The sequence below is a fragment of the Denitrobacterium detoxificans genome (assembly GCF_015062615.1).
Taxonomy (GTDB): Bacteria; Actinomycetota; Coriobacteriia; order Coriobacteriales; family Eggerthellaceae; genus Denitrobacterium; species Denitrobacterium detoxificans_A.
This window is the reverse complement of sequence record NZ_SUUH01000001.1, coordinates 453052-510722: the sequence shown is the minus strand read 5'-3', so window position 1 is coordinate 510722 and position 57671 is coordinate 453052. Positions and strand designations below refer to the sequence as shown.

The window sequence follows — 57671 nt, the reverse complement described above, 5'->3', positions numbered from 1 at the left end:
CGAGGACATCGGCACGTTCAATTCCCAGTACGTGCAGAACATGGGCTATGGCCCCTATGACGAGATGGAAATCCTGGCTCAGCTGCAGCGTACCGCAGCGTATCGCCTGAACAGCGAGCTGTGCCTGAACTACATTCGCAACTCCGGCCCCATGGCCGACGAGTTCATCGCCCTGGTTCAGGAACGCAAGCCCGAACTGCTGACCAACATGAACATCCAGCAGCCCAGCACCGACTTCTGGACGGATAAGAGCCAGCCGCAGGATATGGGCAACTACAAGACCTACGTTGGCACGTTCTGCATGCGCTCCGAAATCCTGGACGAGGTTGCCACGGGCGTAGGCGCCTATTCCACCATTGGCGATTGCGAGACGCTCGTTCGCCAGTACGCCGAGGAACTGGGCGCTGAGTGGTACTTCGGCACCACTGCGGTGAAGGCCATCGTGGAAGACGGCAAGGTGACGGGTGCCTATGGCAAGACCTCCGACGGCAACTACATTCGCTTCAATGCCAGCAAGGCCGTTGTCATCGCCATGGGCGCATTCCAGAACAACATGGAAATGATGAAGGAATTCTACCGTGAGTCCTGGGAGCTCCAGGCCAAGGACGGCGTGGATGCCTTCAGCGACCCCACCGACGAGAGCGCCACGCGCGACACGGGCATGGGCCACAAGATCGGCTGCTGGGCGGGTGGCCGCATGGAGGCTGGCCCGGCTGCGTCGCTGGCCAACGTTTCCGCACCTGGCCCCTTCGGCTTTGCTCCCACGCTCTATCTGAACAGCCAGGGCAAACGCTTCATGAACGAGGCCGACTTCAATGCCATCGCCGCTCAGGTTCAGCGTCAGCCCAAGGGCCTGTACTGCGCACTGTACGGCGCCAACTACGAGGAGATTGTAAAGCGCGGCGGCACGAATCATGGCGGTACCGACTTCGGTCAGGAAACCTACGTGGCGCAGTGGAAGGAAGACATGACGCACGTCGTCGAGGCGGGTGCCGAAGGCTACCTGGTACGCCATGGCTGCCTGACCGAGCGCGCCAACATGGCCCAGACGCGCATGTATGGCGCTAACGACCTGAAGACCCTGGCGGGTTACCTGGGTTACGAAGGCGAAGCCGTGCAGAACTTCGTCGATTCCGTTGCGGCGTACAACGAGCTGGTTGCCAGCGGCGTTGACACGCAGTATGGCAAGAAGAGCGACTTCCTGTTGCCCATCGAGGCTCCGTACTACGCTGCCGTCGACACGAGCGTTGGTACGGGCGCAACGGCCCTGACGCTGGCTGGCCTGGTTACGGATGGCAACTACAACGTCCTGGACGACGATGACAAGCCCATCGAGGGCCTGTACGCCATCGGCAACTGCTGCGGTCAGCGCTTTGCCCTCACGTATCCCGGCATCCTGGCTGGCAATTCCATGGGCCAGGCCATGACCAACGGTTACGTCTGCGGCAAGATCGTGGGCAACCTGTAAGGCATTTCCCCTCCCTAGGACGCGTATTTCCCCTCCCATTTCTCTTGCGTCCAATGGAAACGGGACGGTGGCCAAAGGGCCATCGTCCCGTTGTTTTTTCGCGCATATGTCGTTGGGCCTACCGCCAGGGGTCGCGTTCGAAGAGCGGCTCGCGTTGCGGCGCGTCGTGCAGGTCGGAATACGGGTCGTATCCGTCGTCGTCTTCGTTGATGGCCCGAATGGGCTGGGTCTTCTTCGGCTTCGGGGTCGTATGCGCATTGGCTGGCGCGTGCGCCGGCTGCTTCTTTTCCTCGTCCATGGATGCCTCTCCTTGAATCTTCGGGCATGAAAAAGGGCGCCGGTCGAACCGGCGCCCCCAGTGTACTTGTTTTCGCCCGATTAGACGAACGTGCGCTGCGGTGCGCTGGCAATCTGGTCGATGACCGCGTCGAGAGCGCCCTGCACGTCGTATTCCTCTACCTTGCCGGCATCGCACTTGGCGGCGAACTCCGGATCGATGGGGAGCGTGGCGTATGCGGGGATGCGGTACTTTTCGGCCACTTCCTTGCCCTGGGGCTTGCCGAAGACGTACTGCTTCTCGCCGCAGTGCTGGCAGGTGTAGTAGGCCATGTTTTCCACCAGGCCCAGAACGGGGACCTGCATCTCGTGAGCCAGATGCACGGCCTTGCCCACGATCATGGCAACGAGTTCCTGCGGGGCCGAGACGGTGACGATGCCGTCGACGGGCAGGCTCTGGAACACGGTGAGCAGGACGTCGGAGGTTCCCGGAGGCATGTCCACGAACATGTAGTCGATTTCGCCCCAGTTCACTTCGTTGAAGAACTGCTTGACGGTGCCGGAGACGACCGGGCCGCGCCATGCCACCGGCATGTCTTCTTCGGGGAGCATGAGGTTGGTGCTTACCATCTTGATGCCCGTCTGCGTCTGGCAGGGCAGGATGCCGTCCTTGTCGGCGGTAAGCGGATTGGTAACGCCGAAGGCCTTCGGGATGGAGGGGCCGGTTACGTCGGCGTCGAGAATGGCGACCTTCTTGCCGCGCTTCTGGGCTTCGCTTGCCAGCAGGCAGGTGACGAGGCTCTTGCCTACGCCGCCCTTGCCGGAAACGACGCCGATGACGTGCTTCACCGTGGAACGCTTATTCGGCATGAGCACCTTGGGACCGGTGCTCTCTCCGCCACCGCATCCACCAGCAAGCATCTTCTTTTCTTCTTCGCTGAGAGGAGCTTGTTCAGCCATGGATACCTTCTCTCGTCTTGCTCCTGATATGCTGAGCGGCATCGTAGCACAATGGCGCTTGATTTAAGCCCAGGATGAATTGAATGGTGGACTAATCGGGCGATATTGTCTTTTCGGGCGCGATGCGACCGTATTGCCAGGTTGAGAAAATCTGTGGCTTCGCATGGGCAGGGAAGCAATGCATCGCGCGATTTATTACACTATGTTGATTAACTATGCACACGGCACCAAAGAAGGAGCGTATATGTGCGGCATTGTGGGGTATACCGGCAGCCAGCCGGTTGTCGATAGATTGATCGAGGGGCTTCGCCGCCTGGAGTATCGCGGATACGATTCCGCGGGCATCGCCGTTCAGGCGGGCGACGGCACCCTTTCCGTTACGCGTCGCGTGGGCAAGGTCAGTGGCCTGGCCAGCGCCGTATCGAACGTGCATCCCGAAGCCACGTGTGGCATTGGCCATACCCGTTGGGCGACGCATGGCGTTCCCAGCCAGCAGAACGCCCATCCCCATGTATCGTGCGACGGCTCTATCGCCGTCGTGCATAACGGCATCATCGAGAACTTCGCCGAGCTGCGCGAAGAGCTCATCTCCCGTGGTCACGAGTTCCGTAGCACCACCGACACCGAGGTCATCGCCCATCTGGTGGAAGAAGCCTACGAAGGCGATCTGCTGGAAGCGGTGCGCGCCGTCACGGTAAGCCTGGTGGGTAGCTATGGCCTGGCCGTTACCTGCGCCCAGGAGCCCGGTCGCATCGTGGTTACGCGCCGCGATTCCCCGATTGTTCTGGCCCATGGCGAAGACGGCAGCTACGTGGCGAGCGACATCATCGCCGTCATTCGTGCCAATCGCGATGTTGTGGTTCTGGGCGACGACCAGTTCGCTGACATGCGCCCCCAGGGCATTGCCTATTCCGACGCGCAGGGCGAGACCATCGAGCCCAACGTCATGCACGTCGACTGGGATATCGACGTTGCCGAAAAGGGCGGCTATCCCGATTTCATGCTGAAGGAAATCCACGAGCAGCCCCGCGTGGTGCGCGATACGCTGGCTGGCCGCATGGTCGGTGGCGCGCTGAAGATCAGCGAGCTGGGCATGTCGCTGGAAGAGCTGCAGCTCATCGACCGCGTCTACGTGATTGCCTGTGGCACCAGCTACCATGCGGGCCTGGTTGCCAAGCAGCTTATCGAGGCATGGGCGCGCATTCCCACCGAAGTCGAGGTTGCCAGCGAATTCCGCTACCGCAATCCCATCATCACGCCCACCACGCTCGTGGTCGCCGTGTCCCAGTCGGGAGAAACGGCTGATACGCTGGCTGCCATCCGCGAGGCGCGCATCAAGGGCGGTAAGGTGTTCGGTATCACGAACGTCATTGGCAGCCCCGTTGCTCGCGAAAGCGATGGCGTCATCTACACGAAGGCCAACAAGGAAATCGCCGTGGCTTCCACGAAGAGCTTCCTGGGCCAGGTGGTTAGCCTTACGCTGCTTTCCATGGTGCTGGCGCAGGCCAAGGGCAAGTTCACCCAGGCGCAGACGCGTCTGCTCTTCGGCGAGCTGGCCGACACCGCCGAACAGATCGAGCGCATCCTGGCCGATACCACAGCCATCGACGAAGCGGCGCTCGCTTGCAAGGATGCCAACGACGCGCTGTTCATTGGCCGCGGCATGGGAAGCGCCATCAGCTACGAGGGCGCGCTGAAGCTGAAGGAAATCAGCTATCTTCATGCCGAGGCATATGCTGCCGGCGAAATGAAGCATGGCCCCATTGCCTTGCTTTCGAAGGGTTTCCCCGTCATCGCCGTTGCCACGCAGAGCCCCGTATACGACAAGGTCATTTCGAACATCCAGGAAAGCCGCACGCGTGGCGCCCTGGTTGTGGCGGTGGCCACGGAAGGCGACGAGGAAATCCGCAAGCATGCCGACTACGTAATCTACGTGCCGCGTGTGCGCGATGCGTTCAGCGCCATTACCGTTTCCGTGCCGCTGCAGTTGTTCGCGCGTGCCATCGCCGTGGCTCGTGGCTGCGATGTCGATCAGCCGCGCAACCTGGCGAAGTCGGTTACGGTCGAATAGGCGGCGCGCAGTGGAGCGAGAGTCTCAGAGCGCAAGCCAGGAACTTCAGGCCGATCAGATCGATCAGGTCCCAGAGTCTGCGTCCTTCGATGAGGGCGTGGGGCTGGGCGTTGACATCGTGCGCATCGACCGCATGCGTGCGGTCCTGGAGCGCTCTCCGCGCTTCAGAACGCGCGTGTTCACGGAAGGCGAGCGTGCGTACTGCGATAAGACGAACCAACCCGAAGTGCATTACGCCACGCGCTTTGCCGCAAAGGAAGCGGTGCTCAAGGCGCTTGGCACGGGGTTTTCGAAGGGCATTGCTCCCGCCGACGTGGAAGTGGTGCGCCTGAAGACGGGCCGCCCGCAGGTTCGCCTGCACAGGCGTGCCAAGGAAGTTGCCGATGAGCTGGGTGTTCGTGAGCTTCCCATTTCGCTTTCGTTCACGCATACCGATGCCGTGGCCTGCGCCATGGCCATCACGCTGGAATCCGATCGCGCAACCGCGCGTCGCACGGATCCTATGGACGAGCTGGCGAAGCAATTCAAGGAAACGCGGTCCCTGCTCGACGATATTCCGGTGAAGCGTCCCAAGACGCGCATGACGCCGTTTGGCAGGCAGGCGGTGGCGCAAGACGATTCTGGCGAAGGTGATGCGTAGTGAAGCAGTACACCCAGAAGACCATCAACGACTTGCTGCCGTTTCCCGAACCGCAGATGAACAAGTACTCGCGCGGCAAGGTGGTGCTCATCGTGGGCAGCGCCTCGTATCCGGGTGCCGCCGCGCTTGCCTCCATTGCCAGCCAGCGCGCGGGCGCCGGCTATACCGAGGTGTTCGTGGACGATAGCGTGGTTGCGCAGGTCCAGGCCACGCATTCCTCGCTGGTGGTGCGTTCGTGGGACATGTGGGACTCTTCTAGTTTGAAGCCCTCCACGCCCGAGCACCCCTTGGCCTACGTCATTGGCAGCGGCTTCGACACGAACGACCCGTATGTGGGCAACATCCTGCGACGCCTGCTGAAGAATGCCAAGGCGCCGGTTCTGGTGGATGGCGGCGCGCTGAAGCTCATGCCTGCACGCAAGATGCGCGACATGTGTAAGCAGCGCTACCAGGAAGGGTATCCCACCATCGTCACGCCCCATGGCGGAGAGGCGAAGGTGCTGGCCAGCGTGTTCGCCCTACCCGTAGACGACCAGGAGGAACTTGCGCTTACGCTTTCCCAGGCGTATGGCGCGATCACCGTTCTGAAGGGGCCCGATACTTATATTTCCGATGGCGACCACGTGTACAGCATGACGGAGGGCACGTCGGCTTTGGCCAAGGCGGGCACGGGCGACGTGCTTGCTGGCATCATCGGCGCGTTTCTGGCCCAGGGCCTTGGCCCCATTGAGGCCTGCGTGCTGGGCACGACGCTGCATGCCCGTGCGGGTAGGTTGGCCGCCGAGGAGCTTACGAGCATTTCGGTATGTGCGGAGGACGTGCTCCGATTCATTCCTCCGGCAATTAAGGATATGTCCGGCGGCAGGGTTTCGTAGCCACGCGCCGGTATTGTAGATAGGAAGGAAATAGACGTGACGGAAGAGAATCCGAGTCTATTCGACAGCGCAACGGCAGCGGAAACGGTAAGCGATCCGGCTGCCCGCATCGAAGCGCTGCGTCGTGAAATCGAGCATCACACGTACTTGTACTACGCCAAGGATGCCCCCGAGATTTCCGATGCCGCTTTCGACTCGCTCATGCGCGAGCTGCGCGAACTCGAGGCTGCGCACCCCGAGTTCTACGATGCCAATTCTCCCACGCAGCGCGTGGGTGGCTACGTGGGCGAGCAGTTCGCCCCGGTTGCGCATGCTGCGCGCATGTATTCCATCGACGATGCCATGGGCTTGGAAGAGCTGGAAGCGTGGATGGACCGTCTGCAGGAGACGCTCGGTCGCTTCGTGCCGCTGTGCTGCGAGTTGAAGATCGACGGCAGCGGCATCGCCCTCACGTACGAAGATGGCCGCTTGGTGCGTGCGAGCACGCGTGGCGACGGCACCACGGGCGAAGACGTCACGGCGAACATCCGAACCATTCGCGACGTGCCCCTGCGCCTGCGCGATCAGGCCCAGGCCATGCTCACCGACTCCGAGGCTGCCATCGAGCTGCGCGGCGAGGCCTACATGCCCAAGAGCAGCTTCGAGAAGCTGAATGCCGCCGCTGCCGCGAACGGGAAGGATGGCTTTGCCAATCCGCGCAACGCCGCCGCGGGCAGCCTGCGCCAGAAGGACCCCAGCATTACGGCGCATCGCGACCTTTCCACGTTCATCTACGCCACGGCCAGCAATGCCGCATTCCGCATGAACGGCCAGTTCGAGCTTTTGGAGTGGATGCGCGAGGCGGGCTTCCACGTGAATCCCGACGTGGCGCTGTGCTCGACGCGTGAGGAAGTGCTTGCGTTCTGCGAAAGCGTGCTGGAAAAGCGTTCGTCGCTGCCGTACGACATCGATGGCGTGGTGGTGAAGGTCAACGAATTCGCCATCCAGGACGCCATGGGCTTCACCGCACGCGCCCCGCGTTGGGCCATCGCGTACAAGTTCCCTCCTGAAGAGAAGACTACGCTTTTGCGCGATATCACCGTGCAAGTGGGGCGCACGGGTGCGCTTACGCCCGTGGCCGAGCTGGAGCCCGTGCGCATCGCGGGTTCGGTGGTGGCGCGCGCCACGCTGCACAACGAAGACGAGGTGCGTCGCAAGGACGTGCGCGTGGGCGACACGGTCATCGTGCGCAAGGCGGGCGACGTCATTCCCGAGGTGCTGGGCCACGTGCCTTCGCTGCGTCCGGCTGATGCGCAGGAATGGAGCATGCCCAAGACGTGCCCCAGCTGCGGAAGTCCCGTGGTGCGCGAGGAAGGCGAGGCCGCGTATCGTTGCGTGAGCATCGATTGTCCTGCTCAGGCGCATGAGCGCTTGGTGCATTGGGCAAGCCGCGGCGCCATGGGCATCGAGGGCTTGGGTGACGAGGTTATCGGCCGCCTTCTGGAATCGGGCCGCGTCACCGACGTTGCCGACTATTACAACTTGAGCGAATACGACCTGGCCACCTTGGACATGGGTCGCGTGAATAAAGATGGCGAGGCCATCCATCTGGGCCCTGTGGTGGCGGCCAAGATACTTGCAGAACTGCAGGCAAGCAAGCAGCGCGGTCTTGCGCGCGTCCTGTTTGGCTTGGGCATTCGCCACGTGGGCAAGACCACGGCTGAATCGATTGCCCAGGCGTACCCCTCCATCCAGGCGTTGCGCGATGCCTCCGAAGAGCAGCTTGCCGCCATCGAAGGCATTGGCGCCATTATCGCCAAGAGCATCTACCTGTTCCTGCGCACTCCGCAGAACGAGCAGGTCATCGACCGTCTTTTGGCCGCTGGCGTGGTTATGGAAGAGCGGCGCGCGGAAAGCGGTAAGCCCCAGACGCTTGCCGGCCTCACGTTCGTGCTCACGGGTACGCTCTCTCAGAGCGGCATGTCCCGCACCGATGCGGGCGCTGCGCTGAAAGAAATGGGCGCCAAGGTAAGCGGCAGCGTAAGCAAGAAGACGAGCTGCGTCGTTGCCGGCGAAGCTGCTGGCAGCAAGTACGATAAGGCCATTTCCCTGGGGGTTCCCGTTATCGACGAGGCTGCGTTCCTGCGTATCCTGGAAACGGGCGAGGCGCCCGAAGGGGTAGGGGAAGCGTAGGGCCATGGCGGCAGGCCAGGAACATAACCAGGGTGAAACCGCAGGGGCGCAACGCCCCGTGCGCCCCAAGAAGCGTCGCCTCGACGAGCTGATGATTGAGCGCGGCCTGTGTGACGACGCAGAAGAGGCGAAGCGCTTGGTGATTGCCCACGAGGTGAAGGTGGGCGACGAATACGCCACGAGCGCTGCCGCGCGCATTGTGCCAAGTGCCGATATCTGGGTGAAGGATCGTTCGCGCTACGTTTCGCGCGGTGGCTACAAGCTGGAGGGCGCGTTGCGTGCGTTCGACCAGTCGGTACAGGGGGCGTCGTGCATCGACATGGGCTCTTCTACCGGCGGCTTCTCCGATTGCCTGCTCCAGGCGGGGGCGGCCAGCGTGACTTGCGTTGACGTGAACTATGGCATGCTCGCTTGGAAAGTGCGCAGCGACCCGCGCACCATCGTGCGCGAGCGTACGAACATTCGCACGGCAACGCCTCAGGAACTGGGCGCGCCCTTCGATATCCTGGTGGCCGACCTTAGCTTCATTGGGCTTGCCAGCTTGGCGCCCTCCTTCGCGCGCTTGTGCCATCGTGGCAGCGTGTTCATTGGCTTGGTGAAGCCCCAGTTCGAAAGCGATCATGACGAAACGGAACGTGGCCTGGTAACCGACCCGGCGGTGCGCGAGCGAACGGTCGAGGAAGTGCGTCAGGCGCTGAGCGACAACGGCTTCGACGTTACTGGCGTTATCGAATCGCCTATCCGTGGAAAGCGCGCGGGCAACATCGAATACCTCGTGCGCGCCGTGTTCGGCCAATAGCACAATTCCAACCGTTCGCGCGCCTGCATTTTGTAGACTCGGTCGTTCTCCGTGTTGTTTACTTTAGCCGACTAAATTATTCCTGGCGGATGGCTATACTTGTGTGCTAAAGCAAGTTCGCCGCCATGCGGCAGGGCAGAAGGAACGCGTATGCAGATCACACCAGCCGAAATCGCCGAAACTCTGGCTATGGTCAGCCAGCAACACCTCGACATCCGCACCATCACGCTTGGCTTGAACCTTCGTGCGTGCACGCATGAGGACATCAACGTCATGGCGCGTAAGGTGTACGACCGCATGACCACCGCCGCCGAAAAGCTCGTTCCCACGGCCGAGCAGCTGGAACGCGAATTCGGCATTCCCATCGTGAACAAGCGCATTTCCGTTACGCCCGTTGCCGAGATCTGCGGCGCCGTTGCCGCCCAGGACCTTACGCCCATTGCCGAGGCCATGGACAAGGCGGGCAAGGAAGTGGGAGTCGACTTCGTGGGCGGCTTTTCCGCCCTGGTGCAGAAGGGCGCTACGGCTTCCGATACGAAGCTCATGAACTCCATTCCGCACGCCCTAGCCGTTACCGATAACGTGTGCAGTTCGGTGAATGTCGCCTCTACCCGCGCGGGCATCAACATGGATGCCGTCTGGAAGATGGCCAATACCGTCATCGACACTGCCAAGGCCACGGCCGACCGCGACTGCATTGGCGCAGCCAAGCTCGTCGTGTTCGCCAACGCGGTGGAGGACAACCCCTTCATGGCGGGTGCCTTCCATGGCTCCGGCGAGGCCGATGCCGTGGTCAACGTGGGCGTTTCCGGCCCCGGTGTGGTGCGTAACGTGCTCGCCAACATGCCGAAGGACGCTTCTGTCACCGAAATCGCCGAGGCCATCAAGGCAACGGCATTCAAGATCACGCGCGCGGGCGAGCTCATGGCCCGCAATGCCAGCGAGCGCTTGGGTGTCCAGCAGGGCATCCTGGACCTTTCCCTGGCTCCCACGCCCGCCGAGGGCGATAGCGTGGCCGAAATCCTCGAGGCCATCGGCGTGGGGCAGTGCGGCGGCCCGGGCACCACGGCGGCTCTGGCCATGCTCAACGATGCGGTCAAGAAGGGTGGCGTCATGGCGTCTAGCAGCGTCGGCGGCCTTTCGGGTGCATTCATTCCCGTGTCGGAAGATGCTGGCATGATTCGCGCTGCCGAATCGGGCGCGCTCTGCCTCGAGAAGCTTGAAGCCATGACTTGCGTATGCAGCGTGGGCCTGGACATGATTGCCATTCCGGGCGACACCACGCCGGAAGCCATCTTCGGCATCATCGCCGACGAAGCCGCCATTGGTGTCATCAACACGAAGACCACTGCCGTGCGCGTCATTCCCGCCATTGGCCGCAGCGCCGGCGAGACGCTTGAGTTCGGCGGCCTGCTGGGTTCCGCTCCCATCATGCACGTCAACGAGCATGCGGGTACCGTGTTCGCCCATCGCGGTGGCCGATTCCCCGCGCCGATTAATTCTCTGAAGAACTAATCTATTGGGCCGTAAGGCCGTCTGACCAATTACAATAGCTCGAGGAGGGGTTCGAGTTATGTCAGATTCCAATCGCAATGGCAATGCGCGTCCGCACGTGAAGCAGCGTGCGGCGCGTGATGCTTCACTTGAGGCGCGTGGTCGCCAGCGTTCTTCGCAGCGTACCGCGCGCGAGCATGCCCAGCTTGCCGCCGAGCATAGTGCTGAAATGGAGCGCGAGCGCGTGCGCCACCAGCGTGCCGTCGCCGAGCGTCAGAAGCAGGCAACGTCGGCCAACCGCGTGCACGTCAGCGACGTGGGCGGCGTGACGCATGCCGTTTCCGATCGTCATCAGTGCGCCAATGCGGGCAATACGGGCAGCAATCCGCGCATCGATACGTCGTACGCCAAGCGGGCCCATACCGGTAGCTTCACGCCTGCCGTGCGCGAAGAGCGTGCGGGTTCTTATACCGTCGAGGGAAAGGGGCTTGGCTTCGTGCGTTCCGGAAGGCGCGCCCCCAAGGCGGCTATCGTTGCCTTGGCCGTGGTTCTTGTGGCCATTCTGGGCTTCGTCATGTACCAGACATCCTTCGCTCCCGTGCCCGTGGTGGTGAATGGGGTGGAAATGTCCGTTGCGCGCACCGATACGTACGACCAGGTCGTGCAGAAGGCGGGTATTCAGGTTACGCCGGGTAGGCTTCTTGCAGTCGATGGTTCGGTCATCGACGACGCGGGCGGCGCGCCCTATGCGCTTGCCGTGAACGGCCAGGACGTCGATGCGAATGCACGCATTACGCCCAATGACGTTATCTCGGTAAGCGATGGCGGCGATACTACGGAAGACTATACCGAGTCCACCCAGACCGTTGCCGCCGAATGGGTGGACGACGGCTCCAAGGGGGCTGTGCACCAGGTTGTGAGCCAGCCCGCCGACGGTATTGTGGCAACGCGCACGGGCTCCATATCGGGCATTACCGTGGAAGGCGTTACCGTTCAAGAAGTGCAGAATGCCGTGCTTTCTCGCTATAGCATCAACACTGGCGGGGAAAAGGTCATTGCCCTCACGTTCGACGATGGTCCCTGGGACGAATGGACGAGCGAGATCCTGGACATTCTGGATGCCAACGATGCGAAGGCTACGTTCTTCATCGTGGGCGAGCGCATTGGGGAGGCCTCGAATGGCCGCGATCTTATCATGCGCGAGTACAACAGCGGGCATCAGCTTTGCACGCATACGTTCGACCATGCCAAGGGCAGTGGCAAGGGCGTGAACATCAGCTACATGTCAGCCGAAGAGCAGATTGCCGAAATTGAGAAGGGCCGTCAGGCAATTTCCGACGTAACGGGCGTGGAGGCCAGTCGCGTGGTGCGTTGCCCGGGTGGCAACTACACGCTTGAAAGTGCCCAGATTCTGAACGAGTACGTAACGTACGACATCGGTTGGAATATCGATACGCGTGACTGGTCGAAGCCGGGCGCGCCTGCAATAGAAGACGCCATCCTGTCGGCTGATTCGGGCAACATCATCCTCATGCACGATGGTGGTGGCGATCGCTCGCAGACGGTCGAGGCGCTTCGCTCTGCGCTTCCCAAGCTCAAGCAGCAAGGGTACCGATTCGTTACCATCGACGAACTGCTTTCCTACCACAAGGGGTAGTTCCGCGCGAAAGCGTTTCCTACCAGCTCTTTCGAATGCCGTCCTTCGGGGCGGCATTTTGCGTTTCGCGCATGTGCCGTGTGCGCGAGTCGTGAGAGCGGTTGCATGCTGGGCGCAGGGTCATTACAATGTTTTTATACAGATTGTCAAATATCGTGCATGTTGTATAAAACACGATCGTGCACATGCCAATGAGGGGGATTATGTCTGAACCCACGACCGCGGGGTTTCCCGTGGATGCGGCCGAGGCCCGTACGGACCGCCGTTCCGCCCGTACCCGTGCCGCCCTCCGCGAGGCGCTCATTCAGCTCATCAACGAGAAGGGCTATGACGCCATCACGGTGGGTGATTTGTGCGAGCGGGCCGATATCACGCGCGGCACGTTCTACAACCATTACAGCGACAAGGACGCGCTCCTCGTGGCGTGCGAGGACGAGATCATTGCCGAACTGGAAGCCATCCAGGCGCGCATGAATGGCCTCGACCTCGTGCAGACCACGATCTGCGTGAAGCGCAAGAAGCCCATTCCGCTGCTGGTGAGCCTCTTCGACTACCTGCGTAGTCAAGCGTATTTCTTGGGCGCCGTCATGGGCCCTCAAGGCGACCCGCGCTTCGAGCGTAATTTGCTTACGCGCGTGCGCGAGATACTCATGGGTTCGGTGCTTCACGAGCGTTACCGCAAGAATCCCACGCCCTTCGTGAACTACTACGTTACCTTCTACGCATCGGCTTATCTTGGCGTTGTGAAGGAGTGGATCGAAACGGGCATGCGAGAATCCTCGGAGGGCATGGCGGTTATCGCCCAGCGCCTGCTGTTCATCAAGGCCGGCGAATCGATCAAGCTGTAATCAATCGGCCCCAGGCCGTTTAAAAGGAGACATTATATGACCAAGGCAAACGAGAACGACCAGATGCGCATCGGCGTCGACGTAGGTTCGACTACGGTAAAGCTTCTGGTTCTGAACCCGCAAGACGAGACGGTGTTCTCGGTGTACCGCCGCCATCATTCCGACGTGCGCGCTACCATCGTGGATATCATCGACGAGGCGTTGGAGCAGGTGGGCGATGTGCCTGCCACTATCGACATCACGGGTTCGGGCGGCCTTCTGCTTTCGCAGTGGCTCCAGGTGCCCTTCGTGCAGGAGGTCGTGGCCAACAAGACGGCCATCGAGCGCATCATTCCCGCTACCGACGTTGCCATCGAGCTGGGCGGCGAAGACGCGAAGATCATCTACCTGGATGGTGGCATCGAGCAGCGCATGAACGGCACGTGCGCAGGTGGCACGGGCGCGTTCATCGACCAGATGGCCACGCTGCTTGACACCGACGCCTCGGGCCTGAACGAAATGGCCAGCCGTCACACCATCATTTACCCAATCGCCAGCCGTTGCGGTGTGTTCGCCAAGACCGACGTGCAGCCCCTGCTGAACGAAGGCGCCAAGAAGGACGACATTGCCGCGAGCGTGCTGCAGGCCGTGGTCATGCAGACCATTTCCGGCCTGGCATGTGGTCGCCCCATCCGCGGCAACGTGGCGTTTCTGGGTGGCCCCCTGCATTACCTTTCCGAGCTGCGCCAGCGCTTCATCGAAACGCTCGAGCTCACCGACGAGACCACCATCATCCCCGAGGAATCGCACCTGTTCGTGGCCCGTGGCGCCGCGTTTGCGTCCGAGGAGAACGAGGAAGTCGTTTCCCTGGGCATCCTGAAGCAGCGCATGGCCGATTTGGGCGATGTGCAGGGTAGCGAAGTGCCGCGCTTGGAGCCGCTGTTCAGCAGTGAGGAAGAGCTGCAGGCGTTTCGCGAGCGCCATGCGAAGGCGGCTGTTCCCAAGGGCGATCTTTCCGAATATCGCGGCGAGGCGTACCTGGGCATCGACGCTGGCTCCACCACGCTGAAGTCCGCCCTCATTGGCAAGGACGGCCAGGTGCTGTACAGCTTCTACGCCAACAACAAGGGCGACGTGCTGGGCACGGCGCGCCGCATGCTGGGCGAACTGGAAGAGCGCATTCCTCGCGACGAGCAGGGCAATGCGCTGGTAACCATTGGCCATACCACCACTACGGGCTATGGCGAGGCATTGCTGCTGGAGGCCATTCAGGCCGACAGCGGCGAAATCGAGACGGTTGCGCATTTGCGCGGCGCCCGCGAGCTGAACCCGGATGTCGACTTCATTCTGGACATTGGCGGCCAGGACATGAAGTGCATGACGGTGAAGAACGGCGTCATTGAGCACATCATGCTCAATGAGTCGTGCAGTGCTGGCTGCGGTAGCTTCATCGAAGCGTTTGCTACGTCGCTGAATCTTTCCGTGCAGGATTTCGCGGAGGAGGCCCTGCATTCTGCCGCTCCCGTCGACCTGGGTAGTCGCTGCACCGTGTTCATGAACAGTCGCGTGAAGCAGGCGCAGAAGGAAGGCGCCACCGTTGCCGACATCAGCGCAGGCCTTTCCTATTCGGTCATCAAGAACGCGCTGTTCAAGGTTATCAAGCTGCGTGACGCCAGCGAGCTTGGCGAGCATGCCATCGTACAGGGCGGCACGTTCCTGAACGACGCCGTGCTGCGTGCGTTCGAGAACCTGGCCGGCCACGACGCCATTCGCCCCGACATTGCGGGCCTCATGGGCGCTTGGGGCGCGGCTCTGCTGGCGCGCGATCGCGCAGCGGGCAAGGGCACCAAGATGCTTACGCCGGCGGAAATCGACCAGCTCGAGGTAAAGCACAGCACCGTGCGTTGTGGCCTGTGCTCGAATAACTGCCTGCTTACCATCAACGACTTTGGCAAGGATCCCGAAACGGGCCGTCGCCGTCGCTTCATCACGGGCAACCGCTGCGAGCGTGGCGCAGGCGCGAAGACGAAGAGCAAGGACGTTCCGAACCTGTTCGAGTTCAAGAACGACCTGCTGTTCAATCGCGAGGTCCTTCCCGCCGATCAGGCGAAATATGGCACCGTGGGCATTCCCCGCGCGCTGAACATGTACGAGAACTACCCGTTCTGGCATAGCTTCTTTACCACGCTGGGCTATCGCGTAGAGCTTTCCAGCGCTAGCACGAAGGAGACGTTCGAGGCGGGCATCGAGTCCATGCCGTCCGAAAACGCCTGCTATCCTGCGAAGCTTTCCCATGGCCACATCATGGAACTGCTGGAGCGCGACGTCGACTTCATCTGGATGCCCTGCATTCGCTGGGAGCGCCAGGAAGACGAAGGTGCGAACAACCACTTCAACTGCCCGATTGTCATGAGCTACTCTGAGGCGTTGAAGCTCAACATCGACGAGCTGCGTACGAGCCGTACCGACTTCCTGAATCCGTTCATTCCCTATGACGACAAGGAAGCCCTAAAGAAGCGCCTGTACGAGCACCTTTCGAAGAACCGCAAGCGCGAGCTGGAAGCGCGCGGCATTGCCAATGTGGCCGTGCCCACGCGCAAGGAAATCAACGAGGCCGTCGACCGCGCTTGGCAGGTCGACTTGGACTTCAAGAGCACCATGCGCGCCAAGGGCGAGGAAACGCTGCGCTGGCTGGAAGAGCATCATAGCCACGGCATCGTGCTGGCAGGTCGTCCGTACCACATCGACCCGGAAATCAACCACGCGCTGCCCGAGCTTATCACGGGCTTCGGCATGGCCGTGCTTACCGAGGATTCCGTAGCCCATCTGGGTAACCTCGAGCGTAATCTGCGCGTGTACGACCAGTGGATGTACCATACGCGCCTGTACAACGCCGCTCGCGTGGTCACGCAGCGCTCCGACCTCGACCTGGTTCAGATGATGAGCTTCGGTTGCGGCCTGGACGCCCTTACCACCGACGAGGTCGAAGAGATTTTGGAGGGCTCGGGCAAGGTATACACCCTGCTCAAGATCGACCAGATCTCGAACCTGGGTGCTGCGCGCATTCGCATCCGCTCGCTCATGGCTGCCCTGGAGCAGCGTGCGGGCGACGACGAGTTCGCGCACGAGGAAGAGGGCATGGACCCCTCGATCGACGAAGCGCATATGAACCGTGACGCGGCTCGTGCCGAGCTTTCCCAGGCCCGCGGCGCGTGCGTCACCGATGGCTTCGAGTTCAAGACGCATCGCAAGACCGCATCCACTGAATTCCCGCGTGTGGAGTTCACCGAGGAGATGCGTGAGACGTATACCATTCTGGCCCCGCAGATGAGCCCGATACACTTCGAGCTTTTGGTACCGCTGTTCCGCGCCAACGGCTACAACCTGGAACTGCTGCCCGCCGTGGACACGGGTGCCGTGGAAGCGGGCCTGAAGTACGTGAACAACGACATCTGCTATCCGTCCATCCTGGTCACGGGCCAGATTATGGAAGCTGCCACCAGCGGCCGCTACGACATGGACAAGACGGCGTTCATCATCACCCAGACGGGTGGTGGCTGCCGTGCCACGAACTACATTGCGCTCATCCGCAAGGGCCTGCATGAGGCTGGCCTCGACCAGGTGCCCGTGGTTTCGTTGGCGTTCAACAACACCGGTGAAGTGAACTCGGGCTTCAAGGTTACGGGCAAGATGCTGCTTACCGCCATTCCCGTGTTGGTCATTGGCGACCTGCTCATGCAGATGCTCTATCGCACCCGTCCGTACGAAGCCGAGCCCGGCAGCGCGAACGCGTTGTTCCGCAAGTGGATGGACTACCTGGTGGAGCATGAGACGACCATGAGCCGCCGCCAGTTTAACCGCGCCATCGAGCAGATCGTGCGCGACTTCGACGAGCTGCCCTGCGTCGATTTCGGCAGCAAGCCGCGCGTGGGCGTGGTGGGCGAGATCCTGGTGAAGTTCCATCCCACGGCCAACAACGACATCGTGGGCACCATCGAGGCGGAAGGCTGCGAGGCGAACGTCCCCGGCTTGGTGGACTTCTTCCTGTTCGGCATGCTGAACCCGGCGGTTCGCCACAAGGAGCTTACGCCCAACCTGAAGAAGTACCTGGGTGCACGCTCGCTCGTTACGTTCGTGGAGTCTCAGCGCAATCCCGTACGCAAGGCGCTGGCTGCCAGCAAGCGCTTCGAGCCCATCATGCGCATCGAGGACATTGCCCACGGCGCGAGCGACATCATCGACCTGGGCAACACCATGGGCGAGGGCTGGCTGCTTACGGGCGAGATGGTGGAACTGGTGAACGAGGGCGTGCCGAACATCGTGTGCACGCAGCCCTTCGCGTGTCTGCCTAACCACGTGGTTGGCAAGGCCGTCATCAAGGAGATGCGCCGCCAGTACCCGCAGAGCAATATCGTGGCCGTCGACTACGACCCGGGCGCTTCCGAGGTGAACCAGCTCAACCGCATCAAGCTTATGATTGCGGTGGCCAAGGAGAACCTGAAGGAAGAGCGTGCCAAGAAGGCTGCCGAAGCGGGGGAGTAATCCAAAGGCCGTAGCCTAGCGTAAATGCAAAGAATGAGCCGGGCTGGGGGCGTATGCTTCCAGCCCGGCTTTCGCTATATGACCTGCGGTTTGCGCGTAGCTTGTTACCCAATGAGCGAGATGATTTCCTCGCGTGAGTGCGCGCCCGTTTTCTGGTAGATATGGCGGGTATGCGTCTTGATCGTATTCTCCGACAGGAAGAGCTCGGCTTCGATTTCGGCGCGCGTCTTATCTTGTCCCAGCAAGGCCAGAATTTCCGCCTCGCGCTCGGTGAGCTTGTAGGTTTCGGCAAGCTCGAGGCATCGGCGTTCATAACGCGCTCGTTCGCCGATGACGCGTGCGCCCGTTTCCAGCGAGATGCCGCACGCGCCCCAGTCCTCGTTCACGGCCTTTTCGCGCCTCCAAATGAGAACGCAAAGCGCCAGCAGTACGATGCAGATGGTCGCGATGGCGTATAGGAACGCTTGCTCCGTGTTGAGCTGCAGCGAATGAAGCGTGTTCTTCGATAGGACGCTAATGAGTATGGCCGCTTCGCTACATGCGCGTGCGCAGGCAAACGGACGCAGACTGGGCACCTCGTAGCGATGGCAGATGGTTGCCATGATCATCAAGGCGAATATGGTGAAGCAGACGTACGCGAGTTTTCCCAAGAAGGATGCCACGAGATTGAACGGCTGGACCGTAATGGGGATAAGCAGAACCGCCACCACCGCAATGGGGAAGGTGATGCGCGCGAATTGGCGAAAGTCGATCGTGTGCTTTTGCATGGTGCAAATGAGCAGGGTGATTCCCACGATGCAGGTCGCGCTGATGCGAAACATCGATCCTCCCACGCCCTGCGTTTCTTGAACCCCGGAAATGCTGGAGATGAGCGCGGCTATCGTCATGAGGGCGATGAGGCGCTTGGGCAGGGGATAGCGTACGTTTTCTGCTGCGGGCTTTTCGGGCGGAAGGGCACTTTGCGAAAGCCATGCGCAGAAAAGCGAGCAGAGGGGCATAAGCGAGATGGTGAAGATTGCCACTGGCTGGCGCAGGCTCCCCACGAAGAAGGAAAGCACGTAGGCCCCGATGCAGCATCCCGCGGAATAGACCAGCAATTGCGTGGTGCTCATGCGGCTGTAGATCTGCGCCCAGAAGCAGAAGAGAACGGAGCCGCCAACGGCGGTGAGCGCACTCAGCACGATGATGATGGCTGGCGGAAGGTGCATGGGGAATACGCAGAGCGCCATGAGGAGCGTGCCCATGCAGGAAAGCGCGCACGTCGTTACGGCCATGGGCATATGGCGCGAGAACGATTGCAGGCGGGGTGCAAATATGGCGAAGAGGGCGAGCGACCCCACGTCGCCGATGCGCATTCCGAGGTCGAAGAGCGTGCGCTCGGCTTCCCAGTCGGGGTTCGCCGGGTAAATGGAGGAAATGTGCGTAAGGCAGAGCCACGTAATGAAAAATGCCAAACCCAGGAAGCGGATGGGGTACATATGGGCGCCCGTTTCCTCGTTTTCGGGGAAGAAAAACGGGGCGTTTGTAGCCTTATCGCTTGTCTGCGTCTGCTGTTCGTCTGCCATTGCAATCGCCTCCCTGTAATTGCGATTGTTATTGTATCAAACCTAAAAGGCCTGTTTAACTAACGGGTGATATACGGGTGAAACCCATTTCGCCCAAGAGCCCCGTCCTTCACCCGTGCATGTGCGTCCGTGTGGGGATACAAAGTACGTGCGCGGTTCAACTCGTCTTGCGGGACGGTATACCGCGCGGAGAAAAAAGGCAAGTGGATTACAGGTAGACACAGGAGGGAAGTAATCTATGGGCAAACATGAATGCCTAGAGCCTACGCGTCGCGGCTTTCTGAAGGCCGCTGGCGTGAGCGCACTGGCTGCAGCCGGTGCATTTGGTCTTGCGGGTTGCTCTTCGCAGGCGTCGAATACGGCTGCCGTGAAGAACGCGGGTGGTGTAGGCAAGTTCAACGCCGACTTGTACACGGACGTGTTCCCCGTGAAGACGCGCAACATCCCCGTACTCGACCTTGAGAGCGATCTCACTCGTACGGGCAACGTTGCATTCGAGATGCGCGACATCCCCGAGAGCGAGATCGTCCGCACCGAGGAAACCGACGTTCTGGTCGCTGGCTGCGGCCTGACGGGTTCCGTTGCCGCTCTGTCTGCTTCCGATGATGGCACCACGCAGGTTCTCTGCATCGAGAAGATGGACGTGGGCCGCGGCATGTTCGAGGGCATGGGCGTTGTTGGCGGCAAGAAGATGGAAGAAGCCGGCAACATCGTCGACAAGGCCGAGATGATGGACGTCATGCGCTTTGCCGCCCAGTACCGCGTGCCGGTAGACCCCATCAAGCTGTGGGGCGACCGTTCCGGCGAGGCTGCCGACTGGCTGCAGGAGAAGTTCGATGAAGGCGAAGGCCAAATTCAGACGTACTTCAAGGCTGGCACTCCCGCATCGCACGGCTATGCTGCTCCCCAGACCGAAATCGCCTTCAAGAGCGAGCAGTGGTCCGAGCAGACCACGAATAACGCTGGTGGCGCTGGCATCATGATCGTTGCCGACCTGGCCAACACGTTCAGCAAGCGCGCGAATGCCGATCTGCGCTACAAGACGGCAATCGTGAAGCTCGAGCGCGAAGACGGCGGTCGCGTAACGGGCGCCATCTGCAAGGATGAGTCCGGTTACTTCCGCGTAAACGCCAGCAAGGGCGTCATCCTGGCAACGGGTGGCTTCGAGGCCAACCCCACGATGCTGAAGTCCTGGTGCCGTACCGAAGACGTGACCAATTACGCCTCTTGGTGCCCCAACACGGGTTCAACGGGCGACGGTCAGCTGATGGGCCTGGCCATTGGTGGCCAGATGGATCCGCTGCCTGCTGCGGTCATGAACTTCGACTTCGGCAACCCGACCGGCTTCTACAGCGGCGCTACGGGCCTGAGCCCCTTCCTGAGCGGCATCATGATCAATGAGAAGGGCGTGCGCTTCTGCGCCGAGGACCTTCCGTTCCAGGCTCGCTCCAACGCCATTAGCGCTCAGCAGGGCTGCGGTGCCCGTACCTGGCGCCTGTCCAGCTCCACTCAGCTGGCTTCCCTCGAGGACGCCGCTCGTGAGAAGGCTCTCACCGCTTTTGACGGCCTGATTGAAAAGGGCTGGGCATTCCGCGCCAGCAGCCTTGCCGAACTGGCCGAGAAGATTGGCTGCGACGCCAAGACGCTCGAGGACGAGTGTGCTCGCTTCAACGCGTTCAAGGATGCCAGCAAGGACGACGACTTCAATCGCAACATGGCCAAGGCCACCAAGATCGAAGGCGACGAGTTCTTTGCCATGATCCATCAGTCCACCATTCTGGCTACGGTATCTGGCCTGGTAGTTGACTACAACTGCCACGTTCTCGACTACGACAACAACGTCATCGAGGGCCTGTATGCCGCAGGTGGCGCTTCGGGTGGCTTCTTCAGCGGTAACTATCCGCGTCACATCTTCGGGCCTTCGGTGGGCCGTTGCGTCACCTTTGGCTACGTGTCCGGCGAGCATGCTGCGAAAGGAGAATAAGCAATGGCAGAGGAAATGACCTCTCAGGAGCAGCCTCAGAAGAAGGTTCATAAGAAGGGCATCGTAGCGGGCGTTATCGTTGCCGTCGTGATCATCGCTGGCATTGGTGCTTTCGCGTGGCACAACACGCCTTCCTTCTGCGGTACGGTGTGCCATGACAGCATGGGCGAGCATCTTGCCAACTACGAGGGCACGGATGCTTCCGAAGGTGCCGGTCTTGCGCACCTGCATGCAGGCGCAAACGTGACCTGCCTCGATTGCCACAAGGCTGAGCTTGATGTGCAGCTGGCCGAGCTGGGCTCCCAGCTTACGGGCAACACCGACAACCTGGGCCTTGCCGATCGCTATTACGTGGACAACGAGACCTGCCTCTCGTGCCATGGCGATAGCTACGAGGCTCTTGCCGAGAAGACGGCTGATCTGGGTGCCTACAATCCGCATTCTCAGCCGCATGGCGAGATGAACTGCAACGAGTGCCATAAGGGCCATGCTTCGCAGGTGGATACCTGCGGCGAGTGCCACAGCAATGGCGGTCAGAGCATGAAGGCATAAGTCGAAATCGACAGTGCATTCGAAGGGCGGTTCGCATTGAGCGAGCCGCCCTTTTTGCGTATGGGGTTGCGTGGGGTGGTGGCGCTTGGCCCTACGAATCGCCGCCCGTGTCGAAGCCCTGGTTCACGCGGTCGATGAGCTCCTTCTTCGAATGTACGTTGAGTTTCGAGTAGATGGCTCGCACGTGGGCGCGTACCGTGTAGATGGAAATGGTTTCCGCCTCTGCGATTTCGGCGGGCGTTGCGCCGTGGGCCAGCTGGGTGAAGATGTCGGTTTCGCGCGCGGAGAGGCCATGCGACTCGGCGAGCGCTTGGCAGTTGCGCTCCCATTCTGCGGTAAGGCGTTCCTGCGGGTTGAAGACATCGGTCTTCAGCAGGTCTTCCTTGATGGGCAGAAGCAGGTTGCCCATGCGGTTTTCCGAGAAGACGAATAGCGAGCTGGCCAGCGTGAGTATGCCGAAAACAACGAGGAGGGCAAGGTTGTACGAATCGGGAATGATCCCATTGCGGAATCCTATCGCGATGAGCGATCCCAGTGCCGTGCCCGTGGCCAGCGCGGCGTTTCCGAAGCCGAATACGCGCAGGGCGCCCGATTGCAGCTGATACACCGTCCAGGCCAGCATTGCCCAGACGATGGTGTTGTACAGCGTGCAGATGGTATGCGACAGGGCGGCGGTTGTTGGGTCCTGAACGCCCGAAAGCGCTATTCCCAGCATGAGCACCATGAGCGCGATGCTGGCAACCAGGTACGTTTTCATGATGCCCGATCGTTCGTTATGCCCGAAGAGCGTGGCAATCATAATTCCTAGCGCTGGTAGTACTTGCAGTACGTTGCTCGTGAGCATGCTGGCAGCAAGGCGATCGGTGGGCATACCTGTCAGTATGTACGATTCGAGGACCTTGAATCCCGTTGAACATATGATGATGGCCCCGAGTACAAGAACCGTTCGCTGGGTGGGTGCGCCATCGCGGTAGAGCATCTGGGCTTCGCCGCGCACTGATTCGCTGCGTATGCACAGTAGCGCGCTTGCGCAGAGCGGCAGGATGGCGAAGGAGGATATGGCGACGATGTCATTGCAACAGTTGAGCAGGAAGACGATGCCGGCTGCGTAGAGCATGCAACGCGCAAGCATATACACTGCGCGGCGTGGCGGAAGCGATCCGTATAGAGGGGCGGCGCGGAAGAAAATGAACGTGGTACCCATGCCGGTGAGAATGCCCCCGATTTCGAAGGCCGCCGGAGCGATGGAAGGGGTGAGCAAGATGAGCACCGTGCCGATGGTGGCGATGCCGGCGCCTGCCATGGTGAACCAATTCTTCGCGATGAAGCGCTTGCATTGCTTCGACGCGAGAGCAATGAGGATCAGCGCGACGACGCAGGCGGTGAGGTGAGTGAACACCAGGCGATCGATGGCGTCGGCCTGCCCCGTTGCGTCGGCCCAGAATAGCCCCGAAAAGGCAATGGAGTTCCAGGCCATCCAGAAGGCAAGGCCAAGATACGTTAGGTCGGGATCTTTCTGGTCAATGATCTTGCGAATTGCTTCTGCAGTCATCCTCATCCTCTCGTCAATGGCATTTTATCATCTTGCAATTCTCTGATATGGGCCTTTACCTGTTTTAGTTCGCAATTGACTAGGTGCGACTAGTCAATTAGTCAACGCTTATCTATTCAGACTCCGTGAGCTCCTGTCTATCTTTCTGCCGCAGACGAAGCCGAATCGTGCTGGAGAGCGTCCCGATGACGAGCGGGAGATTCGGCAATGCTTTACGGAGGAGAATCGCATATGGATGCACGACGGGAAGAGCTTGCCGTGCAGCTCGCATCGATCAATGCGGTGCGAGCGGCAATGTATCGCAAGCTCGCTCATCTCTATCTACACGAATGCACGCAAGACGAACTCGAAGCCCTTTCGAATCAGTCGTTCGAGGGCCTCGATGGCGGCGTTGCGGAAATCGCCGAGGGCTATTCCGACATCAAGCGCGCCCTGGCGAACATGAATACGGGAACGCGTCAGGCGCTTGCCGTGGATTACGCCCACACGTTTCTGGCTGCGGGCAATTACGAGACGTATGCGGCCACGCCGTACGAATCGGTGTTCACCTCGGAGCATGGCCTGCTCATGCAGGAAGCGCGCGACGAAGTCTACAAGGCGTACTGCGAAGAGCATATGCAGCCTGATCCCGACCTACATATTCCCGAGGACCACATTGCCTTCGAATTCGAATTCCTGGCCAGCCTGCTCGAGCGCATGAATGATGCTCTGGAAGCTCAGGATGGTGGGGAGGCGCTGCGCTATGCGCGTTTTGCCCGCGCGTTCCATGAGTGCCATCAGCTGAATTGGATTGATGATCTGGCCGAAACCATCATCGAGGTTGCCGAGACGGATTTCTATCGCGGGCTGGCGAAGGTAACGCGTGGGTTCGTCCATCAGGAGACTGAGGTCATGGCTGATGTGATCTGGGCGCTCGAAGAGATGGGCGGTGAGGCGTAATGGAGCAGAATGCCTGCGAAAGTACACTGGCAGGGGAAAAGCGCCATGCGTCCAAGCTGCTCAATCGCAAGCTTCCCTCGTTTCAGGCGTCCAAGAGCTTCGAGGCATATGCCGCGAATGGCGCGGGCGAGATTGCTCCCGAAGGGGAGGGCCATTTCGGGTTCGAGCATGTGGACATTCAGGACGCGCCCACGGTCGATGCACCGCTCGAGGAGCGCGTGGATTCCGTCCTTCGCTGCGTGGCTTCGCAGAATTCCCTGCGCGAGCCGCTGTACAAGGTGCTGGCCCATTGCACGGAAGAGCGTCTGTTCTCACAGGTGGAAAGCTTCATCCAGCAGCTCGACGAATCACGCTTCGGCCATTTGCTGCAGACTCCCCACACGATGGTACAGATGCTCGTGAATGCGGGCGGCCTTGCGAAGACGCCTGTTGATGAGATGGGCGAGCCCCTTGGCGAGGAAGCCCTTGCCGACCCTGACGTTGTTCCCGCGGACTATCTCGTCGTCGATACCGAGGCGGGCTTGGTCGTAGTTGATCTCATCGCGCCGCAGCGTCGTCTCGAGGCCCTGCTGGCATATCGCCCTCATCGGAAGGGTACCTATCTAGCGATGCTCGCGTTTTGCCGGGAGCCTCGCACGTTTTCCGAAATCAAGGAGTTCTACGAATCTGCCGAAGGCTTTGCCAAGGATACGGTGCACGAGCATCACACGCTCGCGCCCGATTTCTACATCGACAAGCTCGCTTCGGCTGGTGGTTTGGTTTGGCAAGGGGCGTGGGTTATCACGCCTGCTGGCGAAGATGCGCTTGCGCGTGCGTAACCGCCCCTTTGTTGAATAGAAAGCAAGACGAGAGAGAGTAAAGGAACGAGAGGAGTAAGCATGGTGTCGACGAATATGTCACGTCGTTCGTTCGCGAAGATTGCCGCCATCGCTGGCGCCGCTACGGGCGCGCTGGGCGTAACCGCGGCCAACGACTTCGTACACAGCGACAAGGCATGGGCGGATGACGATGTGCAAGAGGTTCATACCTCGTGCCGTGCCTGCATTATGAACTGCGGCGTTATTGCCACGGTGAGCAATGGGCGCGTCATCAAGCTGAAAGGCGACCCTATCGACCCGATGAGCAAGGGGCACATCTGCCCCAAGGGACTTTCGGGCATTCAGGCGTTGTACCATCCCAACCGCAACAAGTACCCCATGAAGCGCGTTGGAGAAAAGCCTGGCAACAAATGGGAGCGCATCTCCTGGGATGAGGCTGCCAAGACGGTTGCCGAGTCCATGATTGACATGCGCGACAAGACGGGCAAGCATGGCCTGCTCTGCTCGACGGGTGGCGGTGGCAATCCGCAGTTCTTCAGCCCGCCGCGCTTCCGTAACTTCTGGGGCGCCGGCAACGTGTTCGAGCCGGGCTGCGCTCAGTGCTACCTACCCCGAAATTACACGATGCCCCTGATCAACGGCTTGGGCGATACGTCCATCGCCGACGGCAACTGCACCGAGCTGTACAAGCCCGCGAAGTACGGCAACCTGTGCGACGTCTTCGTCATGTGGGGCACGGGCCCTGCGTGGAACTCGCCTGCGACGTCGGGCCGCGCCATCGCCGAGATCCGCGCGTATGGCGCCAAGACCATCGTGGTTGATCCGCGCTTCACGCCCGACGCCAGCAAGGCCGACGTGTGGCTGCCCATCAAGCCCGGTACCGATGCCGCGATGATGCTGGGCTGGATGCACTACATCATCGAGAACAAGCTCTACGAGAAGATTCCCGACTACGAGGACTTTGCGGCTAAGTGGACCAATCTCCCGTTTTTGGTAGACGCTCGCGATGAGGTGTCGTTGCCCCTGGTGACGCCCGACCTTACTACCGACGGCAAGCTGCTGCGCGCTTCCGACGTGTTCGACGACTGCACGGCCGAAAATGAGGGCTATGTGTACTTCGATACGGCTACTCAGCAGGTGACGAAGGCATTTGCGTTGGGTCCCGATAACGAATCCAGCTACAATCCCCAGCTGTTCGGCACCGTGGAAGTCACGCTGAAGACGGGTGAGACCATTACGTGTAAGACGGCCTTCCAGGCCTACAAGGATCGCTGCGAGAAGTACGATCTCGATACCGTAGCCGAGATTACGGGCTGTCCGGCCGAGAAGATCGCCGAGGCCGTGGAGCTGTACTGCTCGAGCGCCCATGGCGGCATTTCCCTGGGCGTTGCAACCGACCAGTATCCCGTGTCCACGCAGGCTGCCATTGGTGCTGCCGCCCTGGATTGCATGACGGCGCACCTGTATCACGGCGGCTGCCCCGCCAACAGCGTTGGCGGCTATGGTTCCACGGGCTTGGAATCCGCCGAATCTACCATCTTCCCACCAGGCTTCCTGGGCGAGACTGCCTATAAGTTCCAGGAGGACGAAGCCATCTTGGAGCGTCTGGGCTACTGCGAGCACAAGGGTCTGGGCGGCTGGATGCACAGCCATATTCCTACTATCCTTTCCGCTGTGCTCACGGGTGAGCCGTATCAGCCCAAGGTGTGGATCGAGCGTTCCGGCAACAAGATGGCCGCTCTGGCGAATGCCTCCTCGTGGACCGAGGCGTTCCCGAAGTTCGACCTGATCGTGCATGGCTACATGTACCCGACGTCGTTCACCACGGAAGCTGCCGACATCGTGTTCCCCGTATGCGAGTGGCTCGAAAACTCCTTCGCGCAGATGCGCCTGAACGTGAACTTGCTTCGCCAGCCTGTTACCAACCTCTTCGAGGCTGCTGACGAAATTATGATGTGGGGCAAGATTGCCGAAGCCATGAGTGACAAGGACAGCGACCTCTACGACCCGAACATGGAAGCCGCCATGAGCGACGAGATGATTGGAAGCCCGCTGGTCCCCGCGTACTGGAAGACCATCAACGAGTATTGGGACTGGGTAGCCAAGCAGTGCGGCGACTCCCGCATCACCACCATGGAAGAGGCCAGGCAGATCATGCCCGAGGAATGGGCTACCGAAGACGAGTTCTGGGGTGGCACCGAATACGACGGCTACTGCCACGTGGGCGCTGTGGCCGGCTCTTCCGGCAAGAAGGGCGACCTGGGCGCAAGCGGCGCTGCAAACGCGAATGCCTACACCGGCTTCTCCACGGCTGCCAATGACATCGTCGACGACCCGAAGAAGTGCGGCCCCTATGCCGACAACATGCTCTACATTGGCCGCCATGGCCTGGAGTCGTTCGAGATGCCCGCTTCGGTGGTGGACTGGAACCCCATGCCGTACTACTTCACGCCGCAGGACGAGACGAATTTCGGTGACGAATACCCCCTCACGCTCACCGAAGGCCGCCTGCCGTTCTTCCATCACGGCACGCTGCGCAACAACCCCTACATGCGCGAGCTGTATCCCGCTCCGGAAGTGTGGATCTCGCCCGAGAACGCCGAGAAGTACGGCATCTCCGATGGCGACTGGGTGAACCTGAAGAGCCCCCGTACCGATGGCAAGGATGTCTTCCGCGACATCACCACGGGCATCGATACCGCCACGACGCTGGCGAAAAGCAAGACCGAAGGCGTTTCCGAGTTCAATCCCGGCGAGGAGCTCACGGCCGACGCCCAGAAGATCGTAAGCGACGGCATTTATGGCGTGGCACGCGTGACCAAGGGCATTGCCGAAGACAGCCTGTACATGGAGCGCTTCTGGAACCCCGAGTTCCTGGAGGATGGTTCCGATGGGCGCAAGTCCTGGACAACCGAGAACATGAACGTGCTTACGAAGAATACGGGCTTCTACAACCCCGAGTTCGGCACGTATACCCTGCGCGGCATTCGCGTGAAGATCGAGAAGGCTTCCAAGCCCGAAGGCGTTTGGTACGAGCCCACCGACTTCGAGCCCTGGATGCCCGAGCCGAGTGATTTTACCGGAGGAGCGTGTTACGAATAATGAGCCGCTATTGCCTAGTTGTTAATGCCGATCGGTGCTTCGGCTGCCATTCCTGCGAGGTTGCCTGCAAGAACGAGAACGGCATCGCCTTGGGCGAGGACTGGAACAAGGTAATCCAGGTGGGTCCCATGGGAACGTTCCCGAACTTGGAACAGTATTGGCTGCCCGTTCAGTGCCAGCAGTGCGAGGAGTCTCCTTGCACGCACGTGTGCCCCACGGGCGCTTCCTATCGTAACGAGAATGGCGTCGTGCTGGTGGACAAATCCAAGTGCATCGGCTGCAAGTACTGCATGATGGCCTGCCCCTATGGCGTTCGTTCCTGGAACAGCGAAGAGAAGTGCGTCGAGAAGTGCACGCTGTGCCAGCAGCTTACCTCGGTGGGCAAGGACCCTGCTTGCGTAGCTGCCTGCTGTGCAAGCGCGCGTTTCTACGGCGACCTGGACGATCCGGACAGCGACGTATCGAAGGCGCTGTCCGAGGCCGATCCCTCTTCGGTGCATAAGCTGTCTGACTGCGGCAATGGCCCGCTGACCAGCTATATCCTGTCCAGCAAGATTGCAACGTGGGTCGATTCCGCAGAGTTGGAGCCCGTTTCGGATTCCCACGGCGCGGCCTGGCAGAAGAAGGAGGCGTAAGACATGGCTATTCAATGGTCCCTGGTCCTGTTCACCGCCCTTACCGGCATGGCGGGGTGGATGCTTGTCCCGTTGGCGCTCGATGAGGTGCGCGGTGCGAATGAGGGCATTCGCTTCAAAGTTGCCGTGGTCGCTATCGTCCTGGAAGTTGTGGGTGGCATCGCTTCCGCCACGCATCTTTCGCATCCCGACCGCATGCTGGGGGCGCTTTCGCATCCCACGTCGGGCATTTTCGTGGAAGCCATGCTCGTGGGCATAACGATTGCTCTGGTCGTCGTCTACGTTGTGCTGCTCAAGCGTGAGGCGAGCGATTCCGTCCGAAAGGTCTTTGCGATTCTGGGCGCTCTCATTGGCGTGGCGCTGTCCTTCATGGCGGGCGATTCGTACATGATGGCCTCCCAGCAGAATTGGAACACCCTGCTGCTTCCGCTTGGCTATCTGGGTACGGCTATTCCCTCCGGCATTGCCGCATACTATGTGCTTGCCATTTCGTCTGGCGTTCAGAAGGATGCGCTCGAGCTGCATGGCAAGATGCTCGTCGCGGGCGGCATCGTGGCTGCCGTTACTGCCGCCGCCTTTGCCCTCGCTTCGGGTAGCTCGGCCGATTTCGCGCTGGTCATCTGGGGTCTTGCGGTTTTCGTGGGCGGCGTTTGCCCCGCGGTGCTGGGCGTTGCCCTGCTTCGCGGCGATGCGGCGAAGCTCAATCCCGCAACTCTGGCCGCCCTGGCGTGCCTATGCGCCCTTGCCGGCTCCATTGCGTATCGCTGCTACATGTGGCTGTGCTCTGAAGTTCTGAATAACTTCTTCCAGGTAATGTAGCTCTTCTTGGCTGCGCCGTCGGGTTCGCTCGGCGGCGCGGCCTTGTGTGTGAAAGCGAATGCCATGAACGAAATCTCAACTACTTCCGTGCGCGTCTCGCGCAGGTCGTTTGCCCTGGGTGCCGTCGCATGCGCCGGCCTGTTCGCCCTGGGACAGGGAAGCGTCGTGCTCGGCGAGGATGCCGGCTTGCTGCGTCCGCCGGGCGGCCAAAACGAGAGCGCCTTTCTGGCGGCGTGCCTGAAGTGCGATAAATGTCGCAGCGTATGCCCCGAGAACTGCCTGACTGCCAGCTTGCTGGAGGACGGGTTCGTCTCCTATCGCGCGCCGAAGATCGACTTCCGCAAGGGATACTGCACGTTCTGCAATGACTGCATCGCCGTGTGCCCCGTGGGGGCGCTGGGCGCGTTCGACCCGGCGGAAGACAAGATTGGCCTGGCCGTCATTGACCATGAGGAATGCATTGCATATCAGGAGAGCGGCTGTCATGCCTGCGTCGATGCATGCGCGTATGGCGCTATCTCGCTCGACGGGAACGGCCACCCCGTCGTTGACGAGGCTCTCTGCAATGGATGCGGTCAATGCGAATACGAATGCCCTTCGGCAAGCTATGGCTCGTATTCGGGTTCCAAGAGCCGAGGCATCAACGTCGTGCCGTGTAAGGAGGCATAACACATGAAGCTATCCAAGATACGCGGCATTGTGGCCTTGCTCGTGTTCGCGAGCGTCATCGTGGGGCTGGTCATTCACTCGGCCACAGGCACTCCCTCTGCCCTGGGCTTGGGCGACATTGCCTGGATCTGCCCCGTGGGCGCGCTGGAGATCTTCGCTGGTTCGGGTGGCTTGGCCTTGCATGCCGTGGTGCTGCTCGCCGCCGTGCTCCTTGTGGCCGTCTTCTTGGGCAGGTCATTTTGCTCCTGGGTTTGTCCCACGCAGTACATCAGGCGCTTCTTTACGGGGAGGGGCTCTGCTAAGCGGAAGCGCGCCACCCGTGCCAAGAGCGAAAGCGCAGGCGATTCGCAGGGTGCGGAACTGGCTTCGTCGCGGTTCTCGGAAGAGGAGCGCGCGGAGATTGCCGCCCAGGCCGAATCCCTCCTCGGCCATGGCTCCTGCGGCAAGGCGCTTCCCGCCATTGGCGGCGAGCGTGATGGCCTCCAGGTGAATTCGCGCCTGCTCGTGCTTGCGGGAGCCGTGGGCTCCTCTGCGGTGTTCGGGTTTCCGGTGTTTTGCCTCATCTGCCCCGTGGGGCTATCGTTTGGGCTGGTTATCGGCTTGTATAACCTCTTTCGGTTCAACCAGACGTCGTGGGGGCTGCTCATCATCCCCGCGGTGCTCATTCTGGAAGTGGTGGTGTTCCGCAAATGGTGCACGCATTTGTGCCCCATTGCTGCGCTGCTTTCCCTCGTTTCCGCGAAAACGCGGAAGACGGCACCTCAGGTAGATGCGGAAACCTGCCTGCGCAGCAAGGGCGTGGATTGCAACGTCTGCGTGAAGGCCTGCCCCGAGCGGCTTGACCCGCATTCACCATCCATCCCCGAGTGCACGCGATGCGGCTTGTGCGTCGATGCGTGCCCCTCCCACTCGGTGCGATTCATGGTGGGGAAGAATCCTGCGAGGGGACGCGTGAAATAGCGTGCGAATCCGGCGGCTAGTCCGCCGGATTTCTTTTTGCGGTAAACGCGTGTACGGTGACCTTGATGATTGCAACGGTTGAGGCCATGCGTTCGCTTATGGCGAAGTCGCGCCCCGTCTGGTGCTTCATGAGCAGATCGATGGCGTGGGCCTTCTCTGCGGGGTCGGCTACGATTTCGGCAACGCCGCGCCCTATGAGCGATGCGTATGCCGACCCGTATTTGCAGGGGGTATCGCCGCCCGAAATGATGCCATGGTCGGAATCGATTTCCACGCACACATGGGGGTTCTTTTCAATGAGCTCGAGCTTGCGTCCCGCTCGTGCGCTGTGCGCGTAGAGCGTTAGTTCGCCATTTGCGAATTCGTACCCATAATGCAGGGGCACGACATAGGGGTATGCATCGTCGAAGACTCCCACGTGCATGATGCGCGCCTCATCGAGGACGTCCCGCACGCCAGATTCGCTTGTGATCTCTCTATCGCTTCTGCGCATGATTCCACCTTGCATGTTCTTCTAGAGGTACTTGCCCGTGATGCTTTCGGGCGTGTTGGCGATCTGCTCGGGCGTGCCCGTGGCTACGATGGTACCGCCCGCGTCGCCTCCGCCCGGACCAAGGTCGATAACGTAATCGGCATTGGCGATGATGTCGAGGTCGTGCTCGATCACCACCACCGTCGCCCCTGCGTCGAGCAGCTGCTGCAGCACGTCAAGCAGCACTTCTATGTCCAGGGGGTGCAGGCCGATGGTGGGCTCGTCGAATACGAAGAGCGCGTCCGACTGGGTCTTGCCCATCTCGCTTGCAAGCTTCAGGCGCTGCGCCTCGCCGCCCGAGAGCGCGGGCGTCGATTCGCCGATGGTGAGATATCCCAGGCCCAGGTCGTGTAAGACCTGCAATTTCTGCAGCGCCTTCTTTACGCCGGGCATGCCGGAGAGCACCTCGATGGCTTCGTCAACGGAAAGCGCCATAAGGTCGGGGAGACTGGGGCCGCCCTGTTCGCTTAGGGGGATTTCCCTGGCTGCCGGGGCGTAGCGGCTGCCCCGGCAATCGGGACATTGGATGTCCACGTCGGGTAGGAACTGCACGTCAAGGGAAATCGTTCCCGTTCCGTCGCAGGTGGGGCAGCGAAGCGCGCCCGTGTTGTATGAGAATGCGCCCGCCTTCAGGCCACGTGCCTTCGCTGCGGGCGTAGCGGCGTAGGCGCGTCGAAGCGTGTCATGTACCCCGGAATACGTTCCCACGGTGGAGCGTATGTTCACGCCGATGGGCGTGGCGTCGATGAGGTTCGCCCGCCTAATGCCCTCTGCGGTGACATCGAGCACATGGGATGGCATCTTCGCGCCATCGATGAGTGCCTTTAGGGCGGGAACGAGGCTTTCCAGAACAAGCGTCGTTTTGCCCGATCCCGAAACGCCCGTTATAGCGGTAAGGCGTCCCATGGGGAAGTCAACAGAAAGCGGCTTCACGGTATGGATTGCGTCAGTTTCCAGGTGAATGGCTCCATGTTCGAAGATATCGGCGCTGGAGGGGGCTGCCTTGCGCCTAACTTCGCGCGTGCCTGCCAGGAATGCGCCAATGCGGGAAGCAGGCGCAGCGGCGACTTCGTCCACCGTGCCCTGAGCGATGACGTTTCCTCCCTTGGCGCCCGATTCGGGTCCAATCTCGATGAGGTGATCGCATTCGCGCAGCACGCGTACGTCATGGTCGACGAGGATGACGGAGTTCCCGTCGGCGATGAGGTCGTCTACCACGCCGAGCAGGCCTTCTACGTTGGAGGGATGCAGCCCGATGGAGGGCTCGTCGAGCACGTAGAGCACGCCGTTGGTGCGGTTGCGCACGGCGCGCGTGAGCTGCACGCGCTGGCGTTCGCCTGTGGAAAGCGTAGACGAGGCGCGGTCGAGGGAAACGTAGCCAAGCCCCAATTGCCCAAGGCGTTCGATGGGCTCGTTCATGCCGGCCAGGATGGATTCGGCCATGGGTCGCATGTTCTGGGGCATTGCTGCTGGTATGGTGGCAAGCCAATCGGAAAGTTCGTCGAGCGTGAGGGCGGTTGCCTCGTCCAGGCCCAGGCCGCAGAGCTTCGGGGCGCGTGCCGCGGCGGAAAGGCGCGTGCCCTTGCAGTCGGGGCAGGGGCCTTCGGTGAGGAACTTCGCCACGCGCTTCAGGCCCTTTTCGTCCTTTACCTTCGAAAGCGCGTTTTCCACGGTGTATATGGCGTTGAAATACGTGAAGTCCATTTCGCCTGCAGTGCCCGATTTCTCGTTGTAGTACAGCAGGTGCTTTTTCTCCGCCGGCCCGTGATACACGATGTCGCGCTCTTCTTCGGTAAGCTCGCAGAAGGGCACGTTGGTGCGCACGCCCATTTCGCGGCAGACGTCTTTCATGAGCGACCACATGAGGCTGCCCCAGACAACCACCGCGCCTTCGTCGATTGTCTTCGTTTCGTCGGGTACGAGCGTGGATACGTCCACGGTGCGCACGACGCCCGTTCCCGAACAGGTGGGGCAGGCGCCCGTTGAATTGAACGCAAGGTCTTCCGCCCCGGGGCCGTAGAATTCCACGCCGCAGGTGGGGCAGGTGATTGGCTGCTCGAGCGCAACGTTGAGCGAGGGCGGCGTGACATGCCCGTTGGGGCATACGTGGTTTCCCAGGCGCGAGAATGCCAGGCGCAGGTAGTTCAGCAATTCGGTGGATGTGCCGAAGGTGGAGCGCACGTCGGGGATGCCCGGACGCTGGCGCAGTGCCAGAGCCGCGGGGACGTGACGGACCTCGTCGACGGCTGCGTGCGTCTTTTGGGATATGCGGCGCCGCGTGTAGGTGGAAAGGGCGTCGAGGTAGCGGCGCGACCCTTCGGCGTAGAGCACGCCCAGGGCGAGCGATGATTTACCGCTGCCGGAAACGCCTGCGATGCCAACGGAGCATCCCAGGGGGATGTCCACGTCGACGTTTTTCAAGTTGTGTACGCGCGCCCCGCGCACGGAAATGTGGTCGGGTGCGGGCGTATGTTTTCTGCTTCGTTCCATGGGGCTATTATGGCATGCCCTTATGGGGAAGGGATGGTGCGTTGCCTAATGGAAGGACACTCGGTCCTGCGCGTACGCGTACTCGCTGTCGTTACCGTGGGTCTTCCGGCGTGTGCCAATCGCAGGGGTCGGGTTCGGCCATGGCGCGAATGCCGGCAATGATGATTTCGATGCCGTCGTGAAACGTTTCCTCGGAATAGGCCCCTGCGGCGGTTTCCCTCCACGTTTCGGCGGTTTCCTCGTGGGGGAACCTGCTGCGATGTTGCAGTTCATCGGTTTCTCCCAGGATGAAGCCGCCCAAGTAGGCGTCGATGATGCGCCACGCCTTGCGCAGGATGGGGGCGGGAATGCCTTGTTCTTCATGCAGCTTGTACACGCGCTGGGTGTGCTCTTCCATGCCCGGATCCGCACCCGTCGACTCTACGGTGTGAAGGTGCGCCGTGGAATGATTCAAGTACATCTCCCGAATCGAGCTCGTCGTGCGGCGGATGGTGTCGCTCCAGAGCTCTCCGGGGATGGGGTGCGTGTCTACTTCGGTGAAGGCCAAAGCCAGTGCTGCGACCTGGATTTCGTCGACGGAGCCGTAGTACCGGTAGAGGGCCATGGCGGTTACGCCGAGTTCTGCTGCGAGCTTGCGCATGGATACGTTTTCGATTCCTACGTGGTCGGCAAGGCGCAACGCCGCTTGCGCAATGCTCTCTCGGCTCAGTTGCTGTGCTTGTGGGGAGGATTTCAAGGCTAACTCTTTCCGCGATGACGTTTTGCAAGGAAGAATTGTATTGCATCTTAGAGGTATACAGCGTACACTCTGCGTGAAGTATACAGCGTATACTTCGTGGGGAACCGTAAAAGAAACAAGGAGGGGAATCCCATATGTCAGAGAGAAACGTCAGTCGTAGGAACTTCGTTGGCGCCGCGGCGCTGGGCGCCATGGCCATGGGCGCTGCCGCCATCACCGGTTGCTCGGGTGGCGCGGCGAAGAGCAAGTCGGCGGAAAAGGCTGCCTCGACTGCCTCGGGTAGCGCCGCAGGCGATTACCAGAACATCTATTCCGACGGCGTGAACCTCATGCCCGCGCGCAAGGCCACCTGCCCTGGCCCCCGTGGTCCGGTCGCGTTCGAGTCCAACGTGGACGCAAGCGCCATCAAGCGCGACGAGAACTTCGACGTCGTTGTCGTGGGCGCTGGCGTGGGCGGTCTCATTGCTGCCCTGAAGGCAGCCGACATGGGCGCCAAGGTCCTGCTGCTGGAAAAGATGACGCGTGGTCGCGGTTGCTTCGAGTGCTTTGGTGCCGTGGATGCCAAGGTGCAGAAGGAAGCTGGCACGCAGATCGATCGCGCCGTGCTGCTCGACGAGATCTATCGTTCGGCGTATTACCGCATTCGCCCCGACGCCCCGCGTACCTACGTGGAGCGCTCCGGCGAGGCTACCGACTTCTGGCAGGAAATGCTGAACAAGGGCGCCAATGGCTTCGTTATCACCCCGGTCGCCGAGGCGCCGGCTACGAATGGCTTCCCGGCTATGACGCAGTTCATTCCCAGCGAGCTGGGTTTCTACGACAGTCCTGCGCTGCCCCAGAGCGCTTCTGTGCGCAGTGGCCTTTCCGGCATCTACGTGTGCCTGGAAATGCAGGACATTGCCAAGAATGCGTATCCCAACAACATCGACATGCGTTTCAGCACGCCCGCCGTGAAGCTTGAACGCGATAGCGATGGCCGCGTGACGGGCGTTATCGCGCGTGATGACAACGGCTACTTCCGCGCCAATGCCTCTCAGGGCGTTATCCTGGCAACGGGTGGCTACGATGCTAATCCCGAGATGATGGAAGCCTGGACGCGCCCCGAGGATTACGCGAACTCCAGCTGGTGGAATCCCTGTTGGGGCACCACGGGCGATGGCCATATGATGGGCCTTGCCGTGGGCGCTCAGATGGACCCCATTCCGCATCCCGTTATGAACTTCCGCTGGGGCACTCCTTCCAGCTTCGCTGACTTCCGCACGTGGAATGCTGTCTACCTGGGCATTCTGGTGAATGGCCGCGGCCAGCGCTTCGTGCGCGAAGATGGTCCGTTCCAGGTGGTTTCCAACGCGCAGAACGCGCAGCCCGCATACGGCAAGAACTGCTGGTACATCTTCGACGATGGCATGAGCGAGGGCCTGGAGAACGGCGGTTTCGAGGAATTCAAGAGCAAGGGATGGCTGTACGAGGCCGACACGGCCGAGGAACTGGCCAAGGCGTGCGGTATCGACCCCGAGGGCCTGAAGGCCACGCTCGAGCGTTATGCCGGTTTCTTCGCGAACGGCCGTGACGAGGACTTCGATCGCGATCTTACGCAGACGGCTCCGTTTACCGGTGGCAAGCTCTATGCCTTTACTACGAACAGCAACGTTCTGGCCACCACGGGCGGTCTGTGCATCGATGGCAACTGCAGCGTGCTCGATGTCAACGATGCTCCCATTCCGGGCTTGTTTGCCTGCGGTAATGCATCTGGTAGCTTCTTTGCGGGCAATTATCCGCGTCATATTCCCGGTACGTCCATTGGCCGTGCCATCACGTTTGGCTTTGTGGCCGCGGAAAGCGCCGTGAACGGCACCATCGGCGAGGCTCCCATCGTAGATGGCAATGCTCCCGATCTGTTTGCCTATGGCGAGGGCAACGCCGTGGGCGAGGATGCCCGTACCGAAGCCGAGGCGTTGGGCTTGTGGGATAAGTACAACCCGATCCATGGCTCCAGCACCGACTACACCGACACTCAGCTTGGCGGTAATGCCATGAGCTGCAATAACTGCCATGAGTATCGCGCCGGTGGCGAAACCGTCGCCGACAACATGAAGTGGCTGAGCGAATAATCTCCCTCCCATAGCGCTCAACCATATCCCTCCCTTCAAGAGAGCCCGCTCTTCGTGAGTGGGCTCTCGGTGCGTTTAGGCTTATCGCGCCATGCGCATGTGCGCGTGGTGCGATTCTCGTTATCGTTGCGGGCGGTGTGCGTGCGCCATGGTGTATGCTGCTAGCCACTATGAAGAACGATTGAAGGGGTTGGCGCATGTCGGGCGTTCTCTACATTTGTCCCACGCCGTTGGGCAATCTTGGTGACATGACGCAGCGGTCCCTCGATGCGCTGCGCGCCGCCTCGGTGGTGTATGCGGAAGATACGCGCGTTACGGGCAAGCTGCTTTCCCTCTTCGACATTCACACGAGCGTGCAGCGCTGCGACGAGGCGAGTATCCAGGCGCGCGCTGGCGAAGTGCTCGAGCGCGTCCTGGCGGGCGAGACGGTTGCGTATTGCAGCGATGCGGGCATGCCCGGGGTTTCTGACCCTGGTCAGCGTCTTATCGCCGCCGCTCGCGAGGCTGGCGCCCCCGTAGAGGTGCTTCCTGGTGGCACTGCGGTTGCCACGGCCTACGTGGCCAGCGGTTTTACGTGCCCACGTTTCTACTTCGGCGGGTTCTTCCCGCGTAAGGAAGGCGAGCGCGAACGCGTGCTCCAGGGTCTTGCCGCCCTCGACGCGGTGCTGCTGTTCTACGAAAGTCCCCGTCGCGCGGGTGAGGCGCTGCAGGCCATCGCGCATGCCTTTCCGCATCGTCGCGTTGCCCTGTGCCGCGAGCTCACGAAAGCCCATGAAGAGGTGTTCGTCGACATTGCGCCCCAGGTGGCGCAGGAAATTTTGCGTCGTACGGAAGCGGGAGAGATGCGCGGAGAGTGCGTCATCGTCATCGATGCCCCCAACGACGAGGAGCGTGCGGATGTCCATGCCAATGCGGCGCAGGATGCGGCGAGCCGGGCTGCCGAGCTGCTTGCCGAAGGCACGCACACGCGAAAGGACATCACGAAGGCCCTGCAGAGCGAGTATGGCCTGAAGCGCAACGAAGCATACGCCATCGTTTTGGAGGCGGGTGCGTGATAGAGGATACCCTGCGATTCGTGGACGAATTCGAGGTCCGCGTCATTCGTAAGCGCGTGAAGTCGCTGCGCATTCGCGTGATGCCGCCCGACGGCCACGTGCAGGCAAGCGTTCCCATGCATATGCCGTTTTCCCATGTGGAGCAGTTCATTCGATCCAAGCGTTCGTGGATCGTGCAACAGCAGGAAGCGCTGCGTACGTCTCCGCAGACCACGGCTGCGCTGGCAACGCCCGAGGAAGTGCGGGAGTGGCGCGCGGTAGTGAGTGCGTTCGTGCCGCAGCTGGTGGCTCGATGGGAGCCCCTCATGGGCGTTCGTGTGAAGAAGCTTGCGTATCGCAACATGAAAAGTAGGTGGGGGAGTTGCCAGCCCTCCACGGGACGCGTCTGCATCAACGTGCGCTTGGCGCTGTATCCTCCCGAGTGCCTTGAGTACGTGGTGGTGCACGAGCTGTGTCATCTGCTCGAGCCGAGCCACGGCCCGCGATTCCATGAGCTCATGGACACGTTCCTGCCCGATTGGCGCACGGCGCGTGACAAGCTGAAGGCGTAATGGCGCTCGTGGGGGAATTGCGTTCGTCTTTGGACAGCTAAAGACGAACGCGCCGGCAGTAGAGCTCTGCCGGCGCGTTCTAGATGATGTGGATTGTGCCCGTGGTTAAGCGATTATTCGTACCACTGATTCAGGTGGCAGTCGCTGCGCTCGCCAAAGGAGTCGCACGACCAGCCGCCCGAAATGCCGTCGAGGTCGGCGTCGGAAAGCTCGTAGCCTTCTTCCTTGGCCAGCTTCAGCAGCTCTTCGGGGTTCTTGCACGCCTTCGCCTTATCACGCAGCTCCGGGCTGAGGTCTTTGAAATCCATCCCTCTTCCTTCCTCTTGGGTGAGCCGGGGCGAAGACGGGCATTCATTCTGCCGTGTCCTTCGTGGAAACCCCTTCTTCACGGCCAGCGTTGTCTATCATTGTATGTATGCGCGGAAATCCCCACGTCGCTCTCTTGCGGTCCGTTGACTGTTTGTTTGTTTTCGGTAACCTACGTTTACCTGGCGGGCGTTTCCGTCTGGCGCTTTCGGGCTGCTTGTGGGCTAGGCGATTCAATGCGTTTTGTATGCCTGCTCATTGGGAGGCCGTTATGATATCGGACATGTGGCATTCATAAGCAGTACATACATCCTTCATGGGTGTTTTACCAGGTGAAGTAGTTATTCTTGCTGTATTGCCCTTGCGGGGGCGTCATGCTTCCAATCTGTTGATTGGGGGCGTGAAATGCGCTTCGGTATAATGGGCCGAGCTTTGCGTTCTACCGTGGAGCAGGTGGTGGCACAATGTCGCCACGGAAAGGCATGGTACATGACACCAGAAACGCACGACAAACCATGCGCGAGTGCGCGTATGGCCGCGTCAGCGGCCCATCGCGTGTCCTCGCGTTTCTCGTTCGGCCGCAGCCGAGCGGCGCATGCGGGCCAGTCTGCCTCTCGCGTCGCGTTTTCCATTCTCGTTTCATGCGCGCTCGTAGCCGGCGCCACGCCGTCTGCCGCTTTCGCCGACGATACCGCCACTTCGGACGTGGATACGTCTGCCGAGAACCTTTCGAACCTGCAGAAGCAGGTCGAGTCTTCGGCCAACGAATACAACAACGCCATTCAGAAGCTCGAGGACCTTCAGGCGCAGATGGAACAGAACCAGCAGCGCATCGACGAGATCAACGATCAGCTTCCCGAACAGGAAGAGCGCAGCGCCGATGCCTTTCGCGTGCTGTACATCCTGCAGCAGGAGAGTGGCGGACTTATCGAGATGATCCTCTCTAGCGAGGATTTCTCGGAATTCATTCGCAATATCGACTATCTCGATTGCCTGCACGACCATAATGCCAACGAATTGGCCAAGCTCACTTCCATGAAGGAAGAGCTCGAAACCACCCAGGCCGAGCTGGAGGAGCAGACCGAACAGGCCGAAAGCGAAGCCGCCCGTGCTGAGCGTGCGCTTTCTCAGGCCCAGTCGGCCCGCCAGGAGGCTCAGGAAAAGGCCGAAGCCATTGCCGCTCAGCAGGCTGCCGAGGCTGCCGCCGCAGCTGCAGCAGCGGAGTCCGCGTCGAGCGAGGCCTCGAACGAAGCGGGCGTTGACGCGCAAAACCCCGCCGTCGACACTTCCAGCCAGGATACGTCAGGCAACGTAAGTGGTTCCGTCTCTTCGGGTTCGGTGGATTGGTCTGCCGACAAAACGTCGTTCGTGAACCAGTGGGCTGGCCGTATCGACGCATATCTTTCTGGTACGCCCCTGGCAGGTCAGGGGACGGTGTTTGCCGAGGCTGCATGGGATTATGGCGTCGATCCGCGTTGGTCGCCGGCCATTTCGTACGTGGAAAGCTCCTGTGGCGCGTATTGCTTCAGGTCGTATAATGCTTGGGGATGGGGTTCTTCTAGCTGGAGTAGTTGGGATGAGGCCATCCGGGCCCATGTTTCGGGGCTTGCCCGCATTTACGGCAGCACGCTCACGTATAGCGCGGCCCAGAAGTATTGCCCACCGAATTCGACGGGTTGGTACAACAACGTGTTGGCGCAGATGAATCAAATCTAGTCATGAAGCGGGGGATGGGGCTCATAGTTGCTCTATTCCTTGTTGCATTGTGCTCTCTTGCGCCTGGCCTGGCATGGGCTGATTCCGATTGGTACGAGACGGCTGCTCCCGTTTCCGAGTCCGAAATGACCGAGCTCCAAAAGCAGGTAGAGCAGACGTCGGCTGCGTACGACGAGGCTACGGCTGCCGTCGAGGCGCTGCAGGTTCAAATCGACGAGAATCAGAAGACGCTTACGCAGGTGCGTCGCGAGCTTGATGCCCAGAAAGACGATAGCGCTGCGGCTATGCGTCTCATGTACAAGATGCGCCGCAACGGGTATGGCCTCGTGGATCTGCTCGTGAATGCCGAGGACATTGGAACCTTCATCGACAATTGGGAATACCTCGACAGTATCGAGCGGCACAACTATAACCTCATCGAGCATTATTCCCAGCTAAAGGCAACATACGAGGAAACCGAAGCCGAGCTTTCGCGCCAGAAGGCGGAAGCCGACCAGCGCCAGAAGGATGCTGCGGACGCGCTTTCCGCAGCTGAGGCAGCGCGTGAGGAAGCGCAGAATCGTGCCGCGAAGGCAGCCCAGGAAGAGGCGTCCAAGCTGGCAGGTGCGGGCGTCATTGACAACAGCGTCGATTGGTCGGTGGGTCGTGATGCGTTTGTGGAAACCTGGACGCAGCGCATCGACGCGTATCTGGCTGGCACTCCCATGGCGGGCACGGGCCGCGCCTTTGCCGAGGCGGCGTGGCAGTATGGCGTGGATCCACGCTGGTCGCCTGCCATTACCAACACGGAAAGCAGCAACGGCGTGCATATTCCCGGCGGCTATAATGCTTGGGGCTGGACGGATGGCAAGGGTGGCTATCGCACGTTCAGCTCCTGGGAGGATGGCGCTCGTCAGCATGTTGCCTATTTGGCCCGTTCGTATGGCTACACTATCACCGTCTCGCATGCGCAGAAGTACTGCCCGCCCAACTACGAGTGGTGGTACAGCAACACGCTTGCCAACATGCAGAAAATCTAGGTTTGTGCTCGGCGCGGTCCAATTGCCGCTATACTCGTTTACTTGCAGAAAAGAATACGCCCGCTTGGCGGGTCTAAGGGTTAGTCGAAAGAGAGCACCCATGTCGAAAGGCACTTTCAGCATTACCACGCCAATTTACTACGTGAACGCCGCCCCTCATCTGGGCACGGCTTACACCACCGTCGGCGCCGACACGCTTTCCCGCTACAAGCGCATGGATGGCTACGATGTCGCGTTCGTCACGGGCATGGACGAGCATGGCCAGAAGGTGGCCGATACCGCAGAGGGCAAGGGTATGACGCCGCAGGCCTGGTGCGACAGCATGGAACCTGCCTTCCGCGACACGTGGGACCTGCTCGACATTAGCTATACCGATTTCGTGCGCACCACGCAGGACCGCCAGACGCGCACCGTTCAGAAGTTCTGGAATGATCTGTATGAGGCTGGATGGCTGTACAAGGGCAGCTACGAGGGCTGGTACTGCGTACACGAGGAAACCTACTACGCGGAAAGCGACCTGGAGAAGAACGAGGACGGCGTGTACGTCTGCCCCGATTGCCATCGTCCCGTGCAAACGGCCAGTGGCGAGGAGAACTGGTTCTTCAAGCTTTCCGAAATGCAGGAGCCGCTGCTGAAGTTCTACGAGGAGCATCCCGATTTCATCCTGCCGCAGACGCGCCGCAACGAAATCGTGAAGTTCGTGGAAGGCGGCCTGAAGGACCTCTCCATTTCCCGCTCCACGTTCGACTGGGGCGTTCCGCTGCCGTTCGACGAGGGCCACGTGGCCTACGTATGGGCCGACGCCCTGCTGGCGTACCCCACGGGTCTGGGCTTTGCCGATCCCGATCGCGCAGGCGAGTTCGATAGCCGCTGGCCCTTCCAGTACCACTTCGTGGGCAAGGACATTACGCGCTTCCATTGCGTCATCTGGCCCGCTATGCTCATCGCTGCCGGTTGGCCGCTTCCCGAGCATGTGTTCGGCCATGGCTTCCTGCTTACCAAGGGCGAGAAGATGAGCAAGAGCAAGGGCAACGGCGTTATGCCGAAGGACCTTGTGAAGGTATTTGGCGTCGACGCATACCGTTATTACTTCATGAGCGACGTGCAGTTCGGTCACGACGGCAACATCTCCATGGAGCGCATGGTGCAGGTCTACAATGCCGATCTGGCCAATACCTGGGGCAACCTGTGCTCGCGCGTGTTCAACATGACGGGCAAGTACTTCGAGGGCAAGGTACCCGCCGCTCCCGCATCTGCCGCCGAAAACCCGTTGCGCGAGGTGGCCGATGGCCTGTATGAGCGCTACAACGCCTGCATGGATCAGGTGGACTTCACGGGCGCTGCCGCTGCCGTTCAGGAACTGGCCGGCTTGGTGAACCACTACGTCGAGGATTCCGCTCCGTGGAATCTGGCGAAGGATCCGGCCAAGGCCGACGATCTGGCTGCCGTCATCTACAACGCACTCGAGGCGTGCCGCATCATCGCCCTGTTCATGGCGCCGTTCATGCCCAACACGTCCAACGAGGTGTTCCGTCGCCTGTCGCTGGGCGACATCACTGCCGTAACCGATATTCAGGCTGCCAGTGCTTGGGGCCAGCTGCCCGTTGGCAATGCCGTCGAAAAGGGCGATCCGCTGTTCCCGCGCCTGGCCCTCGACGAGATCGATCTCAATCTGGAGTAGTTTATGACCGAAGCCGACCCCGTTTTCTACGACACGCTCTTCAGGAAGAAGCGCAAGAACGGTACGTACAAGATCGTGCCGGCTCCCCAGCTGGAAGGTGCTGTAGCCGATACGCACTGCCATCTGGGCATGGTGAGCCATTGCGACCTTTCCCTGGCGCGCGCGGCGGTATATGGGGTCGACTTCCTTTGCAACGTGACCGACATCGTGGAGGATGCCGGTTCCACGTATGCGGGGCTCGATGGTTGGAAGATGGGCGCCTCCGCCTGGCTTACCGAAATCGCACCCGATCGCTTCGTTTCGCTGCCGAAGATTCGCCTGGCATGTGGCTGCCATCCGCATAACGCGAAGGACTACACGGGCTTCACCGACGAGAAGCTCCAGGCGAAGCTGCGCGACCCCCGTACCAGCTGCCTGGGCGAGGTGGGCCTCGACTATCATTACGACCTTTCCCCGCGCGACGTGCAGCGTCGCGTATTCCGCCGTCAGATCCAGCTGGCACACGAATCGGGACTGCCCCTGGCTCTGCATATTCGCGAAGCGCACGACGATGCGCTCGCCATCATGCGTGAAGAGGGCTTTCCCGCTGCGGGCACCATCCTGCATTGCTGCAGCTTGTCTGCCAGCGAACTTGAACCCTGGATCGAAGCGGGTTGTTATATCGCGTATGGCGGCGCCATCACGTTTGCGTCGTCCGACGAGGCGCGCGAGGCCGCGAAGCTCGTGCCCGAAGACAGGCTGCTTACGGAAACCGATTGCCCGTACATGACGCCCGTGCCGCTGCGGGGCGAGGAAAACGGCCCCGAATACATCATCTTCACCGCCGAGCGCCTGGCTGAAGTACGTGGCATCGAGCCTGGCGAAGAACGCCGGAAATTCTTGAAGACCCTGCATGACAACGCCTTGGGCCTCTTGGATAGAAAGCCGACGGAATGGCAGAACGCACGATAATATGCGCTTCGCCTCGTTTAGCGGGGCGTTCGGCCAGCGCCGTTGCACTGGCCGAAGGGCTCCTCGCCCAGCGATTTCCCCAAGACGCGCTTACGCGCATCGACCTGGCTGGGCTCTCCATTGGCCCGTGCATAGGCTGCGATGCGTGCCGCGAGGCGGGTGCGTGCTTCCAGCGCGACGACATGGATGGCCTTCTGGCCACGCTTGCGCGTACCGACGAACTGTTTATTGCGAGTCCGGTGTACTTTGCCGGGCCGCCTGCGGGGTATAAAGCGCTTCTCGATCGCTTGCAGCCTTTGTACTGGGGCGATGCGCGCCATGGCATGCGCAGGCCCGCGCACTTGCTTGCCGTGGGCGAGGGTGGCGATCCCTATGGCTGGGAGCCCCTTGCCACCTGCACGCGTTCGGCGCTTCATGTGGCGGGCTTCAACCTGCAGCGCAGCGTTGGATGCATTGGCGCCCAAGCGCCGCTCGAAGAGTACGTTCACGAATGGCTCGGCATGCGTGATGGGGTAGCACCCCTTCCGTCCGATGCCGCTTCCGCGAAAGGAAACGAACATGGCCGATAAGCTTTCACCCCTGGCGAGCGTTTCCGCTACGCGTGACGTGCTCGATGCGCATGGGCTAGCCACCAAGAAGGCTCTTGGCCAGCATTTTCTCATCAACGATGGCGTGGTCTCCAAGATTTGCGACCTTGCCGAGCTGGGCTCGAACGATGTGGTGCTGGAAGTGGGTCCGGGCATTGGCACGCTCACCATCGCGCTGCTTCGCAAGGCGGGCACCGTCATTTCCGTTGAACGCGATACCGACCTGCCTGCCGTGCTTGCGCGCACGTGCGCTCCCTACGCGTCTGCAATGATGTTCTACCTGGACGATGAGGCCGAGGGACGTCCCGCGCAAGGGGAGGGTGCCGTCTTCTCGCTTATCAGCAAGGATGCCTTGGAACTGCAACCCGATCAGCTGCCCGCTCAGCCCAACAAGCTCGTGGCGAATCTGCCCTACGCGGTTGCCGCCACACTCGTGCTCGATGCGTTTCAGCGTTACGACTCCCTTGCCAGCGCTACGGTCATGGTCCAGGCGGAAGTCGCCGATCGCATGGCGGCAACCCTTGGCACGAAGAACTACGGCGGCTTTACCGTGAAGTTGGGCCTGTACGCGCGCCCCGCTGGCCGCTTCTCCGTGTCGCCGGGTAACTTCTTCCCGCCGCCGCGCGTGGATAGCAGCGTGATTCGCCTCGACCGCGTGTCCCTGGACGAATTGGGCATTACCGAAGAGGAGCGCCGCGCTACGGCCGTCATGGCAGACGCCGCCTTTGCCACGCGCCGTAAGACCATCCTCAACTCGTCGCGCACGTACTTCTCGGGTCGTGCTGCGGCGTCGGGGGAGGGCGTTACGCCCGACGACCTGCGTGAGGTATTTGCCCAGGCGGGCATTGATGCGTCGCGTCGTGGCGAGTCCCTTTCGCTTCAGGAATTCATCCAGCTTGGCCGCGTTGCCCACGAGCGTGGCATAGCGTAGTCGCGTAGGGGTAACACCTGTCGCCAATTGTGAAACATCGGTTAAGATTACCTGCTGGGTATCATTCATCTGCGCTTTGATTGACGCGCGTGATAGAATGTCGCTTGCCGTCTTTTATACGATATGACGCAAGGAAGTACGAATGGAACTAGAACAGCAGGTTAAAGTAGTCGATTCCATCCACCAGAAGCTCGACGAGTTCGTTGGTCAGCGCCTTTCGGTGCGTGCGAATATGGGTCGTTCGAAAATCGTCGAATCCGAGGGCGTGCTGGTGCAGGTTCACCCGCAGCTCTTCATTATGGAGGTCGATCGCAAGCGCGGTCGTACGTCTCGTCAGTCTTACCAGTACGTCGACGTTCTCACGGGCACCGTCGAGCTGAGCCAGAATGGCGAATCCCTGTTTGGATCGCTCATCGAATCCATTGCTGGCGACAACGAGGAATCCTCGCTTCCCGTGATGGAATCCGCTCAGGTGGAGAACTAATTCATAAGTCTCTTTTCGCTTGACATGCAGCAGGACAATGGGCAAAATACCTTCTTGCTGAACCAATGGGGATGTAGCTCAGTTGGGAGAGCGCAGCGTTCGCAACGCTGAGGCCGAGGGTTCGATCCCCTTCATCTCCACCATTGATCATGTAGGCCGCCCGCGTTATCGCGGGTGGCCTTTTTCGTATTCGCGACAGGGAAATCGAGGACGAGCCGTGATTCATCAGATTACCGACCCAACCGATGGGCGCGTGAAGCCCTTCGCGGGCATGCGTGACGCGCAGCTTCGAGGCGACGAGGGGGTGGGTCCCGGACTGTTTATTGGCGAGTCGGCAAATGTCATCAATCGCGCTCTCGATTCGGGTGTGAAGCCCCATTCCCTGTTCATGGAGCAGAAGTGGGTTGCGAAATCGCAGGGCCTTATCGAGCGCTTCGAGAACCTGGGCGCGCCCGTGCTCGTTGCGGACCCTGCTGTGTTCAAGGCCATTACGGGCTACGACGTCACGCGTGGCGCGGTGGCGTGCCTGTATCGTCCTCAGCTTCCCTCTGTGGACGAGGTGCTTGCCGGGGCAACGCGCATTGCCGTGCTCGAGGACGTTATGAATGCCACGAACATTGGGGCTGCATTCCGCTCTGCGGCCGCGCTGGGCATTGATGCCGTTTTGCTTACGCCTTCGTGTCACGATCCGTTCTATCGTCGTGCTGCGCGCGTTTCCATGGGCACGATCTTCCAGGTGCCGTGGACGCGCATTGGGCGCAAGCATGAGCAATGGGCAGCCGAGGGCATCCCTCTTCTGGAACGCTATGGCTTTCAGACCGCCGCCATGGCGCTTTCCGACGACAGCATCTTCCTGGGCGACGAGCGTCTGCTCCAGTGCCCGAAGCTCGCCATCATCATGGGCACGGAAGGGGAGGGCCTGAACCCCGAAACCATCGCCCGAGCCACTTTCACGGTGAAGATTCCCATGGCTCATGGGGTCGATAGCCTCAATGTTGCCGCCGCAAGCGCGGTGGCGTTTTGGGAGCTTCGCAAACGCTATTAGTGGTACCCCATTTTGCGGGTGATACAAAATATGCATTGCCCTAAAAAGCAACCATTTTGGCTCGACGGGGAAAATTTATGCGACAAACAGGCAAACTAAACGTTGTGTCTTAACCCACGTTTTTGTATGATTACGCGGTCAGGTCAAGAATCCCCCTTAATGGGTGATGCCTTGACGAGGGGTTTTACCGTACAGTGCGGAGGCGTGGAAGCGTGCACTTGCAGCTGCACCTTCCAACTGGAGGTAAAACAGAGAAGTATTTGGAAGGAGGTTAGGAATGAGCGAGGAGACTAAGGGATCCACCACGGCCGCGACTCAGCAGGCAGCTGCAGAGCCTGCTAACAAAAAGAAGAAGTGGCCTATCGTGGTGGGAATCATCGTCGTTGTGATCGCTGTCGCGGGCATTGGCTTCTGGAACTGGCATAACCAGCCGAGCTTCTGCAACGCAGTGTGCCACACGTCGATGGATGCCTATGTTGCCACGTACGACCAGGAGGCTAACACCACCGGCATCGACAAGTACGGCAACGAGGTATCGAACACCAATGCGATGCTGGTTGTGTCGCACAAGGAGCAGGGCGTAAACTGCCTGGGCTGCCATGTGCCCACCCTGTCGCAGCAGCTCACCGAGGTCGGCGAAACCATCACGGGCGATTACTATTACCCGCTGGAGGAAGTCGGCACCGAAGAGCTGATGGTGAACTCGGGCCACGCAGAGGGCACGGGTGATGAGTTCTGCCTGAAGAGCGGTTGTCACGACATTACGCGTGAGGACCTGACGGAGCTGACGTCCGACATGGACTTCAATCCGCATCGTTGGCAGCACGGCGAGATCGCTTGCAGCGAGTGCCACAAGTCGCACCGCGCGTCGGTATTCTACTGCACGCAGTGCCACTCTGAGGCTGCTGCTAGCATGCCCGACGGCTGGCTGACGTACTCTGATGGTCAGAAGGCGCTTGCTACGGCTGAAACGCTGTCGTAACGTCTGCCTAAGAGGCACCAAACGTTATTCGCTAGAGGGGTTTAGCGAATAACGAGCAATACGAAGGGACTTACCGGTTCGCCGGTAGGTCCCTCGTTGCGCTTTTGGGGGTATTGTCACTTCTGGATTGTCAGGAGTACCGCTCTGGTACCATTTGGTAGTCTGGGTGACTGTTTTGAAACAGGTGGGAAGGTAGTTCATTGAACGCTAAAACGAAGAAGCGCATGATCGTCGTCACGGGCGTTATCGTCATGGTGCTCATCCTCATTCTTGCTATCGTGGGCGGCAGCACGGCCGCTAAGACCATTGGCGTCGCCGACGCGGCGAGCGGCCAATACGTTGACCAGCGTGTGCAGGTAACCGGCAATGTCGTTGAAAATTCGTACACGACTACTGGTAACGTGCTCACGTTCTCCATTTACGATCCCGATAGCGAAGACGGCGTTACGCTCAACGTGAGCTACGACGGTGCCGCAGCTTCCACGTTCGGCAACGACGTGACTGCTATTTGCACGGGCAAGATTGGCGATGATGGCGTTCTGTATGCCAGCGAAATGGTCACCAAGTGCCCCTCCAAGTACGAGAGCGGCACCGAGGCCCTTACCGTCGATCGCATGATGGGCTATGGCTCCGACATCACCGGTACCACCGTTCGCGTGACGGGCAAGATTCAGGCAGGTAGTCAGAACGCTGCCGGCCAGGGCGATCGCTTCGTGCTCGAAGACGCCGATACGGGTGCAACCGTCTCCGTCCTCTTCGACGGTGCCGTTTCCGAAGAGACGCTTGCCGATGGCGCTTCCGTCGTCCTTACGGGCAACCTCACCGAAGACGGCAAGTTTTCCGCAACGAACGTGGCCTTGGCCGAATAGCCACGTCCGGTAAGAAAGGTTCTATCTATGGCATTCATTGGTTTGATGGGGTTGCTGGTTGGCTTTGCGGGCATCATCGTGTCCGTGGTCTGCCTGATCGCCGGCGTTGCCCTTCGTTCCCGCAACCCCCAGGGCGCGGGCGAGACGCTGGTTTGGGGCGGCCATGTGGCCGTGATCGTCACGTTCCTGGCGCTCACCTTCTGCTGTGGCCTGCTCGTGTACTGCTTCCTCACGGGTGATACGAGCATCGAATACGTCGTTGGCGCGCAGAGCAAGCAGACGGGCATTCTGGGAACGCTCTATCGCATTTCCGGCCTGTGGGAGGGTCGCGAGGGCTCGCTGCTGTTCTGGGCGTGGCTCATTTCGCTGTTTGCCTCCGTCATGTCGCTCCGCAACATGAAGCGCACCGAAAAGCTCGATAGCGTGGCGCTGGTCGTCATCCAGCTGGTGCTGGCTGGCTTCGTGGGCATTCTGCTCTTCTCCGAGGATAACTGCCCGTTCGTTGCCATGGCGGAAAGCTACTTCGATGCCGATGGCAACCTTACCGGCGCGGCTGCGCTGTGGGGCATGAACACGCTCCTGGAGCACTGGGCCATGGCCATTCATCCGCCTGCGCTGTTCATTGGCTATTCGGGCCTTACCGTTCCGTTTGCCTATGCCGTGGCCACGCTGGTCATTGGCGATAGCAGCGATGCCTGGGTGCGCCGTTCGCAGCGCTACACCATGGTTGCCTGGTGGATGCTGGGCATCGGCATTGGCCTAGGTTCCGTGTGGGCCTACGTCGTGCTTGGCTGGGGCGGCTACTGGGGCTGGGACGCCGTGGAAAACGCCAGTCTGCTTCCGTGGCTCGTGGGCGTTGCGCTCATCCACAGTCTTACCATCTACCGTCAGCGCGGTGCGTTCAAGCGCTGGTCCATCATGTGCGCGTGCATCACGTTCGCGTTCGTTATCACGGGTACGTTCATTTCCCGTTCCGGCCTGATCGAGTCGGTGCATGCCTTCGAGGGCGATCCGGTTTCCCTGGCGCTGTTCGGTTCGCTCATCGTGCTTTCGCTTCTGGCTGGCATCGTGGGCCTGGCGCTGCGCTGGAAGCGCTTCGCCCCCAAGAGCGCTGCCGACGAAGCGGTGGATTCGCTCGTTTCCCGCGAGGCTGCCTACTACTTCAATAACGTACTCATGCTCGTTTTCGCCATCCTGGTGTGCTATCTCACCGTGGCCAGCGCGCTGCCCAGCTGGATGCCCTTCGGCGGCACCAGCGTGAGCACGGGCACGTTCAACGCCGTGGCGCGTCCGCTTGGCGTGTTCTACCTGGCCGTTCTGGCCGTATGCCCGCTGCTGGGCTGGACGGTCACGCAGCGTAGCGCCTTCCTGGCGAAGGCCAAGGTGCCCGCCATCTGCGCCCTGGTGCTCTTCGTGGTCCTGGTAGTCTATTCGTTCACGTACCTGTTCCCCAGCTATGACGCCATCATCGATGGGGGCGGTAGCGCGGGCATGGGCCTGGCTGCCGAAGGCCCGGGTTGGTACTACAAGGGTCTTACCATCGTGGGCTTCCTGGTTGCCAGCATCCTGTTCTTCAACACGCTGTTCCTCATTGGCCGTACGTGCAGCGCCTACGCCAAGGCGCACGGCACGAACCCCGTGGCATCGTTCTTCAAGATGATTGGCGGCAATGCCTCGCGCATTGGCGGCTACACCGCCCATCTGGGCATGGCCGTCATCCTCATTGGCCTCATCTGCTCTTCCATGTACGTTACGGAAGAGACGGGCTACATTGCCTATGACGAGGAATCCGATACCGCCGAAGAGTTCACCATCCAGGACTTCACGCTGAAGTACACGGGTAACGAGATCTTCGAGGGCGATAGCGGCAACGACATCTACTACGTCGTCGAATTCGACGTGTATCGCAATGGCGAGTATATTGGCCATGTTGCCCCGAGCATGCAGCTGGTGGAAAGCACGCAGCAGACCAAGTCGAACGCCGCGGTGATCAGCTTCGCCGAGGAAGACCTGTTCGTGGTGTACAAGGGTGTGAACAATGCGGGCGACTACAGCCTGGACGTTCGCGTGAACCCGCAGATCAGCTTGGTGTGGGTTGGCTTCGGCATGCTCATGCTGGGCGCTGCCATCGCTGCTCTTGGCCGTCGTTCGCGTAAGCAGAAGGCGGATGAGGCACAGCCGGTTTCCCTGCCCAACAAGGAGGATTAGGGTGGAAGACGCCCCTCAAGCCGCAATTGAACTTTCCCATGTCAGCAAGGTATTTGGTCAGCGAAAGGCCGTCGACGATCTTTCGCTGACCGTTCCCGCCGGGGCGTTCCTCTCCATCTTCGGTCCGAACGGAGCGGGGAAGACCACGCTTCTGCGCATGCTTGCCACGCTTTCGCGTCCTACGCGTGGTCGGGCAAGCCTTTCCGGAATCGACCTGAAGGACGATCCGGATGCTGCGCGTGAGCATATTGGCCTCATCTCGCATAACTCCATGCTCTACGGCGACCTTACGGCCGAGGAGAACCTGCTTCTGGCCGCACGTCTGTATGGCATCGTGAATGCGCAGGAACGCGTGGACGAAATGCTCGAGGCCGTGGAGCTTTCGCACCGCCGTCTCGATACCGTGCGCACGTTTTCCCGCGGCATGACGCAGCGCCTGTGCATTGCGCGCGCCTTGTTGCATGACCCCGACGTTGTGCTGCTCGACGAGCCGTACTCTGGCCTCGACCCGCACGCCATGGAGATCTTCGACGACCTCATCGAGCAGGTGCGCAGCGGCCGTACGTTCGTCATGGTCAGCCACGACCTGCGCAAGGGCTTTGGCGTGTGCACGCACGCCCTGGTTATGGCGAAAGGGCGCAAGGTTGCCTACGCACCCAAGGAGGACATCGATTTCCAGGCGTTCGAAGAGCTGTACAAGAAGACGGTAGGGATGGGGGTTTCCTAATGGCCGTTACGATCCGCAAGCCGTCTACGTTCCAGCAGTACCTGAATCTGCTGGGGAAGGACCTGCGCCGCGAGTTTCGCACGCGCGAGATGCTTACCGCTATGGGCATCTACGCGTTTCTGGTGCTGGTAGTGTATGGCGCCGCCTTGGCTCAGACGGCAAACACGTTCGATATCCTGCAGATGAGCGCGGGCCTGCTGTGGGCCCTCATCGTGTTCACGTCGCTGCTGGGCTTGAACCGCAGCTTCGCGCACGAGCAGGAAAATGGCTGCCTCGAGGGCATCTTGCTGGTGCCGCTCGACCGTAGTGTGGTGTTCCTGGCGAAGGCCACGAGCAATCTGCTCTTCCTGCTGGCGGTGGAGATCATCGTCCTGCCGCTGTTCTATTTCTTCTTCCTCACCACTACCACGCCAGCCGACACCTGGCCCCTGCTGTTCCTGCCGCTTCTGGTGGGCACCATTGGCATTGCCGGCATCGGCACGCTGCTTGCCACCATCACGGTGAACACGCGCGGCAAGGACGTCTTGCTGGCCGTGCTGTTCATCCCGCTGATCTATCCGCTGCTCTACGCCTGCGTCTCGGCAACCACGGTCGTCATCGCCGGCGGCGACGTGGAGTCCATGTTCGTGCCAGCTCTTGCCCTGGCGGGCGGCTATGACGTGGTCATGGTTTTGCTTTCTTGGGTGCTGTACGACTTCGTGATCAGCGCCTAGGGTGATTGTTGTAACGCTACGCGTTTAGAACTACGACAAAAGGAAAGGTATGACTAGTAAAACTACGAAAAGCCCCCGCGTGGGTGGATGGTGGGATGGCATTGCCCCCGCTATCACGCTCGTTGGTGCGCTGCTGACTACCGTGGGTTTCGTGCTGGCATTTACGCTGGCTGGGCCTGTTAACGGTGCCGCCATCGACGGCGTCGAGGTCATCGGCGGCCAGATGGTTGCCAACCAGCTGCTCTTCTCGCAGAAGATCTTCTACTTCCACGTGCCAACCGCCATTGCCAGCTTCGTGGCCCTGATGGTTACCGCGTACTACTGCGTGCGCTTCCTTATGACGCGTGACGCTGGCTACGACCTGCGTGCCAAGGTTGCCACGGAAGTCGCGCTCGTCTTCGTTATCGCCGTTATGGTCACGGGCGAGATGTGGACGCGCTTCGAGTGGGGCGTCTGGTGGACGTGGGAGCCTCGCCTTACCACGTACCTCATTCTTATGCTGCTGGTCATTGCGTACTTCGTGCTGCGCGCTTCCATCGACGATCCCGAGCGCCGCGCCGTGTTCGCAAGTGTGTTCGGCCTGATCATGTTCGCGGACGTTCCCGTGTGCTTCATGATCACGCGCCTCATTCCCTCCAGCGTGCACCCCGTTATCTTCCGTACCGATTCGGGTCTTTCGCCCGATATGCTCGTGCCGTTCCTGCTTGCGCTGTTCGGCATGCTGTTCGTCACGTATGGCCTGTTCCGTCTTCGCGTACGCGCGGCGGAGCTCGATGCCCGTGCCGAGCGAATCAAAGAGCAGCTTGACGACTAACCCGAAGGAGCAATCATGAATCCCATTCTCGAACAGATCTACGCGACCATCCTTCCTTCCGCCCCTTATGTTATTGCGGCGTATGCGCTCGTTTGGCTGGCGCTTTTGGTGTACGTTGTACTCATCACCGTCCGTCTGAAGAAGACCGAAGCTCAGATGGCCGTGCTGGAAGAGGCGTTGGCTGCCAAGGAAGCCGATGCCACCGACAGCATCACCAAGAAATAGCTTTACCAAGAAGGAAGTTCGTTACATGAAGGCTCTTATTCCTGCAGCTGGCATGGGTACGCGTTTTCTGCCTGCCACCAAGGCGGTTCCGAAGGAAATGCTGCTCGTCGTCGACCGTCCGGTAATCCAGTACGTCGTCGAGGAAGGCCTGGCCTCCGGCGCCGATGAAGTGGTTATCATCAACAGTCGCGAGAAGAAGGCAATCGAAGATCACTTCGCTCCCGATCCCCAGCTCGAGGAAACCTTGGTGGGTCGCGGCAAGAAGGCCTACGCCGAAGCCGTGCATCATGCGGGCAATCTGCCCGTGAGCTTCGTCTACCAGGACGAGCCCCTGGGCCTGGGCCATGCCGTGCGTTGCGCTGCCGAAAAGACGGGTGACGAGCCCTTCTTCGTGTTGTTGGGTGACGTTATCGTTCCTGGCAACGACATGCTCAACCGCATGAAGGCCATCTCCGACGAGCACAATGGCGCAAGTGTCATCGCGGTGCTTCCCGTGCCCGACGATCAGGTAAGCCGCTTTGGCGTTATCGATGGCGTGGAAATCTCCGAGGGCGTTTGGAAGGTCAATGGCCTGGTGGAGAAGCCTCCCGTAGAGGAAGCCCCTTCGAACCTCACCGTGTTCGGTCGTTACCTGCTTTCTCCGCGCGTTATGGAGCTCCTTGCAACCGTGAAGCCGGGTGCGGGTAACGAAATCCAGCTTACCGACGCTCTCGATGCTGTGCTGGCCGAAGAGGAAATGTATGCCATGGTCATCAGCGACGACGAGGGCTTCGATACGGGCACCGTTGCTACGTGGCTCGACACGAACAACCGCCTCTACGCTCGCAAGAACGGCTAGTTGCTGGTTTCATAGCTTGCTCGCAAGGCTCCGCCAATCGGTGGGGCCTTGTTTTTTATGCCTTCATTGCGTTCATGGGTCATTGCGTTGCGAGGGTTTCGGGCAATCGATAGGGCTTGGAAAAAGAGAATGGCCCGAGCCAGTAAGGGAGTGGGCTCGGGCCTGCAAGGAGGGATGGTGCTTACGCACCCGCTGCCCGGTAGGTTAGGGAGGAGGGAGAACCGGACAGCTTCAAACTTTAGGAGGGATACCTTTCGTTTGATGAACCAATTATAAAATGCGGGAATGCAGAAACCACGACCTGGGCGTGCGCGTTTTATGAATCGCGTATCGGGATAGTAACAGGCCTACCCCAAGGGCGTTACAAACGACGCGCTGCCTGCCATGGCGCCCCCAATTTCATTGCGTAGCTCAGTTGGTGCGCGTTCCATTTACCGGGGCGCTGCGGGGTTGGGGCGGTATACTTACATGAACGATTTTTCGGCCAGCTGCGCTTCGTGGCATGCATGGCCATCGAATAGTGAGGAACATCATGGCGGATATCCAATTGCGCTTCCACAAAGACATGCTCGTCCTTTCCGGTTCGCTATCCCATGCGTTTGGAATTCAGGGGTTCGACGAAGCGCAGCAAATCCTGCTTCCTGTCATCGAGCCCGAAGTGGTCGAGGAGACCTTGCGCCTGCAGCTGGCCACGGGCGCGCCTTGTCTGGTTGCTCCCACGGGTGCCATCACGCGTGCCCGTCTGGCTCACGTGCGCGCTTCGGAAAAGGATGCCGAAATTGCCCAGGCGGCGTTGCGCATTGCCTCGGCATTCAAGCCCCAGCATCTTATCGCAAAGATTGGTGCTACTGGCCTGCCCATCGACCCTTCCAGCAAGTCTTCGCTCGTGGCAAATCGCGATCAGTACGCCCGTGCGGCCACGGTGTTGGGGGAGGAGGGTGTCGATGCCTTCTTCCTAGACGGCATGGCTAGCCTAGACGACATCCGTTGCGCGCTCATGGGCATTCGCAAGGAATGCTCCACGCCGGTGCTCGTGTCGGTGGATGCCGCCGAAGACGGCACGTTCGCGGGCGGTCGCGAAAACATTGAGGATGCAGCACGCTTGGCCATGGAGTTCGAAGCCGACGTGTTCGGCTTCCGTGCCTCTGCCGCGCCCGAGGTTCTGTGCTCGCTGGCTCGTCGCGTCGCCGATGCCACGCCGCTGCCGCTGCTGGTACAGTTCGATGTGCCCGAGCCTCCCGCGCGTCGAGCGACGCTCAACCCCGGCCCCTTCGATTCGCCCGATGGCATGGTTGTCATTGCGCGCGACCTGCGTGCCGCTGGCGCTCAGTTCCTGCGTGCGACGGGCAAGGCCACGCCGGCTTACACGGGCGCGCTTGCTGCTTCCGTGGCTGGCCTCGACTGCGTAAGGTAGGCGCGTATGGCCATTCGCCAGCCCATTAGCAATATCAACCGCAGCGACGATTACGGCGCCCTGCAGCGCGTGGTTTCCGAGCTATACAGGCACACCGATATGGTGAGCCGCATGGACGTGGTCGTGTTGGTGGAATCCTACGACCTTCCCGCCGATTTGCAAGAGATCGTCTCGCTGCTGCCGCCGGGCTACTATACGCGCGAGCGCTTGTGCGACCAGCTGAATTCCGCAATTTCCGGCCATGCGTGGGGGCAGGTGTACGGAACGGTGGAGTAGGGCGTAGCGTTCGCCCCTGAAACGAGAGGCGGGCAGACCGTATGGCCTGCCCGCATAAAGCCTCACCCCCGCCCTAAGGATGAACCCACCTCAGAAAGGTGGGTGCCCGCAGCTTGTTTCCTGGCTTTCGCGCCAACAGGCGCGAATCTCCATTCCGCAAGCAATCTAGAGCTCCCTAACAAAATGCATCGGTCCATCGCAATATTACGGGGATCGAAGGTGAAGCCTAGATAGAATATAGCATCTTGAGCGCCGAAATAAAGGCTTGATATCTTCTCCGTAATGTGGTGAAGTAATGGCATACGCGCGATATCCTTTAAGGCGTTTCCCCAGGAAAACGTTACTATCGAAATCTGCTTTCTGCCATTTTCGGTCGACGCGTCATGCCTTCTTCCGCACCAGGACGCAACCTCCATCGCGATACGCTATCATATTGCGGAATTCGCCAACGAAAGGAATGCCGCAGATGACGCAGACTGCTCCCAAGGTCTCCATCCTCGTGCCCATATACAACACGGAAACGTACCTCGGAACGTGCCTCGATTCGCTCGTAGGCCAGACGCTGAAGGACATCGAAATCATCTGCATCAACGACGGTTCTACCGATTCCTCGCTGGATATCATGCGTTCCTATTCCGCGAAGGATGCGCGCGTGCGCATCATCGACAAGCAGAACACCGGCTACGGCGATTCCATGAACCAGGGTCTTGCCGCTGCGCGTGGTGAGTACATCGGCATCGTCGAACCCGACGACTTCGTTTCCAAACGTGCGTTCGCTGCGTACGTGAAGTCTGCCGAGCGCTATGGCGCCAGCGTGGTGAAGGCGAATTACCGCGAGCATAGCGAAGGCTCGTGGCGCGATCCCCTGGCCGTGGTCTATGGCCAGTTTTCCTACAACAAGCCGTTTTGCCCGGCCGATAACCCCGCTATCGTGAACACCACGCCGAGCATTTGGGCGGGTTTGTATCGCCGCGACTTCATCTTGGGGCAGGGAATTAGCTTCAGCCAGACGCCAGGTGCCTCGTTCCAGG

49 protein-coding genes, 1 tRNA gene and 1 other RNA gene (2 of these 51 only partly in view) are annotated in these 57671 nt (G+C 60.5%); 42 read left to right on the top strand and 9 right to left on the bottom strand.

From position 1 onward, the window contains the following. On the top strand, positions 1-1468 hold the 3' portion of the coding sequence (locus E7002_RS02205; protein ID WP_303727286.1) for an FAD-binding protein. Its footprint begins 371 nt before the window's first position; 1468 of the gene's 1839 nt are visible here — the last part of the coding sequence; the start codon falls outside the window, past its left edge; the stop codon is at positions 1466-1468. 118 nt (positions 1469-1586) lie between these two features. Here E7002_RS02205 and E7002_RS02200 read toward each other — a convergent pair whose 3' ends face one another. After that, on the bottom strand, positions 1587-1766 hold the full coding sequence (locus E7002_RS02200) for a hypothetical protein (protein ID WP_303727285.1): 180 nt from the start codon (positions 1764-1766) through the stop codon (positions 1587-1589). Positions 1767-1846: 80 nt separating this feature from the next. Further along, positions 1847-2665: a P-loop NTPase gene (locus E7002_RS02195; protein WP_303727435.1), complete on the bottom strand. Its 819-nt coding sequence runs from the start codon at positions 2663-2665 to the stop codon at positions 1847-1849. Positions 2666-2948: 283 nt separating this feature from the next. On the opposite strand from E7002_RS02195, the gene glmS reads away from it, so the two are divergent. The 9 genes from glmS to E7002_RS02150 all read left to right on the top strand — a co-directional run bounded on the left by glmS (position 2949) and on the right by E7002_RS02150 (position 17781). Further along, the gene (gene glmS, locus E7002_RS02190) at positions 2949-4775 is read left to right on the top strand and encodes a glutamine--fructose-6-phosphate transaminase (isomerizing) (RefSeq protein WP_303727284.1); all 1827 of its coding nucleotides are present in this window, start codon (positions 2949-2951) and stop codon (positions 4773-4775) included. A 10-nt stretch (positions 4776-4785) separates the two neighbouring features. Further along, positions 4786-5415 carry a holo-ACP synthase gene (acpS, locus tag E7002_RS02185; protein WP_303727283.1) on the top strand — a complete coding sequence of 210 codons (630 nt, stop codon included), beginning with the start codon at positions 4786-4788 and terminating at the stop codon, positions 5413-5415. After that, on the top strand, positions 5415-6290 hold the full coding sequence (locus tag E7002_RS02180; protein WP_303727282.1) for an NAD(P)H-hydrate dehydratase: 876 nt from the start codon (positions 5415-5417) through the stop codon (positions 6288-6290). Before acpS ends, E7002_RS02180 begins: the two co-directional genes overlap by 1 nt. A 36-nt stretch (positions 6291-6326) precedes the next feature. Continuing rightward, entirely contained in the window at positions 6327-8462 is a 2136-nt protein-coding gene (ligA, locus tag E7002_RS02175; protein ID WP_303727281.1) for an NAD-dependent DNA ligase LigA, read from the top strand. A gap of 4 nt (positions 8463-8466) precedes the next feature. After that, entirely contained in the window at positions 8467-9261 is a 795-nt protein-coding gene (locus tag E7002_RS02170; RefSeq protein ID WP_303727280.1) for a TlyA family RNA methyltransferase, read from the top strand. 150 nt (positions 9262-9411) lie between these two features. Further along, positions 9412-10776 carry a PFL family protein gene (locus E7002_RS02165; protein WP_303727279.1) on the top strand — a complete coding sequence of 455 codons (1365 nt, stop codon included), beginning with the start codon at positions 9412-9414 and terminating at the stop codon, positions 10774-10776. Positions 10777-10834: 58 nt separating this feature from the next. Beyond that, the gene (locus tag E7002_RS02160; protein WP_303727278.1) at positions 10835-12412 is read left to right on the top strand and encodes a polysaccharide deacetylase family protein; all 1578 of its coding nucleotides are present in this window, start codon (positions 10835-10837) and stop codon (positions 12410-12412) included. A 203-nt stretch (positions 12413-12615) separates the two neighbouring features. Continuing rightward, positions 12616-13260: a TetR/AcrR family transcriptional regulator gene (locus tag E7002_RS02155; RefSeq protein ID WP_303727277.1), complete on the top strand. Its 645-nt coding sequence runs from the start codon at positions 12616-12618 to the stop codon at positions 13258-13260. A 36-nt stretch (positions 13261-13296) separates the two neighbouring features. After that, complete coding sequence (locus E7002_RS02150) at positions 13297-17781, top strand: 2-hydroxyacyl-CoA dehydratase (RefSeq protein ID WP_303727276.1); 4485 nt, start codon at positions 13297-13299, stop codon at positions 17779-17781. Positions 17782-17885: 104 nt separating this feature from the next. Here E7002_RS02150 and E7002_RS02145 read toward each other — a convergent pair whose 3' ends face one another. Continuing rightward, positions 17886-19346, bottom strand: coding sequence for a helix-turn-helix transcriptional regulator (locus E7002_RS02145; protein WP_303727275.1), 1461 nt, complete (start codon positions 19344-19346; stop codon positions 17886-17888). A 238-nt stretch (positions 19347-19584) separates the two neighbouring features. On the opposite strand from E7002_RS02145, the gene E7002_RS02140 reads away from it, so the two are divergent. Together E7002_RS02140 and E7002_RS02135 are read left to right on the top strand one after the other, a co-directional pair. After that, positions 19585-21330, top strand: a complete 1746-nt coding sequence (locus E7002_RS02140; RefSeq protein ID WP_303727274.1) for an FAD-binding protein — start codon at positions 19585-19587, stop codon at positions 21328-21330. Between the two features lie 3 nt (positions 21331-21333). Further along, a complete protein-coding gene (locus E7002_RS02135; RefSeq protein WP_303727273.1) occupies positions 21334-21882 on the top strand; it encodes a cytochrome c3 family protein in 549 nt (182 codons plus the stop codon). A gap of 91 nt (positions 21883-21973) precedes the next feature. Here E7002_RS02135 and E7002_RS02130 read toward each other — a convergent pair whose 3' ends face one another. After that, positions 21974-23434 carry a LuxR family transcriptional regulator gene (locus E7002_RS02130; RefSeq protein WP_303727272.1) on the bottom strand — a complete coding sequence of 487 codons (1461 nt, stop codon included), beginning with the start codon at positions 23432-23434 and terminating at the stop codon, positions 21974-21976. Between the two features lie 231 nt (positions 23435-23665). Between E7002_RS02130 and E7002_RS02125 the strand changes: the two genes are divergently transcribed. The 7 genes from E7002_RS02125 to E7002_RS02095 all read left to right on the top strand — a co-directional run bounded on the left by E7002_RS02125 (position 23666) and on the right by E7002_RS02095 (position 31376). Beyond that, entirely contained in the window at positions 23666-24373 is a 708-nt protein-coding gene (locus E7002_RS02125; protein ID WP_303727271.1) for a molecular chaperone, read from the top strand. Next, entirely contained in the window at positions 24373-25191 is an 819-nt protein-coding gene (locus tag E7002_RS02120) for a hypothetical protein (protein WP_303727270.1), read from the top strand. Before E7002_RS02125 ends, E7002_RS02120 begins: the two co-directional genes overlap by 1 nt. 60 nt (positions 25192-25251) lie before the next feature. After that, the gene (locus E7002_RS02115) at positions 25252-28293 is read left to right on the top strand and encodes a molybdopterin-dependent oxidoreductase (protein WP_303727269.1); all 3042 of its coding nucleotides are present in this window, start codon (positions 25252-25254) and stop codon (positions 28291-28293) included. After that, positions 28293-28928 (top strand): 4Fe-4S dicluster domain-containing protein, encoded by a 636-nt coding sequence (locus E7002_RS02110; RefSeq protein ID WP_303727268.1) that lies wholly within the window; start codon positions 28293-28295, stop codon positions 28926-28928. The genes E7002_RS02115 and E7002_RS02110 overlap by 1 nt, the downstream gene beginning before the upstream one ends. 3 nt (positions 28929-28931) lie before the next feature. Further along, the gene (locus E7002_RS02105; RefSeq protein WP_303727267.1) at positions 28932-29747 is read left to right on the top strand and encodes a DmsC/YnfH family molybdoenzyme membrane anchor subunit; all 816 of its coding nucleotides are present in this window, start codon (positions 28932-28934) and stop codon (positions 29745-29747) included. A gap of 63 nt (positions 29748-29810) precedes the next feature. Beyond that, complete coding sequence (locus E7002_RS02100) at positions 29811-30416, top strand: 4Fe-4S dicluster domain-containing protein (protein ID WP_303727266.1); 606 nt, start codon at positions 29811-29813, stop codon at positions 30414-30416. A gap of 3 nt (positions 30417-30419) precedes the next feature. Next, on the top strand, positions 30420-31376 hold the full coding sequence (locus E7002_RS02095; protein WP_303727265.1) for a 4Fe-4S binding protein: 957 nt from the start codon (positions 30420-30422) through the stop codon (positions 31374-31376). 16 nt (positions 31377-31392) lie between these two features. Here E7002_RS02095 and E7002_RS02090 read toward each other — a convergent pair whose 3' ends face one another. The 3 genes from E7002_RS02090 to E7002_RS02080 all read right to left on the bottom strand — a co-directional run bounded on the left by E7002_RS02090 (position 31393) and on the right by E7002_RS02080 (position 35134). Further along, a complete protein-coding gene (locus tag E7002_RS02090) occupies positions 31393-31869 on the bottom strand; it encodes a pyridoxamine 5'-phosphate oxidase family protein (protein ID WP_303727264.1) in 477 nt (158 codons plus the stop codon). Positions 31870-31890: 21 nt separating this feature from the next. Then, positions 31891-34398, bottom strand: coding sequence for an excinuclease ABC subunit UvrA (locus E7002_RS02085; protein ID WP_303727263.1), 2508 nt, complete (start codon positions 34396-34398; stop codon positions 31891-31893). 91 nt (positions 34399-34489) lie between these two features. Then, positions 34490-35134: a TetR/AcrR family transcriptional regulator gene (locus E7002_RS02080; protein ID WP_303727262.1), complete on the bottom strand. Its 645-nt coding sequence runs from the start codon at positions 35132-35134 to the stop codon at positions 34490-34492. A 137-nt stretch (positions 35135-35271) separates the two neighbouring features. On the opposite strand from E7002_RS02080, the gene E7002_RS02075 reads away from it, so the two are divergent. The 3 genes from E7002_RS02075 to E7002_RS02065 all read left to right on the top strand — a co-directional run bounded on the left by E7002_RS02075 (position 35272) and on the right by E7002_RS02065 (position 38854). Continuing rightward, positions 35272-37248: an FAD-binding protein gene (locus E7002_RS02075; protein WP_303727261.1), complete on the top strand. Its 1977-nt coding sequence runs from the start codon at positions 35272-35274 to the stop codon at positions 37246-37248. A gap of 197 nt (positions 37249-37445) precedes the next feature. Further along, entirely contained in the window at positions 37446-38303 is an 858-nt protein-coding gene (rsmI, locus tag E7002_RS02070) for a 16S rRNA (cytidine(1402)-2'-O)-methyltransferase (RefSeq protein WP_303727260.1), read from the top strand. Next, positions 38300-38854, top strand: coding sequence for a M48 family metallopeptidase (locus tag E7002_RS02065; RefSeq protein WP_303727259.1), 555 nt, complete (start codon positions 38300-38302; stop codon positions 38852-38854). The genes rsmI and E7002_RS02065 overlap by 4 nt, the downstream gene beginning before the upstream one ends. Before the next feature lie 113 nt (positions 38855-38967). On the opposite strand, the gene E7002_RS02060 is transcribed toward E7002_RS02065, so the two are convergent. Then, on the bottom strand, positions 38968-39162 hold the full coding sequence (locus E7002_RS02060; protein ID WP_303727258.1) for a Nif11-like leader peptide family natural product precursor: 195 nt from the start codon (positions 39160-39162) through the stop codon (positions 38968-38970). A gap of 487 nt (positions 39163-39649) precedes the next feature. Here E7002_RS02060 and E7002_RS02055 point away from each other — a divergent pair, with 487 nt between their 5' ends. From E7002_RS02055 to E7002_RS01965, 19 genes are all read left to right on the top strand, one after another. Beyond that, positions 39650-40876: a hypothetical protein gene (locus E7002_RS02055; protein WP_303727257.1), complete on the top strand. Its 1227-nt coding sequence runs from the start codon at positions 39650-39652 to the stop codon at positions 40874-40876. Positions 40877-40890: 14 nt separating this feature from the next. Beyond that, the gene (locus tag E7002_RS02050; RefSeq protein WP_303727256.1) at positions 40891-41895 is read left to right on the top strand and encodes a hypothetical protein; all 1005 of its coding nucleotides are present in this window, start codon (positions 40891-40893) and stop codon (positions 41893-41895) included. 100 nt (positions 41896-41995) lie between these two features. Then, entirely contained in the window at positions 41996-43576 is a 1581-nt protein-coding gene (metG, locus tag E7002_RS02045) for a methionine--tRNA ligase (RefSeq protein WP_066661121.1), read from the top strand. 3 nt (positions 43577-43579) lie between these two features. Beyond that, positions 43580-44527: a TatD family hydrolase gene (locus tag E7002_RS02040; protein WP_303727255.1), complete on the top strand. Its 948-nt coding sequence runs from the start codon at positions 43580-43582 to the stop codon at positions 44525-44527. Next, complete coding sequence (locus E7002_RS02035) at positions 44509-45096, top strand: flavodoxin family protein (protein WP_303727254.1); 588 nt, start codon at positions 44509-44511, stop codon at positions 45094-45096. Before E7002_RS02040 ends, E7002_RS02035 begins: the two co-directional genes overlap by 19 nt. Continuing rightward, complete coding sequence (rsmA, locus tag E7002_RS02030) at positions 45086-46045, top strand: 16S rRNA (adenine(1518)-N(6)/adenine(1519)-N(6))-dimethyltransferase RsmA (RefSeq protein WP_303727253.1); 960 nt, start codon at positions 45086-45088, stop codon at positions 46043-46045. The genes E7002_RS02035 and rsmA overlap by 11 nt, the downstream gene beginning before the upstream one ends. Positions 46046-46187: 142 nt before the next feature. Continuing rightward, positions 46188-46529 carry a Veg family protein gene (locus tag E7002_RS02025; RefSeq protein ID WP_303727252.1) on the top strand — a complete coding sequence of 114 codons (342 nt, stop codon included), beginning with the start codon at positions 46188-46190 and terminating at the stop codon, positions 46527-46529. Between the two features lie 67 nt (positions 46530-46596). Then, a tRNA-Ala gene (locus E7002_RS02020) sits at positions 46597-46672 on the top strand. A 74-nt stretch (positions 46673-46746) separates the two neighbouring features. Then, the gene (locus E7002_RS02015) at positions 46747-47574 is read left to right on the top strand and encodes a TrmH family RNA methyltransferase (RefSeq protein ID WP_369692482.1); all 828 of its coding nucleotides are present in this window, start codon (positions 46747-46749) and stop codon (positions 47572-47574) included. A gap of 277 nt (positions 47575-47851) precedes the next feature. Next, positions 47852-48556 carry a cytochrome c3 family protein gene (locus E7002_RS02010; protein WP_303727251.1) on the top strand — a complete coding sequence of 235 codons (705 nt, stop codon included), beginning with the start codon at positions 47852-47854 and terminating at the stop codon, positions 48554-48556. Positions 48557-48756: 200 nt separating this feature from the next. Then, on the top strand, positions 48757-49425 hold the full coding sequence (locus E7002_RS02005; protein WP_303727250.1) for a cytochrome c maturation protein CcmE: 669 nt from the start codon (positions 48757-48759) through the stop codon (positions 49423-49425). Between the two features lie 27 nt (positions 49426-49452). Further along, complete coding sequence (locus E7002_RS02000; protein ID WP_303727249.1) at positions 49453-51633, top strand: heme lyase CcmF/NrfE family subunit; 2181 nt, start codon at positions 49453-49455, stop codon at positions 51631-51633. A 1-nt stretch (position 51634) separates the two neighbouring features. Beyond that, positions 51635-52360 (top strand): ABC transporter ATP-binding protein, encoded by a 726-nt coding sequence (locus E7002_RS01995; protein ID WP_303727248.1) that lies wholly within the window; start codon positions 51635-51637, stop codon positions 52358-52360. Continuing rightward, positions 52360-53073: a heme exporter protein CcmB gene (locus tag E7002_RS01990; RefSeq protein WP_303727247.1), complete on the top strand. Its 714-nt coding sequence runs from the start codon at positions 52360-52362 to the stop codon at positions 53071-53073. Before E7002_RS01995 ends, E7002_RS01990 begins: the two co-directional genes overlap by 1 nt. A 49-nt stretch (positions 53074-53122) precedes the next feature. Next, complete coding sequence (gene ccsA / locus E7002_RS01985) at positions 53123-53887, top strand: cytochrome c biogenesis protein (RefSeq protein ID WP_303727246.1); 765 nt, start codon at positions 53123-53125, stop codon at positions 53885-53887. A 15-nt stretch (positions 53888-53902) separates the two neighbouring features. Then, positions 53903-54112, top strand: coding sequence for a CcmD family protein (locus E7002_RS01980; protein WP_066661158.1), 210 nt, complete (start codon positions 53903-53905; stop codon positions 54110-54112). A gap of 25 nt (positions 54113-54137) precedes the next feature. After that, positions 54138-54950, top strand: coding sequence for a UTP--glucose-1-phosphate uridylyltransferase (locus tag E7002_RS01975; protein ID WP_303727245.1), 813 nt, complete (start codon positions 54138-54140; stop codon positions 54948-54950). A gap of 532 nt (positions 54951-55482) precedes the next feature. Then, positions 55483-56364 carry a homocysteine S-methyltransferase family protein gene (locus E7002_RS01970; RefSeq protein ID WP_303727244.1) on the top strand — a complete coding sequence of 294 codons (882 nt, stop codon included), beginning with the start codon at positions 55483-55485 and terminating at the stop codon, positions 56362-56364. Between the two features lie 6 nt (positions 56365-56370). Beyond that, positions 56371-56640 (top strand): hypothetical protein, encoded by a 270-nt coding sequence (locus E7002_RS01965; protein WP_066661161.1) that lies wholly within the window; start codon positions 56371-56373, stop codon positions 56638-56640. A 53-nt stretch (positions 56641-56693) separates the two neighbouring features. Here the strand turns inward: E7002_RS01965 and ssrS are convergent. Beyond that, positions 56694-56871, bottom strand: a non-coding RNA gene (gene ssrS, locus E7002_RS01960) — 6S RNA. A gap of 235 nt (positions 56872-57106) precedes the next feature. Between ssrS and E7002_RS01955 the strand changes: the two genes are divergently transcribed. Further along, positions 57107-57671: the 5' portion of a glycosyltransferase gene (locus E7002_RS01955; RefSeq protein WP_303727243.1), read on the top strand. 425 nt of this gene lie beyond the right edge of the window; 565 of the gene's 990 nt are visible here — the first part of the coding sequence; it begins with the start codon at positions 57107-57109; its stop codon lies off the right edge, out of view.

What these genes read in the sequence shown, in the direction of transcription:
- E7002_RS02155 (WP_303727277.1), top strand. Translation starts at nt 12,616, where the DNA reads ATGTCTGAACCCACGACCGCGGGGTTTCCCGTGGATGCGGCCGAGGCC.
- E7002_RS02025 (WP_303727252.1), top strand. Translation starts at nt 46,188, where the DNA reads ATGGAACTAGAACAGCAGGTTAAAGTAGTCGATTCCATCCACCAGAAG.
- E7002_RS02135 (WP_303727273.1), top strand. Translation starts at nt 21,334, where the DNA reads ATGGCAGAGGAAATGACCTCTCAGGAGCAGCCTCAGAAGAAGGTTCAT.
- E7002_RS02040 (WP_303727255.1), top strand. Translation starts at nt 43,580, where the DNA reads ATGACCGAAGCCGACCCCGTTTTCTACGACACGCTCTTCAGGAAGAAG.
- E7002_RS02000 (WP_303727249.1), top strand. Translation starts at nt 49,453, where the DNA reads ATGGCATTCATTGGTTTGATGGGGTTGCTGGTTGGCTTTGCGGGCATC.
- E7002_RS01990 (WP_303727247.1), top strand. Translation starts at nt 52,360, where the DNA reads ATGGCCGTTACGATCCGCAAGCCGTCTACGTTCCAGCAGTACCTGAAT.
- E7002_RS02055 (WP_303727257.1), top strand. Translation starts at nt 39,650, where the DNA reads ATGACACCAGAAACGCACGACAAACCATGCGCGAGTGCGCGTATGGCC.
- glmS (WP_303727284.1), top strand. Translation starts at nt 2,949, where the DNA reads ATGTGCGGCATTGTGGGGTATACCGGCAGCCAGCCGGTTGTCGATAGA.
- E7002_RS02060 (WP_303727258.1), bottom strand. Translation starts at nt 39,162, where the DNA reads ATGGATTTCAAAGACCTCAGCCCGGAGCTGCGTGATAAGGCGAAGGCG.
- E7002_RS02195 (WP_303727435.1), bottom strand. Translation starts at nt 2,665, where the DNA reads ATGCTTGCTGGTGGATGCGGTGGCGGAGAGAGCACCGGTCCCAAGGTG.
- ccsA (WP_303727246.1), top strand. Translation starts at nt 53,123, where the DNA reads ATGACTAGTAAAACTACGAAAAGCCCCCGCGTGGGTGGATGGTGGGAT.
- E7002_RS01965 (WP_066661161.1), top strand. Translation starts at nt 56,371, where the DNA reads ATGGCCATTCGCCAGCCCATTAGCAATATCAACCGCAGCGACGATTAC.
- E7002_RS02010 (WP_303727251.1), top strand. Translation starts at nt 47,852, where the DNA reads ATGAGCGAGGAGACTAAGGGATCCACCACGGCCGCGACTCAGCAGGCA.
- E7002_RS02115 (WP_303727269.1), top strand. Translation starts at nt 25,252, where the DNA reads ATGGTGTCGACGAATATGTCACGTCGTTCGTTCGCGAAGATTGCCGCC.
- E7002_RS02170 (WP_303727280.1), top strand. Translation starts at nt 8,467, where the DNA reads ATGGCGGCAGGCCAGGAACATAACCAGGGTGAAACCGCAGGGGCGCAA.
- rsmA (WP_303727253.1), top strand. Translation starts at nt 45,086, where the DNA reads ATGGCCGATAAGCTTTCACCCCTGGCGAGCGTTTCCGCTACGCGTGAC.
- metG (WP_066661121.1), top strand. Translation starts at nt 41,996, where the DNA reads ATGTCGAAAGGCACTTTCAGCATTACCACGCCAATTTACTACGTGAAC.
- E7002_RS02105 (WP_303727267.1), top strand. Translation starts at nt 28,932, where the DNA reads ATGGCTATTCAATGGTCCCTGGTCCTGTTCACCGCCCTTACCGGCATG.
- E7002_RS02100 (WP_303727266.1), top strand. Translation starts at nt 29,811, where the DNA reads ATGAACGAAATCTCAACTACTTCCGTGCGCGTCTCGCGCAGGTCGTTT.
- E7002_RS02200 (WP_303727285.1), bottom strand. Translation starts at nt 1,766, where the DNA reads ATGGACGAGGAAAAGAAGCAGCCGGCGCACGCGCCAGCCAATGCGCAT.
- E7002_RS02150 (WP_303727276.1), top strand. Translation starts at nt 13,297, where the DNA reads ATGACCAAGGCAAACGAGAACGACCAGATGCGCATCGGCGTCGACGTA.
- rsmI (WP_303727260.1), top strand. Translation starts at nt 37,446, where the DNA reads ATGTCGGGCGTTCTCTACATTTGTCCCACGCCGTTGGGCAATCTTGGT.
- E7002_RS02090 (WP_303727264.1), bottom strand. Translation starts at nt 31,869, where the DNA reads ATGCGCAGAAGCGATAGAGAGATCACAAGCGAATCTGGCGTGCGGGAC.
- E7002_RS02085 (WP_303727263.1), bottom strand. Translation starts at nt 34,398, where the DNA reads ATGGAACGAAGCAGAAAACATACGCCCGCACCCGACCACATTTCCGTG.
- E7002_RS02035 (WP_303727254.1), top strand. Translation starts at nt 44,509, where the DNA reads ATGGCAGAACGCACGATAATATGCGCTTCGCCTCGTTTAGCGGGGCGT.
- E7002_RS02110 (WP_303727268.1), top strand. Translation starts at nt 28,293, where the DNA reads ATGAGCCGCTATTGCCTAGTTGTTAATGCCGATCGGTGCTTCGGCTGC.
- E7002_RS02125 (WP_303727271.1), top strand. Translation starts at nt 23,666, where the DNA reads ATGGATGCACGACGGGAAGAGCTTGCCGTGCAGCTCGCATCGATCAAT.
- E7002_RS02140 (WP_303727274.1), top strand. Translation starts at nt 19,585, where the DNA reads ATGGGCAAACATGAATGCCTAGAGCCTACGCGTCGCGGCTTTCTGAAG.
- E7002_RS01970 (WP_303727244.1), top strand. Translation starts at nt 55,483, where the DNA reads ATGGCGGATATCCAATTGCGCTTCCACAAAGACATGCTCGTCCTTTCC.
- E7002_RS02145 (WP_303727275.1), bottom strand. Translation starts at nt 19,346, where the DNA reads ATGGCAGACGAACAGCAGACGCAGACAAGCGATAAGGCTACAAACGCC.
- E7002_RS01980 (WP_066661158.1), top strand. Translation starts at nt 53,903, where the DNA reads ATGAATCCCATTCTCGAACAGATCTACGCGACCATCCTTCCTTCCGCC.
- E7002_RS02120 (WP_303727270.1), top strand. Translation starts at nt 24,373, where the DNA reads ATGGAGCAGAATGCCTGCGAAAGTACACTGGCAGGGGAAAAGCGCCAT.
- E7002_RS02165 (WP_303727279.1), top strand. Translation starts at nt 9,412, where the DNA reads ATGCAGATCACACCAGCCGAAATCGCCGAAACTCTGGCTATGGTCAGC.
- E7002_RS01975 (WP_303727245.1), top strand. Translation starts at nt 54,138, where the DNA reads ATGAAGGCTCTTATTCCTGCAGCTGGCATGGGTACGCGTTTTCTGCCT.
- E7002_RS02160 (WP_303727278.1), top strand. Translation starts at nt 10,835, where the DNA reads ATGTCAGATTCCAATCGCAATGGCAATGCGCGTCCGCACGTGAAGCAG.
- E7002_RS02095 (WP_303727265.1), top strand. Translation starts at nt 30,420, where the DNA reads ATGAAGCTATCCAAGATACGCGGCATTGTGGCCTTGCTCGTGTTCGCG.
- E7002_RS02075 (WP_303727261.1), top strand. Translation starts at nt 35,272, where the DNA reads ATGTCAGAGAGAAACGTCAGTCGTAGGAACTTCGTTGGCGCCGCGGCG.
- E7002_RS02130 (WP_303727272.1), bottom strand. Translation starts at nt 23,434, where the DNA reads ATGACTGCAGAAGCAATTCGCAAGATCATTGACCAGAAAGATCCCGAC.
- E7002_RS02050 (WP_303727256.1), top strand. Translation starts at nt 40,891, where the DNA reads ATGGGGCTCATAGTTGCTCTATTCCTTGTTGCATTGTGCTCTCTTGCG.